Annotated in this window: 35 protein-coding genes and 2 pseudogenes; 16 read left to right on the top strand and 21 right to left on the bottom strand. The window is 64.1% G+C overall.

Going from position 1 to position 42,259, the window contains the following annotated elements; translation table 11 throughout:
• On the top strand, positions 1-677 hold a 677-nt coding region (locus L610_RS11785), incomplete at its 5' end, for a LysR substrate-binding domain-containing protein (RefSeq protein ID WP_144705334.1).
• On the opposite strand, the gene L610_RS11780 is transcribed toward L610_RS11785, so the two are convergent.
• The 3 genes from L610_RS11780 to L610_RS11770 all read right to left on the bottom strand — a co-directional run bounded on the left by L610_RS11780 (position 674) and on the right by L610_RS11770 (position 3,833).
• Positions 674-2,257, bottom strand: coding sequence for an LTA synthase family protein (locus L610_RS11780; protein WP_144705332.1), 1,584 nt, complete (start codon positions 2,255-2,257; stop codon positions 674-676). The genes L610_RS11785 and L610_RS11780 overlap by 4 nt on opposite strands.
• A 164-nt stretch (positions 2,258-2,421) precedes the next feature.
• Positions 2,422-2,727 (bottom strand): hypothetical protein, encoded by a 306-nt coding sequence (locus tag L610_RS11775; RefSeq protein WP_024848422.1) that lies wholly within the window; start codon positions 2,725-2,727, stop codon positions 2,422-2,424.
• 101 nt (positions 2,728-2,828) lie between these two features.
• Positions 2,829-3,833 carry a TerC family protein gene (locus L610_RS11770; protein ID WP_144705330.1) on the bottom strand — a complete coding sequence of 335 codons (1,005 nt, stop codon included), beginning with the start codon at positions 3,831-3,833 and terminating at the stop codon, positions 2,829-2,831.
• A gap of 313 nt (positions 3,834-4,146) precedes the next feature.
• Here L610_RS11770 and L610_RS11765 point away from each other — a divergent pair, with 313 nt between their 5' ends.
• The 4 genes and pseudogenes from L610_RS11765 to L610_RS20865 all read left to right on the top strand — a co-directional run bounded on the left by L610_RS11765 (position 4,147) and on the right by L610_RS20865 (position 7,523).
• Positions 4,147-4,638, top strand: a complete 492-nt coding sequence (locus tag L610_RS11765; RefSeq protein WP_024848424.1) for a MarR family winged helix-turn-helix transcriptional regulator — start codon at positions 4,147-4,149, stop codon at positions 4,636-4,638.
• A 452-nt stretch (positions 4,639-5,090) separates the two neighbouring features.
• A pseudogene (locus tag L610_RS20875) lies at positions 5,091-6,557 on the top strand (PAS domain-containing protein); the annotation flags it as partial.
• Positions 6,558-6,871: 314 nt separating this feature from the next.
• Positions 6,872-7,195 carry an ATP-binding protein gene (locus L610_RS20870; RefSeq protein WP_371713053.1) on the top strand — a complete coding sequence of 108 codons (324 nt, stop codon included), beginning with the start codon at positions 6,872-6,874 and terminating at the stop codon, positions 7,193-7,195.
• On the top strand, positions 7,104-7,523 hold the full coding sequence (locus tag L610_RS20865; RefSeq protein ID WP_371713052.1) for a response regulator: 420 nt from the start codon (positions 7,104-7,106) through the stop codon (positions 7,521-7,523). Before L610_RS20870 ends, L610_RS20865 begins: the two co-directional genes overlap by 92 nt.
• A gap of 69 nt (positions 7,524-7,592) precedes the next feature.
• Here the strand turns inward: L610_RS20865 and L610_RS11755 are convergent, their stop codons facing one another.
• The 8 genes from L610_RS11755 to L610_RS11720 all read right to left on the bottom strand — a co-directional run bounded on the left by L610_RS11755 (position 7,593) and on the right by L610_RS11720 (position 15,571).
• Positions 7,593-8,345, bottom strand: coding sequence for a phosphodiesterase (locus L610_RS11755; protein ID WP_144705324.1), 753 nt, complete (start codon positions 8,343-8,345; stop codon positions 7,593-7,595).
• Between the two features lie 48 nt (positions 8,346-8,393).
• The gene (locus L610_RS11750) at positions 8,394-9,428 is read right to left on the bottom strand and encodes a LacI family DNA-binding transcriptional regulator (RefSeq protein WP_024848426.1); all 1,035 of its coding nucleotides are present in this window, start codon (positions 9,426-9,428) and stop codon (positions 8,394-8,396) included.
• Positions 9,425-10,249, bottom strand: a complete 825-nt coding sequence (locus L610_RS11745; RefSeq protein WP_144705322.1) for an ABC transporter permease — start codon at positions 10,247-10,249, stop codon at positions 9,425-9,427. The genes L610_RS11750 and L610_RS11745 overlap by 4 nt, the downstream gene beginning before the upstream one ends.
• A complete protein-coding gene (locus L610_RS11740) occupies positions 10,246-11,079 on the bottom strand; it encodes an ABC transporter permease (RefSeq protein ID WP_144705320.1) in 834 nt (277 codons plus the stop codon). Before L610_RS11740 ends, L610_RS11745 begins: the two co-directional genes overlap by 4 nt.
• Positions 11,080-11,141: 62 nt before the next feature.
• Positions 11,142-12,278 (bottom strand): extracellular solute-binding protein, encoded by a 1,137-nt coding sequence (locus L610_RS11735; RefSeq protein ID WP_144705318.1) that lies wholly within the window; start codon positions 12,276-12,278, stop codon positions 11,142-11,144.
• A 26-nt stretch (positions 12,279-12,304) separates the two neighbouring features.
• Positions 12,305-13,465, bottom strand: coding sequence for an ABC transporter ATP-binding protein (locus L610_RS11730; protein WP_024848430.1), 1,161 nt, complete (start codon positions 13,463-13,465; stop codon positions 12,305-12,307).
• Between the two features lie 234 nt (positions 13,466-13,699).
• Complete coding sequence (locus tag L610_RS11725) at positions 13,700-14,332, bottom strand: cysteine hydrolase family protein (RefSeq protein ID WP_144705316.1); 633 nt, start codon at positions 14,330-14,332, stop codon at positions 13,700-13,702.
• Positions 14,333-14,431: 99 nt separating this feature from the next.
• Positions 14,432-15,571: an ABC transporter substrate-binding protein gene (locus L610_RS11720; RefSeq protein WP_144705314.1), complete on the bottom strand. Its 1,140-nt coding sequence runs from the start codon at positions 15,569-15,571 to the stop codon at positions 14,432-14,434.
• Positions 15,572-15,746: 175 nt separating this feature from the next.
• On the opposite strand from L610_RS11720, the gene L610_RS11715 reads away from it, so the two are divergent.
• Positions 15,747-16,643 carry a MurR/RpiR family transcriptional regulator gene (locus tag L610_RS11715; RefSeq protein ID WP_144705312.1) on the top strand — a complete coding sequence of 299 codons (897 nt, stop codon included), beginning with the start codon at positions 15,747-15,749 and terminating at the stop codon, positions 16,641-16,643.
• Positions 16,644-16,670: 27 nt separating this feature from the next.
• Positions 16,671-17,981, top strand: a complete 1,311-nt coding sequence (locus L610_RS11710) for a glutamine synthetase family protein (protein WP_144705310.1) — start codon at positions 16,671-16,673, stop codon at positions 17,979-17,981.
• 36 nt (positions 17,982-18,017) lie between these two features.
• Here L610_RS11710 and L610_RS11705 read toward each other — a convergent pair whose 3' ends face one another.
• The 5 genes from L610_RS11705 to L610_RS11685 are packed head-to-tail and all read right to left on the bottom strand — an operon-like array spanning position 18,018 to position 22,220.
• Positions 18,018-18,656, bottom strand: coding sequence for a cysteine hydrolase family protein (locus L610_RS11705; protein ID WP_144705308.1), 639 nt, complete (start codon positions 18,654-18,656; stop codon positions 18,018-18,020).
• Positions 18,653-19,705, bottom strand: a complete 1,053-nt coding sequence (locus tag L610_RS11700) for a branched-chain amino acid ABC transporter permease (RefSeq protein WP_144705306.1) — start codon at positions 19,703-19,705, stop codon at positions 18,653-18,655. Before L610_RS11700 ends, L610_RS11705 begins: the two co-directional genes overlap by 4 nt.
• Positions 19,686-20,576 carry a branched-chain amino acid ABC transporter permease gene (locus tag L610_RS11695; protein ID WP_144705304.1) on the bottom strand — a complete coding sequence of 297 codons (891 nt, stop codon included), beginning with the start codon at positions 20,574-20,576 and terminating at the stop codon, positions 19,686-19,688. The genes L610_RS11700 and L610_RS11695 overlap by 20 nt, the downstream gene beginning before the upstream one ends.
• Entirely contained in the window at positions 20,573-21,310 is a 738-nt protein-coding gene (locus L610_RS11690) for an ABC transporter ATP-binding protein (RefSeq protein ID WP_144705302.1), read from the bottom strand. The genes L610_RS11695 and L610_RS11690 overlap by 4 nt, the downstream gene beginning before the upstream one ends.
• The gene (locus L610_RS11685; protein ID WP_246658999.1) at positions 21,303-22,220 is read right to left on the bottom strand and encodes an ABC transporter ATP-binding protein; all 918 of its coding nucleotides are present in this window, start codon (positions 22,218-22,220) and stop codon (positions 21,303-21,305) included. The genes L610_RS11690 and L610_RS11685 overlap by 8 nt, the downstream gene beginning before the upstream one ends.
• 20 nt (positions 22,221-22,240) lie before the next feature.
• On the opposite strand from L610_RS11685, the gene L610_RS11680 reads away from it, so the two are divergent.
• Positions 22,241-23,029: an N-formylglutamate amidohydrolase gene (locus L610_RS11680; protein WP_186441439.1), complete on the top strand. Its 789-nt coding sequence runs from the start codon at positions 22,241-22,243 to the stop codon at positions 23,027-23,029.
• A gap of 141 nt (positions 23,030-23,170) precedes the next feature.
• Positions 23,171-24,265 (top strand): LuxR C-terminal-related transcriptional regulator, encoded by a 1,095-nt coding sequence (locus L610_RS11675; RefSeq protein ID WP_144705296.1) that lies wholly within the window; start codon positions 23,171-23,173, stop codon positions 24,263-24,265.
• Between the two features lie 192 nt (positions 24,266-24,457).
• Here the strand turns inward: L610_RS11675 and L610_RS11670 are convergent.
• Positions 24,458-24,880: pseudogene (locus tag L610_RS11670) on the bottom strand (FMN-dependent NADH-azoreductase); the annotation flags it as partial.
• 127 nt (positions 24,881-25,007) lie between these two features.
• Between L610_RS11670 and L610_RS11665 the strand changes: the two are divergent.
• The 3 genes from L610_RS11665 (at position 25,008) to L610_RS11655 (ending at position 29,726) form a co-directional block, all read left to right on the top strand.
• Positions 25,008-25,931, top strand: coding sequence for a LysR family transcriptional regulator (locus L610_RS11665; RefSeq protein ID WP_144705292.1), 924 nt, complete (start codon positions 25,008-25,010; stop codon positions 25,929-25,931).
• Between the two features lie 88 nt (positions 25,932-26,019).
• Positions 26,020-28,755: an AAA family ATPase gene (locus L610_RS11660; RefSeq protein ID WP_144705290.1), complete on the top strand. Its 2,736-nt coding sequence runs from the start codon at positions 26,020-26,022 to the stop codon at positions 28,753-28,755.
• Between the two features lie 65 nt (positions 28,756-28,820).
• Positions 28,821-29,726, top strand: a complete 906-nt coding sequence (locus tag L610_RS11655) for a DMT family transporter (RefSeq protein WP_144705288.1) — start codon at positions 28,821-28,823, stop codon at positions 29,724-29,726.
• Here L610_RS11655 and L610_RS11650 read toward each other — a convergent pair.
• Positions 29,723-30,430 (bottom strand): glutathione S-transferase, encoded by a 708-nt coding sequence (locus L610_RS11650; protein WP_144705286.1) that lies wholly within the window; start codon positions 30,428-30,430, stop codon positions 29,723-29,725. The two genes, L610_RS11655 and L610_RS11650, sit on opposite strands and share 4 nt — an antisense overlap.
• 156 nt (positions 30,431-30,586) lie before the next feature.
• Between L610_RS11650 and L610_RS20530 the strand changes: the two genes are divergently transcribed.
• From L610_RS20530 to L610_RS11635, 4 genes are all read left to right on the top strand, one after another.
• Complete coding sequence (locus tag L610_RS20530) at positions 30,587-30,844, top strand: hypothetical protein (protein WP_245263724.1); 258 nt, start codon at positions 30,587-30,589, stop codon at positions 30,842-30,844.
• Positions 30,744-32,129 (top strand): nucleotide sugar dehydrogenase, encoded by a 1,386-nt coding sequence (locus tag L610_RS11645; protein ID WP_246658998.1) that lies wholly within the window; start codon positions 30,744-30,746, stop codon positions 32,127-32,129. Before L610_RS20530 ends, L610_RS11645 begins: the two co-directional genes overlap by 101 nt.
• A gap of 344 nt (positions 32,130-32,473) precedes the next feature.
• Positions 32,474-34,045, top strand: coding sequence for a Re/Si-specific NAD(P)(+) transhydrogenase subunit alpha (locus L610_RS11640; protein WP_144705284.1), 1,572 nt, complete (start codon positions 32,474-32,476; stop codon positions 34,043-34,045).
• An 18-nt stretch (positions 34,046-34,063) separates the two neighbouring features.
• Complete coding sequence (locus L610_RS11635; protein WP_246658997.1) at positions 34,064-35,551, top strand: NAD(P)(+) transhydrogenase (Re/Si-specific) subunit beta; 1,488 nt, start codon at positions 34,064-34,066, stop codon at positions 35,549-35,551.
• Positions 35,552-35,834: 283 nt separating this feature from the next.
• Here the strand turns inward: L610_RS11635 and L610_RS11630 are convergent, their stop codons facing one another.
• The 3 genes from L610_RS11630 to phnY form a co-directional block, all read right to left on the bottom strand.
• Positions 35,835-38,837, bottom strand: a complete 3,003-nt coding sequence (locus L610_RS11630; RefSeq protein WP_144705282.1) for an autotransporter domain-containing protein — start codon at positions 38,835-38,837, stop codon at positions 35,835-35,837.
• A 120-nt stretch (positions 38,838-38,957) separates the two neighbouring features.
• Positions 38,958-40,367, bottom strand: a complete 1,410-nt coding sequence (locus tag L610_RS11625; protein WP_144705280.1) for an FGGY family carbohydrate kinase — start codon at positions 40,365-40,367, stop codon at positions 38,958-38,960.
• A 235-nt stretch (positions 40,368-40,602) separates the two neighbouring features.
• Complete coding sequence (phnY, locus tag L610_RS11620; RefSeq protein ID WP_144701857.1) at positions 40,603-42,057, bottom strand: phosphonoacetaldehyde dehydrogenase; 1,455 nt, start codon at positions 42,055-42,057, stop codon at positions 40,603-40,605.
• Positions 42,058-42,259: the final 202 nt, after the last annotated feature.

Below are 42,259 nucleotides of genomic sequence, written 5' to 3'. Positions count from 1 at the left end.
GCAGCGCCGGCGGCGCGATCTCCGGGGTCGTTCGCGTGGACGTTGCTGGTCACCTGGCCCGCTCGATCCTGCTTCCCGAACTGCCGGCGTTCCTTGCCCGGCATCCCGGGCTCAGCGTCCACGTCGGCGAAGGCGAGCGTTTCGTCGACCTCGTTCGTGAGGGCGTGGATTGCGTCGTGCGCGCAGGCGAACTCGCAGACAGCGACATGATCGTGCGGCGGCTTGGGCTGATGGAGGAGGTGACGGTGGCGAGCCCGGCCTATCTTGCTTCGCATGGCACGCCCCGCACACCCGACGATCTCGAAGGGCATCAGATGATCGCCTTTGTTTCGTCGCGTACGGGCCAGCCGCTGCCGCTTGAATTCACCCGCGACGGCGAGGTGATCGAGGTGATGCTGCCAGCGCGTGTGCTGGTAAGTGGCGCCGACACCAATGCCGCCGCCGCGCTGCATGGTCTCGGCCTTGCCCAGGCGCCGCGCTATCGTTTCGCCGAGGATCTCGCCAGCGGTGCGCTGGCGGAAGTGTTGCCCGACTTTCCGCCGACGCCAACGCCCGTTTCGGTGCTCTATCCGAGCAACCGGCAGCTGTCGCCGCGCGTCCGGGTGTTCATCGACTGGCTGGCTGAAACGATCAGCCCGAAGCTCGACATGGGCCGCAGGGGCAAGAAGCAGGCCTAGTCGAGCGCGCGCACCCGGCCGGTCACGTCGTGGAACTCGTAGAGGTGATCGTCATCGGGCACGACGAAGGTCCTGTCCGGAAGCCGCTCGAATTTGGTGCCGAACAGCGCATTGAACAGGATGCGGTAGGTGTTCACCGGCGTGAGGTGCTCGTCGATCTCATCGGCGCCCGGAATGCTGTAGGCGCTCAATATCCCGGTCTTGATCCGCAGGATCGGGTCGGGCTGGTCCTGCCAGGCAACGTTCGGCTCGCGCGCCGGAAACGGGCCTTCGTCCGACTGGATGATGATTGCAGCCGGGTTCTGCCGGTCTGCCTGCAGGGCTGGTACCAGTTCCCGGATAATGCGCCCGGCATATTCCACCTGCTCAAGATAGCCCTTTTCGAGCCCGCGCCGTCCGGACTGCTCCATCGTCAGGCACTCGCCCTCGGGGGAAAAATTGTACGGCCCGTGCGGAACGAGGAAATGGGCGAAAACGTAGACCGGCTGATCCTGCTCGCCGATCGCCTTGATCTCTTCGATCTGCGCTTTCACCCGGTAGCACTGGGCGTTATCCCAGTCGAGGAGGCTGGTTTCCGGCGCGTCAGGCAAAAGGTGCAGAAGCGGCCGCAACACCGTACGGCGCAGGTAAAGCATGTCGAACTCGTTGAGGCCGTGTGGCCGGTTTTCGTCCGCAAGCCGGTTGTGAAACGTTCCCGTCCACCATGAGCCGAACTGGATGAAGCGGTAGCCGCGCGCCTTGAGAAAGCGCCCCGCCCGGTGGTCCGCGAGCATGGACAACACCGGCTGCCAGTTGCTGCTGCCAGCAAGGTCCGGCTTCCCGTCGAACAGGTCGAGGTAGTCCATGTAGAAGGTCGAGGCGAGCGAATGGGCGGTGCGGTGATAGTTCGAGTGCGCATCGCGCAGTACCCGAAAGCCGCGGTCCTCCAGGAAGGCGACCAGCGGGCTGTCGTCGTAACCATAATATTCGGCGAGCGTGGTCGGCGAGGCGTAGCGATCGAAGACAAAGTGGTAGATGTCGGGCGGCCGATCGCCCTGCTGCTGCGCAGGGTCAGTCGGAGGCAGTGCCTCGGCCGCCTGATAGGGGTCGTAGATGGCACGCGAAGCCCCGTTGCGCCATTCAAACGCCGCGGCCTGCAGGCCGGGCGTCGCCACCATCACCGCCGCGAGGCAGTTCAGGATGACGGCGAGAATGCGCACGACGGAGTGGGGCAGCCTTGCCGCGACGAAGGTGAGCACCACCAGTGCGGCGAGCGCGAGGGGCAGTGAGCGCACCATCTCGAATCCGCCCTCGACTAGATCGTTGAGAGCGCCAAACACCGCGGCGTAGAACAGGCTGCCGACCACCCAGATGCTGGCGATCAGCCCCGCCCGTGCGCCGTCCCGCCAGATCATAAACGCGAGCGCATAGACTGCTGCTGCGAAGACAAGCGCACCAAGGAGCGCTCCGACGACATGCATCGGCGACACCTGGTTGAGATTGCTCGCCATCAGCGCGAGCACCGAGGCTACGGCGAAGAGAAAAGGGTGTAGCGGCCAAGTGAGGATCGGGTTCGGAGCGCGGGACACCTCGGCGTTCATGGCCGGATCAGCCTGTCGTCGCCAGCCGACAAGTGCATTTCCGGTCGAGTGGAGTCCTTATCGCGCATTCGTCACCGCTGCTTGTCCCGTACCCGGGTTCTCACAGGATACCAAAATGTATGTAGGAGAAGATGGGAAGTCGGCAACACTAGCAAAGCAAGCTTCTAAAGCTTCCGGCAGGATGTGGCCCTGATCAGGATCTCGTCCTGGTCGAACTGCTTTTCGAGGTGCCGGCGGTAGTTGCGCCACCATGCTTCGTCGAGTTCCTCGACCATCACCTCGACGATGATGATTTGGTCCTTCTCGATCGTCTCGCCCGGCTTCCACAGTCCGAGGGCGGGAGAGCGGGTGAAGGCGGTCGCGCCGCCGAATTTTTCGGCAAGGCGCGTAACCAGACCTTCAAGCTCGCGACGGCCGACGCGGCGGCCGTCGCCAGTTTCCAACGGCAGGAAGACTTCGACAACGTACACTGGTTACCCCTCCGCCTGATCGCGGTTTGACCTGATGAAAATGCAGATCTGGTGGGCAAGTTCCTGCGCAGGGGCGTCCCAACCGGGACACCCCTGCATGCTTATCGTTCCGACCCGCTTGTTGTGGGCAGGGTTTCCTCTTCGCCCGTCGTCTTCCAGAGCGAATAGACGRCGCCTGCGGCAATCAGCGCCAGCGTGACGCCGAGGCTCAGGAGCGGCGGGAACTTGCCGCCTCCGAGCGCAAAGTCTGCAACGAAGATTTTCGTGCCGATGAAGACCAGCACCGCAGCCAGCGCATATTTGAGGTAGTGGAACCGGTGCACCATCGCCGCCAGCGCGAAGTAGAGCGCGCGCAGGCCGAGGATCGCCATGATGTTCGACGTGTAGACGATGAAGGTGTCGGTGGTGATCGCGAAGATCGCCGGCACGCTGTCGACGGCGAAGACGAGGTCGGCAATGTTGATCACCACCAGCGCCAGGAACAGGGGCGTTGCGGCGAGCACAAATTTTCCGGTCTTTGCATCGAGTGTCCGGACAAAGAACTTCTCGCCATGCTGGGTGTGGGTCACCGGCATGTGGCGCGAGATGAACCGCACCGCCGGATTGTTGGCGACGTCAATTGGCTCGTCTCCGGTGAAGAACATCTTGATGCCGGTGAAAATCAGGAAGGCGGCAAAGAGATAGAGGACCCAGTAGAACTCGTTCACGAGCGCTGCGCCGCCGGCGATCATGATGCCGCGCAGGACGATCACGGCCATGATGCCCCAGAGGAGCGCCCGGTATTGAAATTTTCGCGGTATGGCGAAATAGGAAAAGATCAGGCTGATGACGAAGACGTTGTCGATCGATAGCGCCTTCTCGATGAAATAGCCGGTCAGGTACTGCATGCCGGGTTCAGACCCGCGCGCATACCAGATCCACCCGCCGAACATGAGCGCGATGGCGATGTAGAAGACGGACAGCTTCAGGCTTTCCGCGATGCCCATTTCGCGGTCCTCCTTGTGGAGGATGCCAAGGTCGAATGCGGTGAGTGAAATGACGAGGCCAAGGAAGGCCAGCCAGAACCATGCCGGAGTTCCCAGCCAGTCAGTAAACAGAAGTTCCACGGGATTGCTCCTCTCGAATGATGTGCTCGATCGGAACGTCCTGGAATTTGCGGGGGAGCGGACCACCGCGGCATCGGAACATTCCGATGCGGCCGACATGACGGAAGACTATGCTCCCGACAGAGGGGCCCGGTCCGCGCAGGTCAGATGGGGTGGGAATACGGAGTTTTCAATGGTCCTTACGGCAGKTTTTTGCAGTTGATCGCTAAATGCGGCCAAAGACATGGCTCGCGTGGGTTGCTGCCCTAGCGTCATTCCGGCTACAGTGTTGCGTCGGTTCTGGCCGACTCTCAGTCGAAGGCCCTTCCAGAGCATGAAATATCCATACCGGGATACGGTCCCTTACTGCATCACCCAGATTTCGACGGTGTTTAACGAGGTGGTTTCAAACCGTCTCGGTGAATACGGCATATCGATCCCGAGCTACCGGGCCCTCGTGGTCCTGCAGGACGGTGTCGTGCGCACGCTGAAGGAACTGGCGCAGATCATTTCCGTCGAACAGTCGACGCTGTCGCGCCAGCTCGGAGCGATGGTCAAGGAAGGCCTCGTCACTCGTACCCGCCCCGAGGACAACGGGCGCATCGTGCGCATCGAGATCACAGATCGCGGACGGCAGGTAATCGAAAAGCTGATTCCCGCGATCCAGAACCTCGAGGAAGTCATGCTTGAGGGGATCAGGCAGGGCGGCATCGCCGACCTCAAGTCCAATCTCAAGCAGATCGCCCAGAATCTGCAGAAGTTGCGCGATACCGAGCGCAAGGTCGCGCCTGCCGAACTGCGCGAGCCAGAGCCCGCGCTCGACTAGAACAGGAAGTCGTCAGGCGGTCGAGCGTGGCGATAAGGCGACCTATCACCTCCATCGTCGACATCAGCGCCTCGGCTCCGGCGGGAAACCGCCCCTCGAGATGCTGGGTGCGCAGTATTCAGTCTGCCGGCCAGCCCGCGCTGTATCGCGGAGAGATCGACCGGCATGTCCGCTGCAAGTGCAACTGACATGATCACGCGCTTAGCTTGTGGCTCGGCGTTGATGATGGGCGACCTGCTCGAGCGGGATGATGCGGTCGACGCAGCCGCGAAACGCGGGAGGTCTGAAGAGCGAGCCTAATATCGGATGGAAACGCCCGATATAGCAGCTCCCGGCACGAAAGCGCCATGCAACCAACTTTGGCAGCGCGCGTTTGATCGCAGCTGCGGAGAGGGTTGTGGGGCCATCAATTGAACGACAAGCTGGCAGACATCTTCCCGGGGACGAGCGTGATGGCAGAAACCATGCGCGCACGGGGATGGGTGGACACGCCTCTTGGGCCACCACAGCAGTGGCCAGATGCGCTGAAGATTCCCCTGCGCATGCTGCTCACCTCACGTTTCGAGATGTGGCTCGGCTGGGGCCCTGACCTCCGGTTCTTCTACAACGACGCCTATATTCCGACGCTCGGGATCAAGCATCCGGACGCGCTCCGCAAACCGTTTCGTGAGGTCTGGTCCGAGGTCTATGAGGACGTTGCCGACCAGGTCGAGCGTGTGCGCTCGGGCGAGGCCACCTGGAACAAGGCGCTGCTTCTGTTGCTGGAACGCAGCGGCTACCCGGAGGAGACCTACCACAGCTTTTCCTACAGCCCGCTGTTCCTGCCCAACGGTGAGGTTGGCGGCCTGCTTTGTGTGGTCACGGAAGAGACGGCTCGGGTGATCAGCGAGCGGCGGCTGGAGACGCTGCGGCATCTTGGAACGTCGCTTGCCACCGCAACGGACAAGGCCGCGATCAAAAGCGCGGTGAATTCGGTTTTTGCCGCCAACCAGTGCGACTTTCCGTTCGTTGCCCTTCATCTTGCGGGCGACGAGCAGCCCGATGATTGGGAAAAGATCTTCCCCGACGCGGCCGGTCGATCCATGGATTCGTTCAGCCAGTCTGGCGAGGTGGTGCAGCTGATGCCCGATATCGACTGGCCCTGTGGTGCCTGGGACCGGCCGCCTTCAAAGGCGGTCGCGATTGCCGTACCAGGTCTTGGCGAGGGTGCCGTTGCTGGTTTGCTGGTGCTCGCGCTTAATCCCTATCGCGTCGAGGATGAGGATATCCTCAATGTCGTTCAGCTGATTGCCGGGCAGATTGGCAGTGCGCTTGCCAATGTCGTCGCGCTCGACAACGAGCGCCGCCGCGCCGACCGTCTCTGGAGCGTATCGCGCGACCTGATGCTGGTCATCGATGCCAAGGGCATTTTCCGATCCGTGAGCCCGTCATGGACCCGGATCCTCGGCCACCCGGTGGAGGAGGTCGTGGGCCAGCATTTCAGTGGCTTCATGCACCCTGAAGAGGTCGAAGAGAGCGAGGCAGCGCTGCGGCATGCGCTGCACGATCAGGAGCTTAGTAATTACGCGAACCGGCTGCGCGCGATCGATGGCAGCTATCACCTCATCGAGTGGCACACGACGATGGAGGATGGACTCGTCTACGCCTATGGCCGTGACGTGACCGAGCGCGACGAAGCCCAGCGCCAGCTTGAGCGCGCGCGCGACGCGCTGTTCCAGAGCCAGAAGATGGAGGCGATCGGTCAGCTCACGGGCGGCGTGGCGCACGACTTCAACAACCTGCTGATGGCGATCATGAGCAGCCTTGATTTGTTGCGCAAGCGCCTGCCGCCTGATCCGCTGGCGCAGCGGCTGCTCGTCAATGCGGTGGAGGGCGCACAGCGCGGGGCGACGCTGACCCAGCGCATGCTCGCCTTCGCGCGCCGCCAGGAGCTTCATCTCGATAGCGTTGATGTTGCCCAGCTGCTTGCCGGGATGAATGACCTCGTGCAGCGGTCGATCGGTCCGGAATGGCCGATCACGACGAACTTCCCGCTGCGGCTGCCCSCCGTACGCGCCGATGCGAACCAGCTGGAGATGGCGCTGCTTAACCTGATCGTGAACGCGCGTGACGCGTCCCCTCTGGGGGCTCGATTGTCATTCTCGCAAGCGCAGAGACGATTGCTGGCAGTTCAGGAAGTGGTCTTCAGCCGGGCAACTATGTCCGCATCGTGGTGCGCGACCAGGGGACCGGCATGGACCGCGAAACGATGCGGAGGGCTACTGAGCCGTTCTTCACCACCAAGGGTGTTGGCAAGGGGACCGGCCTCGGCCTCCCCATGGTGCACGGCATGGCGCAGCAGCTTGGCGGCACATTTGAACTCGTCAGCGAGATGGGCAAGGGAACCAGCGCCATACTCTGGCTGCCGGCGGTTGAACACCACATGGTGCCGCTGCAAAGCCGCTCCTGCAGAGGAGACGCCGGCCGTGAGCGAATGCCGACTGACGGTCCTCGCGGTGGACGACGACGCGCTCGTCCTGATGAACACCGCCGCACTCCTGGAAGACCTCGGGCATGAGGTCATCGAAGCGATGTCGGGTGCCGAGGCGCTGGAGAAGTTCAGGGAGCGGCCGGACATCGACCTCGTGATGACCGATCAGGCCATGCCCAACATGACAGGCATCCAGCTGGTCACGGCCCTCGAAAAATTACGGCCCGGCGTCCCCGTCATCATCGCCAGCGGCTACGGGGAGGGCCTTGAAGTACCCGGGCGCGACGTCGAGCGCCTCGGCAAGCCTTTTGACCAGCGCAAGCTTGCGGAAGTCATTGCGAGGGTGATGGAGCGGGCGGACAACAAGAAGACCGAGGCTGTCCTTGCCGAGCATCCTCAGTCGGACATCCGTTAGATCCCCACCCTCCTCGTCAAAGATCGTTTCCTTGGCAACGGCTGGCTAGGATGGCCCGTGGCTTCTCGGTCACCTCCGCGCCTCGAATTCGCGCATGTGCACGACGATGCCTGCATTGGTAGAGAGCACGATGTGGTAGGCCGGGGGTTCGAAGCTGACGCGGTGCGGGCCTGAAAAGGCAAGAGCGGATTGATGGTTGGTGCTGCGCAGCGTCGTGAACGGGATGCCGCCCCAGTGACCGCTGGCGAAGATGTGCACGTGCCCTGCGAAGATGTGGCGGACGTTGCCGTGTCGCTTGAAGATTTCGAGCAGCCGATCGGGGTCGGTCAGGCGGCAGTCATCCATCGACGCCACGCCGATCTCGAATGGCGGGTGGTGCATGACGACGAGCGCGTCGGAGGTTTTTCCCAGCTCCCGGTCTATCCAGGCAAGGCGCTGGTCGCACAGCTGCCCGTCGACGTGGCCCGGCCAGAGCGTATCGAGGAGGAGCAAGCGCTTTCCGCCGGCATCGATCGCCGCGTGGGTGAAGCCATCTCCGCTCGCCGCCTCCGGAAAGGCCGCGATCAGCGCGGCGCGGTCGTCATGGTTGCCTGGCATTATTCGGTAGGGCGGGCGCAGGGACTTGAGCTTCTCGGCGGCGGCCGCATAGGCGGCCGGCAGCCCGTCATTGGTGATGTCGCCGCAAAAGACGACGAGGTCGGCGTCTGCATGTTCGGCGTTGATGGATTCGATGCACGCTTCGAGATTGGCGAGCGGGTCGAAGCCGAACAGTTTTTCGCCGGGGGCGACGAGATGCAGGTCGCTGACGAGAATGAGTTTCATGTCTTTTTTCCGGAATGCCTGGCGGGAAGAAGTCTCGTTTGTGGCTGATCACGCATGCTGGGGCTCGGCGAGTGCGCTCTCGCGCTGGATGAAGGCTGCGTCCAGCTGGACCACTGAATCCGGCGCGTGCGGATTTTCGAGCCGACGCTCCAGCTGGCGGATGACCTCGGCCGCCATCTCCTCCGGGTCTTGCCGGAACGTGCTGAGACGGTAGGCGTCCCAGGACGCCTCGGGGATGTCATCGAAGCCGATAACCGAGACATCGCGCGGCACGCGAAGACCGAAGCGGTTGCGTGCTGCGTCTAGCAGGCCGAGCGCCATCAGGTCATTGACGCAGAACACAGCCTGCGGCGGGCTTACGTTGCCGAGCAGCGAGGCCGCCGCCTGCTGACCACCGGCATAGTCCGAGTCGCGCCCTCGGGCGACGGCGACACTTGCGCCAAGCATCTCAGCCGTCTCGATGAACACGCGCTCCCGTTCGACGATGCTGGGCGTGGCGGACTCGGATCCCGCAACGGCAAGACGCTTGAGGCCGAGATCGATGAACTGGCGCGCGGCACGGGCGGCAGCACCGGCATTATCGATGCGGACGTGATCGCAGCCCGGCTCAGAGCGGCCGAGCATCACCAGCGGCTGGCCGTTGCGGCGCGCAAGCTCCACGAACGAGGCTGGCGGTGAGCCGGACAGGATGATCGTGGCCTCGGCGCGGTAGCCGAACAGGGCGGTCTGTGCCGCCTCCATCTCCTGCTCGGAGCTGCCGGTGTTGATGAGAAGCGGAATGCTGCCGCGCCGGATAAGCGCCCGCGTGAGTGCGGCGACAAGATGGGCGCGAAAGCCGACTTCGGGCTTAGTCGTCACCAGCCCGACCAGCCGGCTGCGGTTGGCGAGCAATCCGCGGGCAAGGTCATTGACCTGGTAGCCGAGCTTGGCCGCCGCCTCCATCACCTTGTCGCGCGTCTCGGCGGCGATGCTCGCGCCCGGCGTGAAGGCGCGCGATACGGCCGAGCGCGATACGCCCGCGAGTTCGGCCACCTGCTGGGCGCTGACGAACCCTGACGCCTTCTGCCTACTTTTCCTGCTCAATGGCCGACCTTCGACAATACGTCTGACTTCAGGAAGCGTTCGATTACCAGCATGAACCCCACCGACGGAAGCAGCAGCAGCACGGCAGTGATGGACGCGATCTGGTAATTGCCGCCCGCGCTTGCCGTGTAGAGAAGAAGCGGCATCGTGTTCACGTCGGGTGCGCCGACGAAGTAACTGCCGGTGAATTCGTCGAGGGATTCGAGGAAGACGAAGATGGCGCTGGCGAGGAGCCCCGGTGCGGCGAGCGGCAGCGTCACATCGCGAAAGGTGCGAAGCGGCGAGGCGCCGATCGAGCGGGCGGCCTCCTCCAATTCCCGGTCAATCGAGGCAAAGGCGGCGGTCGCGATCCAAACCGCATAGACGAGACCATGGGTGACGTGGACGAGGACGACGCCCGCGACCGTGCCGTTGAGGCCGAACTGGTAGAACAGGCGGGCAATGTTCACGTAGACCGGCAGGTTCGGGAACGCCTGCGGGATGAGGAAGGTGAGCATGATCAGCGCCCGCAGCGGGGCAAGCGCGTAGCCAGCGGGAACGGCGAGAGCCATAGCCAGCGCCACTGTGAGAAACGCGACGAGGATGCTGTTGGTGAGTGACTCCATCGCCGTGCCCCGCGGCGAGAACACGCGACCCCAGTAGCTGAAGCCGTATTCGAGCGGCAGCGCGTGCGGAAAATACCATCGCTCCGTCACGGCCCACAGGAACAGGTTGGTAAGCGGGCCGAAGATGATGAAGGCGACCAGCCCGAGCGCGATCGAGCGCGGGATCCACCACAGGTCGAGGGAGAAGGCAGGGCGCGAGGCGGCGATGGTCGTCATGCCCGCTCCCTCAGGGTCTGGCGCAGGTAGAACCAGCCGACGCAACCGCTCGCGACGAGGGAAATGAGGCCGAGCGCGTTGGCGACGCCGTAGTCGCCATAGGCGTTGATGCGGAAGGCAATGTCGGCGGTGATCATCGTCGGCGACTGCGCGTTGATCATCAGCGGCACCGACAAGACCGACATCATGGTGACGAACGACAGCACCAGCCCGACCATCAGCGTGGTTGCTACCTGCGGCACGACTATATCAATCAGGATGCGCAGGCGCGAAGCGCCGAGATTGCGCGCCGCCTCGATGGTGCTGCGGTCGAGCGCGGCCATGGCGCCGGAGACGAGCAGGGCGACAAACGGCGTCTGCTTCCAGACGAAGGCGATGACAATGCCGCGCCAGTCGAGGAAGCTGGTCGCCTGCAGCGGTGTGATCAGGCCGACCTCGATCAGGATGTTGTTCATCAACCCGTTCTTGGCGAGGAAGGTGCGCAGCACCTGGCCGACAACGATGAAGGGGATGAACAGCGGCCAGCGATAGAGCCAGCGCAGGATCGCGACTGCGCGCGGGTTCTCGCCGAGGACGAGATAGCCGCCGATCGCGATCGAGAAGATGCCGATCAGCAACGTCGACAGCGAGACGATCACCACCGTGAAGATGATGTCGGAGGTGTAGAGTTCGTACGACTTGATGAAATTGCCAAAGCCGAAGCCGCCATTGACCCTGAAGGCGCCGACCACGGAGCTGGCGAGTGGCACCACGAACAGGAGCACGATTACTGCCAGCGCAGGCAGGACGAGAAGAAGCCCGAGGATGCGGTTCGGCGTGTCGTTGGTCATCGGGGTGTCCGGCGCAAAGCGGCCGCCCGCCGCGGGGCGAGCGGCCTTCTGCTCGTGCGGTCCTAGTTGGTGACGTGGCGCTCGTAGGCTTCAAGGATCGCGTTGTTGAAGGGCGTGATCGGGAATGGCTTGCCGTAGCTGGCAAGATCCTCGGGCGTCACGTCCGTGAACAGCTTGTTCCAGGTCTCCTCGTCGAGCTCTGCCTGGACGTGCTGGGCGTCGATACCCGGGTACCAGTTGAAGCGCTTGACGATGCCTTCGGCCTGCACCTTCGGGCTGGAGGCGAGTTCGACGAACTTTTCGGCGAGCTCCTTGTTCGGCGCCTTCTCCGGGATCACGTAGTGCATTGGCTGGCCGGGCATGCCGGGCGCCGGCAGCACCAACTTGAACTCGGGCGGCAGCTGGCCGCTCGCCTGCCAGGAATAGAACATGTCGACCCAGACAGGGCCGATCGCGATCTCGCCGCGCGACAGAAGGTCGAGCGTACCGGCATTGCCCGGCGTCAGCGTTGCGTTGGTGGTGAATTCGGCGAGCTTGTCAAAGGCCGCCGACCACTTCTGCGTTTCGGCTTCCTCGAACGGGCCGTTCATCAGCTTGTTGGCGTCGCCCTCGCCGAAGGCGTAGATCCAGCCCATCACGAAGCTCACGCCCGAGGCGCCGCCCTTGATGCCGTTGTAACCGAACTGCTTCGGGTTCTCCTTCACCCACGCGGCGAGTTCCTCATAGCTCTTCGGCGGGTTCGGCAGCAGCGCCGGGTTGTAGGCAAGCGCCGTCTGGCTGTTGAACATGGGCATGACATAGCCCTTCACGTTCGTGCCGAGCGCCATGTCGGCATTGGAACGCGTCACCAACTTGCCGCTCGAGATGCGGTCGCGATAGGCGTCTAGATAGCCATTCTCGACCAGCGGCCCCACGAACTTCTCGTGCACGACAGCAACGTCGGTGTCCCAGGTCTCGCTCTTGGCCTGAGCCTGCGCGTCGAAGCGCTCGACGATCTTCTGCGACCCGGCATCACCCGGCCCGGTGCCGACGGCACGGACCTTGTGGCCCGGGTTCTGCTCCTCGAACAGCGGTCCAAGATATTCGTTGATGTAGTCGACCATGTTCTGGTCGCCTGCGGTCATGACGGTGAGTTCTGCGGCAGCAGCCGGCATGGCTGAAAGCCCCAAAGCCAGCGATGCGTGAAGGAAAGTCCTCATGATGGTTGTCTCCCGTTCGACTTCTGTCATGCGTGGGATGCTTCCAGGACGCGGGCGGCGCCACCCTCGTTCAGGGAACCTTGTTGCGGCCGCCCAGGCATGCGGCCCTGCGAATTAAAGATGAAGAGATTTTCCGCGGGGATGCGGACGCGCACTGCCTCGCCCTGGCCGAAGGCGTGAGGCGCATCGACGAGCAGAACATCGTCGCCCACCCGCACCGAATGGCGCCAGGTGCCGCCCGGATAACTCGCGGCCTCCACGCGCCCGATGAGGTCGAGCGCATCCCCGGCAGGCCGCGTGGTGCCGTCGTCGGCGAGAAGCTGGGCGCCTTCTGCGCGGAACCGCGCTTCGTACGCGCCGTCGACCAGCGTCCTCCCGTTGAGAGGAAGGTCGGCCTCTGCGTTGATGGCGCTGGGCTCGATGCGCACCTTGCCGCCGCCCGCCCTGCCGTTCAGTGCCACGACGTTCTCCGCGCCCATGAAGGCGGCGACGAAGGGCGAGGCGGGGCGGTTGAACACCTCTTCGGGAGTTCCCTGCTGGGCGATGTTGCCCGCATCCATGATGACGATCCGGTCGGCCATCACCATCGCCTCCTCCCGATCGTGGGTGACGTGGATCGCGGTGATGCCAAGGCGCTTCTGCAGCGCGCTGATGTCGTGGCGCACCTTGAGACGGATGCGCGCGTCGAGGTTCGACAGCGGTTCGTCGAGGAGCAAGATTTCGGGGTCGATCGCGAGCGCGCGTCCGAGCGCGACGCGCTGGCGCTGGCCACCTGACAGAGCCGCGGGCTTGCGCTGGCCCAGCCCCGCGAGGCCGAGCAATATTTGCAGCTCTTCGACACGGCTAGCGATTTCGGCGCGGCCCATGCCACGCAGCTTCAGCCCGTAGCCGATATTCTGCGCCACCGTCATGTGCGGCCACAGCGCGTAGGACTGGAAGACGAGCGCCATGCCGCGCTTGTCGGGTGGCTGCTGCGTCACGTCGCGGCCGTTGACGAGAATGCTCCCGGATTTCGGCTTGTTGAACCCGGCGATGGTGCGCAGCAGGGTGGTCTTGCCGCAGCCGGACGAGCCAAGCAGCGCTACGAACTCGCCCTTCCTGATCGACAGGCTGAGGTTCTTCAGGATGTCGAGCTGCCCATAGCCGACGACCACGTCCTCGACGCGGAGAAAGCCCTCTGCGCTCACGAATTTCCTCCCAGGTACAGCTCTGCCCTCCCTTGCACAGCTGTGCAATGACGATGGCAGCGGGATTACGTTAAGTCAAGGACTAGCAACGCTAGATTACAGGCGTGTGACAGTCGGCGAGAATGGGGCGCTCACAGGGAGGCGCAAGACCTCAGGGAGGCATGCGGCAACAGGGCGTGAGCGGTTGCTTACACCCTGCCAATGGCGAAAAGAGAAAGATTGTGCGCCAGAGCCTCAGACGATGTCCGCCAGCACCTCATCTACCGTCTGCAGGCGGCAGTAGCCGCCAAATGCCTTGAAGGCCCCTTGGTGGCGGGCTTCGGTGTAAGAGGCGCAGGCGTTGGTGGCGCACACCATGTAGTAGCCGCGGTCGGCGCCGTCGCGGATGGCCATGTCGACGCACTGGTCGGTGAGGAAGCCGGCGACGACAACATTTTCCGCGCCAAGATTGCGCAGCACATAGTCGATGTTGGTCGAGTTGAAGACGCCCGACGATGTCTTTGGCAGCACGATCTCGTCGTCCCGCGGCGCGACCATATCGATCACCTCTGCAAGCGGCGAGCCGCGCGGTACCAGGATGTTGGACAGCTTATGGTCGAGCGAGCGGTCCCGTCCGTCGCGGGTAAGCGCCTCGATCACCGTGTAGACCACTTCCGCGCCCTTTTCGCGGGCGCCGTCGATCAGTCGCTTCATCGCGGGCAGGGCGCGATCATGCACCGCCCGGTCAAACTCGGGATATTTCTCGAGGACTTCCGGCACCAGCTCGGCCTTCTGGGCGTCGACGATCAGAATCACCGTCCGTCCGGCCTCCAGTTTCCGGTCTCTTCCTTCGTAACGTGCAAGCGTGCTGCCCTGTCTGCTGTTCATCGACTGTCCATGGAATCTTCTGGTGCCGGCCTGGCCGGCTCTTCAACAAAGAAAAGGACAGGGCCGTGGCCCTGTCCGTGGCGTAGCGGGAGAAGGAGCTTACTCCGGACGCCAGATCTCCTCGACCTTGAATTCGCCGCCGGTGACGCTGACGATCGAGATCGGCTTCGGCGGCACCATCGAGGCGCGCGTGTAGCTGATCTCGCCGGTCACGCCCTTGAAGCCCCGGGTTTCGGCGAGCGCATCGCGGATCTTCGCCGGCTCGTCGGAATTTGCGCGGCGGATGGCGTCGGCGATCAGGTTCAGAGCGTCATAGCCGAGCGGCGCGAAGGAGTTTTCCGGCTCTATGCCGTACTCGGCCTTGTAGTCCTCGATGAACTTCGCGACTTCCGGCCGATTGTCGCCAAGATAGGTGTGGGTCGAGAAGTAGACCTTGTTGGCGAGGCTCGGTCCCGGCACGGTCGAGACGAGCTGCGTGTCAAAGCCGTCGCCCGACAGGATCGGCATGTCGATGCCCTGCTCTCGGATCTGCTTGACCGAGAGGCCTGCCTCGGACGGGATCGCCGAGATGAAGACTGCATCCGGCTTCGGCTCAACTGCGGCGAGGCGCGCGATCTGCGCCGAGAAGTCGGTGTCACCCATCATGAAGGCATCTTCGCCGACGATCTCGCCGCCCTTCTGCTTGATGCGCTCGATGAAGTACTTGCTGAGTGCCTTGGTAAAGTCCATCGAGTTGTCGGTCCACACCGCCACGCGGCGCACACCGAGCTTGTCATAGGCATAGTCGGCGATCGCGTAGGACTGGTCGTCGTCACCGAAGGCGGTCATGAACATGTGGTCGCCGACCCACTGCGGCAGCTCGGGATGGGTCGCGCCCGAGGTCAGGAAGGGTACACCCTTTTCCTGGAAGAGCGGCGCAGCGGCCATCACGAAGGTGGTGTCCGACTGGCCGAAACCGGCGACCACTCCTTCCGAGAGCACGCGCTGCGCGGAAATCGCGGTCTCCTGCTGGTCAGTCTTGCCGTCGGGAGCGATCAGTTCGATCTGCTTGCCGAGCAGACCGCCCGACGAGTTGATCTGCTTGGCGGCAAGCTGCGCACCCTTCAGCGACGGGCCGTCCAGCGAGGACATGCCGCCTGTCAGGTTGTACAGGGCCCCGAGCTTGATGGCGTCCTGCGCGCTTGCCGTTCCCAGCATTGCGGCCAGCGCCAGGGCAGATAAAGAAACCAGTTTGTACATCTTTTGCTTCCCCTCGTTATGCCGTCGTCTCCGACATCCGGGAGGCCAGATGCGAAGATGTCCGGCGTTTATCCCGCAAGGATGCTCCCCTGCGTCATCTTCGTCAACAGAACGGTACATTTTTCTTCAATGAATCGAATTTGTCTGATTTGATACAGGTAAGAGGTGCATTGGAATGACAGGTAACCCGGCCGCCGACGTGCAGGAAATCTTGAGGCGCGAGCTGCCGTCCCTGAGCCAGCGCGAGGCGCGCGTGGCGCGCCACCTGCTGGCAAACTACCCGATGGCGGGGCTTGGCACGGTGGCTGAATTTGCGGATCAGAGCGGCGTCAGCACCGCTACGGTGCTGCGGCTTGTGCGGCGGCTGGGCTTTCCGGTCTACGCTGATTTTCAGGATGCGCTGCGTCGCCATCTCGAAGTTACGCTGCAGTCGCCGCTTCTGCGTTTCAGCGAGCCGCAGGACCGGCCCGCGGGGGAGGGCGCGCATTTCCTGCAGCGCTTCACCGGCAACCTCGCTGCAGCGCTGCAGGAACTGGAACACGGGGTGCCCGAGGCCGAGTTCGACAAGGTAGTGGAACTGCTTGCCGATCCACGCCGCGACATTCATTTCGTCGGTGGCCGCTACTCATCCAATGTTGCAGCCTATCTCGCGGACCTGCTCGCCGCGGTTCGTGGGAAGGTCAACATTGTCGGCGGACAGACCCAGCGCTGGCCACAGCACCTGCTCGAGATCGGGCGCAACAGCGTTGTGGTCGTCTTCGACGTGCGCCGCTATCAGCGAGACGTCATCGATTTCGCCCACAAGGCCGCGAAGGTGCAGGGCGCGACCGTCGTGCTGATCACGGATATCTGGCAGTCGCCGGTAGCGCGCGTGGCGCGATACGTCCTCTCGGTTCCTGTCCAGTCACCCTCGGTGTTCGACATGCTCGCCATGGGCATGGCGCTCGGCGAGGCACTGGTCGGCGCGTCAGCCGCCCGCATCGGCGGCGATGGCAAGACGCGCATGGAGCGGCTGGAGGCTTTGCGCGAGGAACTGCCGCCACAGCGGCCGGCGCGCGGCACGAAGACTTGAATAACATAATGAAAAGAGGGGTCCAGGATGAAGCGTGAAGAAATAGTCATGCTGTGTACGAACGATCTCGGAGGTCAGACGCGGGGCAAGGGCTTCCCGCTCTGCGATCTCGAAGATCGTCTGAAGAAGGGCATCGGCTGGACGCCGACCAACAGCATGATCACGTCTCACGGGCCGATCGCGCCAAGTCCCTGGGGCCCCTTCGGTGATCTCGTCCTCATCCCGGAACCTGCGAGCCGCATCCGCGTAGATTTCGGGCCCGACGCCGCGGCCGAGCATTTCATCCTCGGCGACATCATGCAGCTCGACGGCACGCCTTGGGCGGTCTGCCCGCGCAGTTTCCTCAAGCGCGTCCTGGCCGAGATCGAGATCCGCCATGGCCTGAAGGTAAAGGCGGCTTTCGAGCACGAATTCGTCTACGAGGCGGTCGAGGAACGGCCCAACTCGAGCTATGCGCTTGATGCCTTCCGCCGGCAGGGCCTGTTCGCTGAAAGCTATCTCGGGGCGATGAAGGAGGCGGGGCTCGCCATCGACACCTTCATGCCGGAATATGGTCCGAAGCAGTACGAGGTGACGGTGGGACCCGCCATCGGCGTTGCCGCCGCCGATCAGGCCGTTGCGGTACGCGAGATTGCCCGCGCCGTCGCTCACAATCTAGGCGGGCGAGCCAGCTTCACGCCGATCCTGCGGCCCGATGCGGTTGGCAACGGCGTCCACGTCCACTTCAGCCTCATTGATGCGGCCACCGGCGAGCCGGTCAACTACGACGCCTCGCACTCGGACGGCATCTCGGCGCGCGCCGGCAGCTTTGTCGGCGGCATTCTTGCCAATCTGCCGGCGATCACAGCGATGACTGCCGCCGCCACCGTCTCTTATCTGCGCCTGACCCCGAACCGCTGGAGCGCGGCATACAACAATCTCGGCTACCGCGACCGCGAGGCCGGCGTGCGCATCTGCCCGGTGTTCCAGAAGAGCGAGATCGCGCGTCAGTTCCACTTCGAGTTCCGCGCCGCCGACGCGGCAGGGAGCCCCTATCTGGTGCTGGGCGCGATCCTTGCCGCAGGTCTCCAGGGCCTCGACGCCTCGCTCCCGATCCCGCAGGTTTGCGAGGGGGCACCACAGAACCTGCCGGAACAGCGGCTTCGCGAGCTCAACATCGTGCGCCTGCCGCAGTCGCTCACCGAGGCGCTCGACCTGTTCGAGGCTGACAAGGTGCTGGAAAACACAATTGGCGCGGAACTGAAGGCTGCCTATCTCGCCCACAAGCGCTTCGAGGCGAAGATGATGGAGGAACTGCCGCTCGAGGAGCAGTGCGTTCGCTACGCCAAGTCTTACTGACCAAAGCGCTGGTGGCGGGGGACCGCCACCACTTCTTCACGCGAAATCGCGCTCCATGATGGCGATCATCGAACTCGTCGTCTCGGTGCGGCAGTAACCCTTGAACGCATTGAGCGCCGCCACGTGACGCTCGCGCGTGTCGGTCGCAACGCCGTCGCTGATGCAGATCATGTGGAAGCCGCGGTCAGCACCGTCGCGAATGGTGTGATCGACGCACTGGTCGGTGAGGAAACCCGTGACCATGATCGTGTCGATGCCGATATTGCGCATCAGGTACTCGAAATTGGTCGAGTTGAAGAGGCTGGACGAGGTTTTCGGGATCACCATCTCGTCGCGCTCCGGGCGCAGTTCATCGATAACCGTCGCATCGTGCGAGCCCTTCGGGATAAAGAAGCCCGAAAGCTTGTAGTCGAGGCTGCGATCGCGGCCGTCTTCCGTAAAATTCTCCATCACCGTGTAGACGACCTCGACACCAAAGCGGCGCGAGGCTTCGATGAGCTTCGCGATATTCGGAATGACGAAGCCGCGCACGTCTTCGTAGAACTGCGGCCGTGGGTGGCGGTTCTTCTCGTCCATCACCCAGTTCTGGGCGTCGATCACGAGCAGGGCGGTGCGCGCGGCCGTCAGCGGCAGCGCGCGGCTCTCGAACACGTCCTGCGGGCGGGGTGAACTCATAGGCGCTTCTTTCCGTTCAGATAGTGCTTCACGAAGGCGGGCTCGTCGCTGCCGAACAGACCTCGTGGACGCAAGTAGAGCACCAGGATCAGGCTGAGCGCGACGATCACCTGGCTCATGCCGTAGAGGCCGAAGGATTCCTCCACCGGGCGCAGCAGCTCCGATACGATGGTGATGGCAAACGCCGCGATGACTGAGCCGACGATGCTGCCCGAACCGCCGATGACAATCATCACGACGAGGTTGAAGGCAAGCACAATCGAGTAGGTGCGGGGCGTCACCACGCTGATGAGGTGCGCCATCAGCGCGCCGGCAACCGCCGCGAAGAACGCGCCGATGACGAAGGCGAGCATACGGATGCGCACCGTGTCGATGCCGGTGCATTCGGCGGCAAGGTCGTTTTCGCGCGTTGCCATCATCGCGCGCCCAAGCGAGGAAAACTTGATGCGCCAGACGGCGGCGACGGTCAGAACCATGAAGCCGAATGCCCACCAGATGTTGGATAGACGCGGAATGCCGGACAGTCCCGCCCCACCGCGGGTAATACCGTTCCAGTTGAGCGCCAGCCCCTGGACGATGACGATCAGGCCGAGCGTTGCCACGGCAAGATAGTGCCCGCGCAGGCGCAGCACCGGCAGCCCGACGAGGAACGCGACCAGCGCGCCCGCAAGCCCGGCGATGACGGTGGCGGGCAGCAACGACAGGTCCAGGCTGGCGATGAACTCCGGCAGGTCAGGCAGCATCGATGCCTTGCGCCGCGAGGGAAAGGTGAGGATCGCCGCGACGTAGGCGCCGATGGTCATGAAGGCCGGATGACCTAGCGAGAACATGCCGGTCATGCCGTTGGTGAAGGTGAGCGACACCGCCAGTGCCGCATTGATGAACATCACGGCGACGAGCGTCGTGAGATACGCGCTTGCCCCCGCCGTCACCAGCCACAGGGCCACGCTCGCGGCGGCTATGAGCAGGGCGATGCGCAAGGGTGCGGCAAGCCATTGGCCGCCGCCCGAAGTGCCCATGGTAATGGTTTCAGGCGCGCTCTTCGACATGGCGGACAAACAGCCCCGACGGCTTGATGAGGAGGATCAGGATCAACAGCGAGAAGACGAAGGTGTCACGGTACCCGGCATAGGCCTGCGGCAGCAGCCCGACAAACAGCACCTCGGCGAGCCCGAGGATATATCCGCCGAGCATCGCGCCGCCGATCGAGCCGACGCCGCCGATGACGCAGGCAATGAACGCCTTCAGGCCCGGCACGGAGCCGAGCAGCGGATCGATTTGGCCGAACTTCCCGCCCCAGAACAGGCCGGCGACGGCGGCCAGCGCGGAGCCGATCGCAAACGCGGCAAGGATCGTGCGGTTGACGCCGATGCCCATCAGCCGAGCCGCCATCAGGTTTTCGGCCGTCGCGCGCATCGCCCGCCCAAGCCGCGTGCGGTAGACGATCACGAACAGGATCGCGATCAGCGTCAGGGTCAGGCCGATGATGACGAGGTCGGTGAGCGACGCGCTGACGCCGCCGAGCGAGACGCGCTGGCGCATCGCTTCCGGAAACAGGAAGTTGCGCGGCTGGCCCGACAGCAGCATCAGTGCTGAGTTCTGGATGGTGATCGAAACGGCAAGCGAGGCGATGAAGCCGGTCACCTGCGGCGCGCCCAGCATCGGCCGGAACACGACCGTCTGAATTGTGGCGCCGGCCAGCGCGCCGACGAGCAGCACCACCAGCAGGGTCACCGGCCAGGGTGTGCCATAGAACAGCATCCCGAGGGTCGCGAAAGCGCCGATCATCACAAGATCGCCGTGGGCGAAGTTGATGAGGCGGACGATGCCGTAGATCATCGAAAAGCCGATCGCGACGAGCGCGTAGAGGCTGCCGAGCGCAAGCCCGTTGATCAGCTGCTGGAACAGATACTGGCTCATGCGCTCACCCCGAGATAGGCCTGCCGCACCCGGTCGTTTTCCATAAGCGACGCGCCGGTGCCGGAAAGCGTGATGCGCCCATGCTCCATGACATGCGCGCGGTCGGCGATCTCCAGGGCCATGGCCGCGTTCTGCTCGATCAGCAGGATGGTGACGCCCCGCGCCTTGAGCTCCGCGATGACGTCGAAGATCGTGTCGATCACCTTGGGTGCGAGACCGAGAGATGGCTCGTCGAGCAGAAGCAGTTTCGGTGCCCCAAGCAGTGCCCGGCCCATCGCGAGCATCATTTGCTCGCCGCCTGACAGCGCGCCTGCCGGTATCTTCTCGCGTTCGCGCAGGATGGGGAACAGCCGGTAGACCTCTTCGGTGGTCTGCGCGATCCAGTCCTTGTCGGTGCGGGCGTAGGCACCGAGCGCGAGGTTGTCGGCGACGGAGAGCGACTGAAAGATCTGCCGGCCTTCCGGACAGTGAATCAGCCCCGCGCGGACGATCGTTTCCGTGGAAGCGCGCGTGAGCTCGATCGTTCCTTCATCGGTCGTCATCCGGGCCGTGCCGGAACGGGCGGGAAGAAGGCCGGACAGTGCCAGAAGCGTCGTCGACTTGCCGGCACCATTCGCACCGATCAGCGCGACGAGCTCGCCCCTGGCGACCTCGAACGACACATCCTTCAGCACATGGGTGGCGCCGCGGAACACGTTCAGTCCGCTGACCTGGAGGATGGGTGCGTCAGGCATGAGCGGCCCTTTGTCGTCGCGTGCCCAGATAGGCTTCGATTACGGCAGGATCAGCCTGCACTTCGGCGGGCGCTCCCTCGCAGACGAGTTTGCCACGATTGAGCACCTGGATGCGGCGGCACAGGCTCATGACAAGGCGCATGTCATGTTCAACCACCAGAACGCCGATGCCCATCTCCCCGTTGATGCGGCGGATGAGTTCGACGAGTGCCTGCGTTTCGCTGGGGTTCAGCCCCGCAGCCGGCTCGTCAAGAAGCAGGGCCTTCGGATGCGTGGCAAGCGCCCGCGCTATCTCGACCCGGCGCTGGTCGCCATAGGAAAGGTCGCCGGCGCGCCGGTCGATCGCATCCGCCAGTCCCACCTCGCGGATGATCTTTGTCGCCTCTTGGGCGATCTGCCGCTCGCTGCGTCGAAATGCTGGCAGATAGGCGAGGGTAGAAAACAACGAAGAACCATGACGCAGATGCCCGCCGCACATGACGTTCTCGAGCACGGTGAGGTCCGCAAACAAGCGGATATTCTGGAAGGTGCGGGCGAGACCCGCCTGCGCGAGCTTGTGCGGCTTTTGCCCGGTCATGTCCTGCCCGCCGATCAGAATCGCTCCTTCCGAGGGCTTGTGCACCCCGGTGAGCAAATTGAACGCGGTGGTCTTTCCGGCTCCGTTCGGGCCGATCAGCCCGGCAAGGTCCTCGGACCGCAGCACCAGTGAATAGCTGTCGACGGCCACCAGCCCGCCGAAGCGTATGGAAAGGCCCTTTGCCTCGATGATTGGCTCATGGGTCATGCGTTCTAACGCTTTGACGCGGCTCTGTTTCTGTTCCCCAGGGTGATGATAGGGGCGGAGGCGAGATGGCGTCAACGAAAAGATACAACTTGAATTCCATTCGCAGATTTGTACCATTTCAGACATTCTGCGCCGGAGACAAACCCTTGACCCGTTCAGTTCAGGCGAACGCCATTGCGATCCTCGCCGAAGACGAGCCGCATCCGCTTGAGGCGTACAACGAGAACGGGTCTTCGGATTATGTGCTGATCTGCGAGCATGCCGGGCGCCGCATTCCGCGCCGCTATGGCGACATGGGGCTGTCGGAAGAAGACCTTCAGCGTCACATCGCCTGGGACATCGGCGCAAAGGACGTCGCGCTCGAACTTTCTACGCTGCTCGACGCGCCCTTGTTCACGCAGGTCTATTCGCGCCTCGTCTGCGACTGCAACCGCCGTCCCGACGTTGCCGACTTTGCGCCGACGCGCAGCGAGGACACGGTCATTTCGGCCAATCTGGATCTCAACGAAGAGGAAAGGAAGGCTCGCGCCGACGCGATCTTCTGGCCGTTCCACAACGCGGTCACCGCCGCGCTCGACGCTCGCGCGGCCGCCGGCCGCCGCACGATCCTCGTGACCGTGCACAGCTTCACGCCAGTGTTCCTGGGCAACAGCCGCCCGTGGGAGATCGGCGTGCTCTTCAACCGCGACAATGTGCTGTCACCGGCTCTCGCCGAGTGGCTCAAAATGAACACCGCTTACTGCGTCGGCATCAACCAGCCCTACAGCGTCGGCGACGATACTGACTACGCGATCCCAATCCATGGCGAACAGCGGGGTCTGCCCTGCGTCGAGATCGAAATCCGCAACGACCTGATCCGCACGGCCCCCGCTGCCCGTGAATGGGGCAAAGTGCTGGCAAGAGCGCTGCGGGAGACGGCGGTTAAACTTGGATGATAATCTTCGCCCGCATTAAATCGCCATCTTGAACTATACTATCTCTGTTCACCTGAGCGTGGGAAGCGTGTAGTTTTTCTTGGCAGTATTTAATGATATTGTCCGAGCAACCCCATGTTTTCATCCTGATGGAGCGGGGTGGTGGACAGTGAAGAACTTGTGGATCTGATCTATGCGGCTCTCCTTGGGGAGAGGACGTGGGAGGATTTTCTCAAGGCTCTGAGTGAGCAGCTTCCCGACGGTGTCGCGACGTTGTTTTACCATGACAGCGAGAAGTCGAGGGGCAGCTGGGACCTCGTCTACGGCGCGGATGCCTCGGCGCTGCGCGACGGCGGATATTATGCCAGCATCAATCCATGGATGAAGCGAGCCGCGACAAGGCAGGTGGGCGTCGGTGTCATTTCCGACCAGATGCTGCCGGTCAATGAGTTGAAGCGGACCGAGTTCTACACCGACTTCGTCTATGGCCGCTTTCGAACCAGGGCGGCAGTCGGGCTGACGATGGTCCGCGAGGAAGGAAAGTCTTTCCTGTTGTCGGTTTTGACCAGTCGCGAGGATCCGGATGAGAACGCACGCGCGGCCCAGTTGCTGACGCAACTCGCTCCGCATCTGCGGCGGGCCTTTCACTACTTTCGCGCGGGGCCGAAGCATCGGCAGATCGCCGAGATCGCGGGCTCGTTGTTCGATAGCGCGGATGTCGGGGTTTTGGTCGTCGGCGAGGGCGGTCGGCTGAAGACGGCATCGGGGTCGGCCGAACGGATGCTGACTGAAGGCAGGTGTACACGGCTCAACCCGTTGGGGCGACTGCGGCTATGCGATGCGGAAGCCGCGCAGGTGCTTCAGCGGATGCTCGACCGCACCGAAGAGGATGCGCCGCGCGCGTTCACGCGTGTCATCAACGGGACCAAGGCGACCCTGGTCCGGGTCATGAAGGATCGGTTCGCGGCCTATTTCGAAGGCCCCACCGTGGTGCTGCTCCTCGAGCCGGTGCTGCGCCCTCGTGCCCTCGAGCTTGAAGATTTCGTGAAGTCGCACAAGCTCAGCTCTGCGGAAGCGCGCGCTCTGGTCGGCCTTCTGGAAGGAAAGAATGCGGCGGCCATTGCGGCCGAAGCGTCCCTGTCGCGGGAAACGGTCAGGACGCAGATCAAAAGCCTCTACGCGAAACTCGGCGCCGCCGGCCGGATCGACGTAATCAGGCAGGTGGCACAGCTCGATCTGCGCCGGGCGACAAAGTGAACGGCCCGGTTTCCTGACTGTGTTCCCGTTGCCCGCGCGCATCCCGAAAAAAAAAGGCCCCCGCCCCAGATATGTCACTCAGGCAGGGAAAGGGTAGCTCATGACCGGATCGTGCGGATCACCCTGGAGGGTGAAGTACTCATCTGAAAAGCGTAGACCCGTGTTAGCTCGTGGTGTAGCTCCAGGCGATCAGGCGGCCAGCACGAGATAGACCTTCTTTCCCGCGGCAAGACCGACCGGGCCGCTTTCCGTGTAGCGGAAGGTCAAGCCCGCCCGGGCCACATTGTCGATCCAGCTTTTCAGCGTCGAGTAGATGTTGAAGTTGATGAGGCCGGTCGCGATTACCACGGCGTCGGCGGCAAGCAGTTCATCGACGAGCTGGTCGGAATAGGCGACGGCTGCGGCTTCCTCCGCATTGCGCGCCTCGGCCGGTTTGCGGATGGCGGTGGTGGTGACCTCGTCGAGGTGGGGGACTGGGTGGCTGCCGATGTCACGATGGACGATCGCGGCGCTTGGCAAGCGATCGGCGAGCTGGTTGGCAAGATCGATCGCAAACTTGCTGGAGAGGGACTCATTGCCGCGCGGGCTGGAGGTAACGAGCAGAATGGAGGACATGGTCTCTTCCTTTCCTCAGAATCGGAGACGGGCGGTGCCCAAGTGTCGCCAAAAGCTAGGTCTGGAAGGTCATCCAGAAAACCGATAAAAGATCGAACAAAACTATCTATCAATTGGATGGATGATCATGGAAGCGCAGCCCACCTTCGACCAGCTGCAGGTGTTCCTGACCGTTGTCGAGACGGGCAGTTTTTCGGCCGCGGCCCGCGCGCTGAACCGGGCTCAGTCGGTCGTCAGCTACACGATTGCCAACCTCGAAGCGCAGCTCGAGGTGCAGCTGTTCAAGCGGGCTGGCTCCCGCCATCCCCGCCTGACCGAGGCTGGAAAGGCGATGCTGACAGATGCCCGCCGCATCGCTGCCGGGCTCGAAAGCCTGCGCGCCCGTGCAAGAAGCCTTAAGGAGGGTGTCGAAGCAGAACTGTCGCTCGCCATCAGCGTCATGGTGCCGTCGGAAGCGGTCGTTGCCTCGCTGCGGGCCTTCCGCGAAAAGTTTCCGGCCGTTCCGCTCAACCTCACCGTTGGTGAACTCGGGATGGTCCACGACCTGATCCTGAGCGGTAAGGCGGATGTGGGCTTTTCCGGCGCGCTACTGGTCCACGACGATCGCATCACGCCGGAGAGGATCGGCCATTCCTACATGGTGCCGGTCGCTGCGCCGGATCATCCGCTGGCCCGGCTCAACCGGCGGCTTACCCGAGCCGACGTACGCGAGGAGGTGCAGATCGTGGTGATGGATTCTTCCGGCATAACACGGGGACGCGACTTCAACGTTCACTCCTACAAGACCTGGCGCGTGAGCGACATTGTCACCAAGCACCGCCTGATCAGCGGCGGTCTCGGCTGGGGCGGCTTGCCGGACGCGGTCGTTCGCAAGGACATCGAGAAGGGCAGGCTGGTGGAATTGATGGTCGATGCCTATGAGGTGACCGAGTACCCGATCTATGTCCTGCGCAGGACGGCCAATCCGCCGGGGCCCGCCGCCAGCTGGCTGATCTCTTCCTTCCGCGAACATCTGGCCGAGAGTTCCGGAGCTTCCCGCGGGCAGCGCTGACGCAGCTCAAACACGCCACGATTGCTGACAAGAGGCCGTCGACGTCGTATGGTTTTGGCGGGCGGTTGGCGCATGCTCGAGGTGGCAAATGCTTGTCGAGCGGGAAGAGCCGCTGTCCGCCCTGTTCCTCGCCCTCGATGAGGCGCGCAAAGGTCAGGGTCGTGTCGCCCTCGTGATGGGCGAGGCCGGTATTGGCAAGTCGTCCGTTCTTCGCGAATTCGTCTCAAGCGCGCAAAAGGACAGCAGCGTACATTGCGGCGCCTGCGAGGCCTTCTTCACCGCCCGTGCGCTCGGACCCCTGCACGACGTGGCGCACGGCCTGGGTCCGCATGTGGCGGAGCTTCTTCGTCGGTCGGCCCCACCCGAGCAGCTTTTCCCCGCCGTTCTCGCCTCATTGCAGGGCAATCCGCGCACCAGCGTGCTCGTGTTCGAGGACATGCACTGGGCAGACAAGGCCTCGCTCGACCTCGTCCGTTACCTCGGCCGCCGCGCCGGGATGCTGCGGCTGCTGATGATCCTGACTTTTCGGTTCGAGGAGGTCGGACCCGATCATCCGCTCGCGCAGGTAATTGGCGATCTGCCATCGCGGACCGTCGAGCGCGTGCGGCTGCAGCCGCTGTCGCCGCAGGGTGTGGCGACGCTGGCTCGGCTGGCCGGTCGCGTTGAGCCAGATCTTCATCGCCTGACCGCTGGCAATCCGTTCTTTGTGACGGAGATCCTCGCGAGCGACGAGCCGCTCACCAAAGGCATTCCGCCGTCGATCCGCGATGCGGTGTGGTCCCGCCTGTCGCGGCTCGACGAGGAAGACCGCGAGGCGCTGGAGGCGCTCAGCGTCGAGCCCGCCGGCATCGAGCCCTGGCTTGCCGAAGCTTTGCTGGGCCCCGACGCCGAGGTTCTCGTCGACAACTGTGTCGAACGCGGCCTGCTGGTGCGTGACATCAATGGCAACCTCCAGTTCCGGCATGAGCTGGCGCGCCAGTCGACGCTGGAGAGAGTATCGGCGGCGCGGCGACGCAAGCTCCACCGGCAGGTCCTCTCTGCGCTCGATGAGGCTGCTGCGGAGTCTGGTGAGGCTTCGCTATCGCGGCGGGTGCATCACGCAGCAGGGGCAGGCGAGGCAAGGCGCGTGCTGGAACTCGCGCCGCAGGCGGCCGCGCATGCCGCCAGCCTTGGCGCCCACCAGCAGGCCGCCTCCCATCTCGAAACGGCGCTGGAATATGTCGACAAAGCCCCGCAGGAACTCGCTGCCCGGCTTTGCGAGGACTGGGCCTATGAAGCGGGGATAGCTCTCCAGATCGATGACCTCGTCATCGAGCGGCGTCACCGCGCCGTCGAGCTGTGGCGCCAGCTCGGGCGGCTCGACAAGGTTGGCGAGAACCTGCGCTGGCTCGCCCGGTTGCACTGGTATCGGGGCGATTCACAGGAAGCCGGGCAATATGCCGACGAGGCGATCCGCGTGCTCGAAAGCCTTCCTCCGGGGGCGGAACTTGGGATCGCCTATGCGCTTCGCTCGCAACTGCACATGCTGAACGATCGCTTCGCGGAGGCTGTCGGCTGGGGCAACAGGGCGATCGATCTGGCCGAAGCCTTTAACGCTACCGAAACGCTTGCCCACGCGCTCAACACCGTGGCGACGGCGCTGCTGCATTCGGATCAGCCGGGCGGGTGCGAGATGATGGAGCGCAGCCTCGCGCTTGCCCTGCAGCACGGCCATCATGAGCAGGCCGCTCGCGCCTATACGAACTACGGGGAGTATGCCGTTCTTTTCAAGGACTTCCCCCTTGCCGAGCGGCTGCTCGCCGAGGGCATTGCCTACGACACCAAGCACGACCTCGACGCGTGGACGCACTACCTCGTCGGGCGGCTGGCGCAGCTGCGGCTGGAACAGGGGCGGCTCCGCGATGCAGAGACGATTGCGGCGGGCGTGATGAAGCTTGAGCGGCTGACCCTCATCATGCAGCTGCCGGCGCTGCTGGTGCTTGGCCGTGCCCGCACGCGCCTCGGCGAGTCGGATGCTCCGCTCCTTCTGCAGCAGGCACTCAGGAACGCGCTCTCGACCGGCGAGCCGCAATATATCGCGCCGGCGCGGCTTGCGCTCGTCGAAGCTGCCTGGCTGTCAGGCGATCTGGTCGCGGCGCATGAGCAACTGGCGCAGCTTGCCGCAATAGATCTCGATGCCTTCGACCGGTGGGAGTTCGGCGAACTGGTGGTCTGGTGGCAGCGCTGTCACTGCGAGCCGCCGCAGTTCCCCGTCGATCGGGCAGCCCAGCCGCGGCTCATGGAACTGAAGGGCAATCCCGAAGGTGCTGCTGACAAGTGGCTCGGGCTGGGACTTCCTTACGAGGCGGCACTCTCCCTTATGCGGGTCGAAGGCGACGATGCGGAAGTAGCGCTCAGCCGCGCTGCCACCATTTTGCAGGAGCTTGGGGCGACGCCCGCGCTTCGCCTTGCCCGCCGCAAGGCAGAGCTTCTTGGCGTCGCCGACCGGCTGCCGAAGGTGCGGCGGGGTCCATACGCGTCTGCTCGCGCGCACCCGTTCGGCCTTACTCGTCGCGAACTGGAGGTGCTGCGGCTGATGGCCGAGGGTGCGGGCAATCGCGAGATTGCCGCTCGGCTGGTGCGCTCGCCACGCACAATCGAGCATCATGTTTCGGCAGTGCTCACAAAGCTCGGGGCCGCCAACCGCATGGAAGTGATGCTGCGCCTTCGCAACGAGCCCTGGCTGCTGCAGGAGGCCGAGCCGGGCAGGTCCGCGAAATCTGGGTACAGGTCTTCCCGAAAAATGGGGGCTGGCACCGAAGCGCCGCGGCCCAACCCCGCCTAGTCTTCCACTCTGGACAGGCCATCCGCCCAATCAACGGCGGAGGGGAGGACTTGCGGGGCCGCGACATGCGATCAGTAGCTGGTCAGGGTTCTGGTAGGCGTATCGACCAGGTGCTGGTCGCATGTGTGGTTATCATCTGGGGGCTGAGCTGGCCGGTGATGAAATCTTCGGTCGCGATCGTCCCCCCGATCTGGTTCACGGTCATCCGCTACCTCATCGGTGCGTTGGTCCTGTTTGCGATCCTGATCCCCTTCGGCCGCCTGCGGCTGCCCAGCCGTCGCGACCTGCCGGTCGTGCTCAGCGTCGGCCTGTTGCAGATGCTTATGTTCACGGCGCTCGCAGCCTCGGCGCTGCGCATCATGCCGACGGGCCGCGCGGTCGTGCTGGCCTACACCATGCCGCTCTGGGTACTGCCGATCGTTGCGATGTATCCTGGCGGGCGCATCGGCCGCCGGCAACTGTTCGCGGCCGCCCTCGGCCTCTCGGGCATTCTCCTTCTCATTGATGTGGGCGGCTTTCGCGCTTTCGGGCTCGACGGCCTTATTGCCGGCGCGCTGCTGCTGATTGCGGCGCTGTCATGGGCCGTCTGCATGGTCCACATACATCATCATCGCTGGATCGGCGCCGCACTCGACCTCGCGCCGTGGCAAATGGCGCTTGCGACCATCTGCCTGATCCCGCTCGCCTACGCGATGGAAGGCCCACCCGAAGTCTCGTGGCTGCTCGAGCGGTGGGATCACCTCCTCTTCATCGGCATCCTCGCCACCGCCTTCTGCTCATGGGCGGTGGTCGAAGTCGGTACCCGCACCCGCGCCGACGTCGTCTCGATCGTCCTGCTCGGCGTGCCTGCCGTTGGCCTCATAGCTTCGCTCGCGGTTGGTCAGGAAACGCCCACGCCCAGCCTTCTCATCGGCTCGAGTGCAATCCTGGTTGCGATCGCGATGGCAGCGCTGGAGACGGCGGAGGGTTAGAGGTTGCCGCCCACCACTTTTCGCAAGGAGGCTTCGATCTGCCCGCCGCAGTAGGCGTCGCCATAGTCTGCACGTGCTCTTGCGGCCAGTACGCGTAGTGGCGGAAGATCGGAGATGCGGCGAGTCAGGGCGCTGATGTCGGGGGCCGTTTCATCCAGCATCGCCGCGATTTTCGGGAAGCGCTCGCCCATGGTTGACCAGAGTGTGGCCGTGACAATATCGGCGATACCCGGCTCCTTGCCGCCAAAGAGGGCGCCCGAATCAGACGCAAGCCCGTGGCGGTGGCCGGTCACCTCCCAGAAGGTCATCCATCGCTGCAGCCGCGGCACGAACTCGGCCCATTTCTTCTCCGTCCACATCTGCTGCCCGCCCTGAAGCGTGATCTCGTCGATCACGTCGTTGGCGTCGTTGACGATCTTCATCGTCAACGCCCTCAAGGCCGGATCGTGCGGCAACAGGCGGAGCGTATCGCCAAGATAAAGGATGATGGCAGGCATCTGGGCGATCGCGATGTTGTTTGCGTGGTCAACAAGCATCGGCGGCCCCATGAATGGGATCGGCATCTCCTCGACCGTGAGGTTCATCAGCCGACCGATTTCGCCGTCGCCGGCTTCGCGCCAGCTTTTTCCGGCAAAGGCCAGCACGGCGCGGACGAACTGTCCGCGGAATGGCACCGACCAGTAGTAGAGCGTATAGTCTTCCATGAACCGCCTCCTTCGGTCGTAAGACTGCCGACAACGCGCGAGCGGCCAGTCCGTTCAGCAGGCGAACGGGAACCTGCCGCTTGCTCGCTGGTTCTAGGCGGCACCCGCGACCGTCATGAAGGCGCGGGGTTTCACCGGCAGATCGGCACACGAGCCATGCTTGACTACGAGCACGCCCGGCACCAGATGGTCGACACGCAGATTGCGCGGCGCGGCATCCGTGACGAGCGCGTGCTGGAGGCAAGCCTCGCAACGGAGGGTGTGGAGCGCTTGCCCGACAAACTGCTCGATCTGGGTCTTGCGGAACGCATCGATGCGCGAGGCGCCGGGCCCCTGGCGGTGCCTCCCCAAAACCCACGCCCGATCCCAAGACCGCATCCTGAACGCCGGGGCAATTGCCGCATGGACGCCTAGGCCCAGGCTCGCCGACGCGGTGGAAACGCTGCTTGATGCTGGCGAAATTCCGGTCGTCCTGGGCGGCGATTGCACGAGCCTGCTGGGCTCGATGCTCGCGCTTCGACGGCGAGGCCGCTACGGCCTCTTCTTCATTGACGGCCATGCCGACTTCTTTCAGCCCGAGGCGGAACCCAATGGTGAAGGCGCCTCGATGGAGCTTGCTTTCAGCGCGCATGCGCGCATTGCTGACCTCAAGGCCAATAGCCACAGCGTCATCGTCAAGTCGACGGTATCAGCCGGGACCTCGTCGCGCATCCGGGAGGTGATCGCCGAGACCCGCCGCTCGCTCGACTTCAGCGTCGCCTCAAATCCGGAATTTTTGCGTGAGGGCAGCGCAATCGATGACTTCATGTGCCCTGACCGCATCGTGTTCGGCGCCGACGATCCACGCGCCAGCGCAACGCTGCGCGAAATCTACGCACCGCTTGCCAAAACGGGCGTGCCGGTGCTGGCCACGACGACGACCAACGCCGAACTCATCAAGCATGCGGCGAATGCGTTCCTCGCGCTCAAGATCGGCTTCATTAACGACGTCTCGGACCTTTGCGAGCAGGCCGGCGCCGACGTGATGGCGGTGGCGGAAGGCATCGGCCTCGATCGTCGCATAGGCCAGAACTTCCTGACGCCTGGTCCCGGCTTTGGCGGCTCCTGCTTTCCCAAGGACACACGCGCCTTTGCGGCCACTGGCCGCCGCCTCGGTACCCGCCAGGGGCTGGTCGAGCTCCTGATCGAGCGCAACGAGATGCGCAAGCGCCGCCTCGCCGAGCGCATCATCTCGGAAGCAGGGCTTAGGCACGGCGCCCGAGTTGCCGTGCTCGGCCTTGCCTTCAAGGCGGGCACTGATGACGTGCGCGAGTCGCCTGCGCTGCCGATCATCGCTCACCTGCAGCGTTCCGGAATGGTTGTGCGGGCGCATGACCCGCAGGCGGCGCAAAATGCTGCCCGCTTGAACCCCGAACTTGAAATCGCGGAAACCCCTTACGACGCCGCCCGCGGCGCAGACGCGCTTGTCGTGCTGACCGAATGGAGCGACTACGCAAGCCTCGACATGGCCCGTCTCGCCGGGCTGATGCGGCGGCGCTACGTGTTCGACTTTCGTAATATCCTGCCGCTCGATCAGAAGAACCGCGCAGACTTCACCTGTGTTCGCCTCGGCCGCCGCAGCTTCCGCCCTAGCGAAACGAGCCCCGGTAGCACTGGCGCTGCCTACGCCGGACGCTCCGTCGCCGCGCCGCAGGGCTAATTATTTAGTCGTTCAGGACCTGCGACAGAGCGCTGCAGCCCGGCACTTCCAGACGCCATAGATGCGGCTTGAGGCGTGAAACCAGAGTTTTCCGCCGCATCGATCACGCAACAAGTGGCCTCACCTTTAAGCAGACCGGGGCCCGCTCGCCTGAGTCCTATTGAGACAATCGTTACCGCCACATATAAGGCGATTCCACAAGGAGAGGCGGTCTCGTGCGGGGGCCGCCTTTTCAACAGGACGACTTCTCCGTTAGCGTCCTGCCGCAGGGTCAACAGGATTATGCTGTCTTGGCGATCCTCGTGCGGTCATATGGTCACTCTAGCTCTCAGGAGGAACGGCCCTTGAGAATTGGTGCATTACAGGAAGTCTATCCTGGCGAGCAGCGCGTTGCCCTGACGCCCGACAGCGCACGGCAGCTCGAGAAACTCGGCCATGCCTGCTTCGTGGTGGCGGGCGCAGGTGCTGCGGCCGGCATTTCGGACGATGCCTATCGTGCGGCTGGCGTGACGGTGGTGCCGGATGCGGCAGCACTTTTCGGCGAAGTCGATGTGGTGGTGAAGGTTCGCCCGCCGGCCGAAGGAGAGGTGAAACTCTTCCGCAAGGGCCAGACGCTGATCTCGTTCATCTATCCGGCCCAGAGCTCCGAGCTGCTCGAGGAGCTGAAGGAACGCGGCGTCACGACGATCGCGATGGACATGGTGCCGCGCATCTCGCGCGCGCAGAAGATGGACGCGCTGTCGTCGATGGCGAACATCGCCGGCTACCGTGCTGTCATTGAGGCGGGCAACAATTTCGGCCGCTTCTTTACCGGACAGGTGACGGCCGCTGGCAAGATTCCGCCGGCAAAGGTGCTGGTGGTGGGCGCGGGCGTTGCCGGTCTTGCGGCGATCGGTACCTCGGTCAGCCTTGGCGCCATCACCTATGCCTTCGACGTGCGCCCGGAAGTTGCCGAGCAGATCGAGTCGATGGGTGCAGAATTCGTCTTCCTCGAATTTGAGGAAGCGCAAGATGGTGCCGCCACCGGCGGCTATGCGGCGCCCTCGAGCCCCGAGTTCCGGGAAACGCAGCTGGCAAAATTCCGCGAGCTGGCGCCCGACATGGACATCGTCATCACCACGGCTCTGATCCCCGGCCGTCCGGCTCCGGTGCTGTGGACGAAGGACATGGTCGAGGCAATGAAGCCCGGCTCGGTCATCGTCGACCTTGCCGCCGAGCGCGGTGGCAACTGCGAGCTGACCAGGGCCGACGAGCGCGTCGTCACCGACAACGGCGTCGTCATCATCGGCTACACCGACTTCCCGAGCCGCATGGCCTCCCAGGCCTCGATGCTCTACGCCAACAACGTCCGTCACTTCCTTTCGGATCTGACGCCTTCCAAGGACGGCGTCATCGTCCACAACATGGAAGACGACGTCATTCGTGGTGCGACCGTTACCCATGACGGGGCGATCACCTTCCCGCCGCCGCCGCCGAAAGTGCAGGCGATCGCGTCGGTAAAGAAGCAGGAAAAGCCGAAGGAACTCACGCCGGAAGAGCGCCGTGCACAGGAGGCGGAAGCCTTCCGCAAGGCAACGAGGACGCAGGTCGGGCTACTCGCGATCGGCACGATGCTGATCCTGCTGGTCGGCGCCTATGCGCCGCCGAGCTTCATGTCGCACTTCGTGGTGTTCATGCTGGCCTGCTTCGTCGGCTTCCAGGTGATCTGGAACGTCTCGCACTCGCTGCACACGCCGCTGATGGCGGTCACCAATGCGGTGTCCGGCATCATCATCCTCGGCGCCGTTGCGCAGATAGGCTCCTCGTCCTGGATCGTCGCCATCCTCGGTACGATCTCGGTGCTGATCGCGACCATCAACATCGTCGGCGGCTTCCTCGTCACCCGGCGCATGCTCGCCATGTTCCAGAAGTCGTAGAGCGCGGGGAGCTAAGACATGCACAACCTCAAACAGATGTTCGCCCACATCGGCGACCCCGGCATTGTCATTGCGGCCTATATTGCCGCGGCGGTGCTGTTTATCCTCTGCCTTGGCGGACTGTCAGGCCAGGAAAGCGCCAAGCGCGCGGTCTGGTACGGCATTGCCGGCATGGCGCTCGCCGTCTGCGCAGCGATCTTCACGCCGGGCGTCGGCCATCACTGGCTGATCGTGCTGATGCTGATCGCGGGCTCCGTGCTCGGCTATCTGGTGGCGGCGCGCGTACAGATGACCGAGATGCCGCAGCTGGTGGCGGCGCTGCACAGCTTCGTCGGCCTTGCCGCCGTCTTCATCGGCTTTTCGACCCACATCGAGCTTGCCCGCCTCGGCCATGCCATCGGCAATCCGGCGGCACTGCTTGCCCTCGAGCCGCATGAGCTCAGCGCCTTTGCGGTGAAGCTTTTGGCAAAATCCCCGGCCGAGATCGCCATCCTGAAGGTCGAAACCTTCCTTGGCGTCTTCATCGGCGCGGTGACCTTCACCGGCTCCGTCATTGCCTTCGGCAAGCTCGCGGGCAAGGTTGACGGCAAGGCAAAGAAGCTGCCGGGCGGCCATGCGCTCAATGCAGGTGCTGCGATCATCTCGCTGATCCTCCTGATCGTCTATCTGAACACCGGCTCGTTCTGGGCGCTGTTCCTGATGACGCTGCTCGCCTTCTTCATCGGCTACCATCTGATCATGGGCATCGGCGGCGCCGACATGCCGGTGGTGGTGTCGATGCTGAACTCCTATTCGGGCTGGGCGGCAGCTGCGATCGGCTTCTCGCTCGGCAATGATCTGCTGATCGTCACCGGTGCGCTGGTTGGCTCGTCGGGTGCGATCCTCTCCTACATCATGTGCAAGGCGATGAACCGCTCGTTCATCTCGGTGATCCTCGGCGGCTTCGGCAATACCACGGGCCCGGCGATGGAGATCGAGGGCGAGCAGATCGCGATCGACGCCGAAGGCGTAGCGGCCGCGCTCAACGAGGCAAGCACGATCATCATCGTGCCGGGCTACGGCATGGCAGTGGCGCAGGCACAAGGAGCGGTGAGCGAGCTGACCCGCAAGCTGCGCGCCCGCGGCAAGGAAGTGCGCTTTGCGATCCACCCGGTCGCGGGCCGTCTTCCCGGCCACATGAACGTGCTCCTCGCCGAAGCCAAGGTGCCGTACGACATCGTGCTTGAGATGGACGAGATCAACGACGACTTCCCCGACACCGACGTCGTCATCGTCATCGGCTCGAACGACATCGTCAATCCGGCCGCGCAGGAAGATCCGAACAGCCCGATCGCCGGCATGCCGGTGCTGGAAGTGTGGAAGGCGCGCCACGTCTTTGTCTCCAAGCGCGGCAAGGGTACCGGCTACTCCGGCATCGAGAACCCGCTGTTCTACAAGGAGAACACGCGCATGTTCTACGGTGACGCCAAGGACAGCATCAACGCATTGCTGCCCATGATCGAGTAGGTGAAAACGCCTTCTCAGCCAGCATTACAAATCGCCGTTCCTCACCCGAGGAGCGGCGATTTTTTTTGGATGAATGGTCAGATCAGGGATGTCACCTGACGTGAGGATTAGAGCGGCGCCGCGCGCCACTCACAGCGTCCCGACATAGCCTCGGCTTCAGGCCTGGGGAAGGCGGGGGCTTCTCAAAGCCGTCAGAGAGCAACCCGCTTCGTCGGTACACCAGCCTCACACGTGGCGCTTGGCGCGGAGCGCATCCGTATTGGCGGTGCCCCGCCGCCAACCCTTAGAAATGATACGTCAGCCCGGCGCCGATCAGGTGCGCGTCGCCGTGGCGCGTCCAGGTGCCGCGATAGAAGACGCCGGCTTCAAGCTTCTGGGTGACGTCGACATCGACACGCGCTTCGACGAGCGCCGCATCGACGCCAGGCAGCGAGGAACTGATCGCCATCTCCGGGCCGCCCGCAAAGTGGTGGCGGCTGGTGGAGCCGGCGCCGTGGAGGTTCCTCTGGTACGCAACCGCCACACTCGGCCGCACCCGCATGCCGCCCGGCGTGACATAGGTGGTTCCGGCACGCACGCCCACTTCGAGATCGGTGCGCGAGACGCGGTTGCCGCCGGAATAGAGGTTCGCCGCGCCCGCGCCGCTTTCCCGAAAGCCATCGGTGCGGGCTTCGAAATGCGAGATGCCGACATACGGCTCGACCGAAACGCCGCCGACATCGAAGTTGTAGCCGGCTTCGCCGAAGACCTCGGCCGACCAGCCTGAATAATCGCTGGCGGCAACGCCCTGCAGCGGGCCAACGTCCACTTGCCGCTGCAGCGACGCCTGATGGCGGGCGGCCTGTGCGCCGGCGCGCAGCCGCAGATTGCCCTGCTCGTAGCTGCCGTAGACGCCAAGGCTGGCGGTGTCGACATCGCCGCTGGTGCGGCGCGCCGGGCTCGAGATGTCGCTGCGGCCATAGCCGCCGAAGACGCCGACCGTGACATTCTCGTTCGGCTGGAAGTCGACGCCGCCGATCACCGAGACGCTGCGAATCTCTGCCTCTGCACCATTGCCGTCGCTCTTGCGCCGGTCGCGCGCGCCTTGCGCAGTCGTCCAGACCTGGATGCCGTTGCCGGTGCGCTGGCGCAGCCGCTCAAGCACGGCCCGCCGCGCGTGGTCGCGGGCCGCTGTCATCGTGTCGAGGACATTGGCGTGGCCTTCGCCGGAAAGATTGTCGAACGCCGCGCGCGCGCCGGCCACGTTCGTCGGCAGCACGGCGTCAAAGACGTCGTTGCCGTTGCCCAGTGTCTCGACGGCTTGGGCGGTGGTTCGCTGGTTCGGCGTTTGCGCGACATCCGCGAAGGCGACGTTGTTGCGCTCCAGCCGGACGGAGAGCGTATCCGCGCCGTAGATCAGGTCGGGATCGAGGAAGGCAAAGTCGGCCTCGACCGTATCAAAGGTGCCGTTGATCGTGCCGGCGTGTAGGATCTCGTAGGCTAAGGCAGGGTCGATCGTTCCGGCTGGCCGCAGGTCGAGCCGGCCGCCAAGGGTTGCCGTGCCGCCGACGCTGAGGCCGGCTGCGCCGGGGCCGATATACGCTACCAGCGTGCTGTCGGGAGCGAGCGAAAGATCGCCGAGGACGCTGAGGCCATCGCCGCCATAGAGCGTCCCGGCAATGGCTGCGGACTTAACCTCGCCCGAGCCGGAGAGGGCCGCGTTTTCCGCAACCGAGACAGCCGAGTTCGCGATGCTGCCGTCGACGCGCAGCGCGCCGCCGAGCACGCGGGTAGGACCGAAATAGGCGTTTGTGCCGGCAAGGGTGAGTTCGCCGTTGCCCTGCTTGGTCAGCCCGCCTGTGCCGGTGATCGCGCCGTCGAACCGGGTCGACTGGCCGTTGCCGCCGGTAGTCAGGGTGGCTGTGGCAAGATCAACGGTGCCGGCGCCCGCGAGCGAGCCGATGGTCTGTTCGAAGGCAGCAAGCGAGAGGGTCGCGCCGCCGTCCACGGTATAGGCGGAGCTTGCGGAGAACGTATTTTCCGCTCCGGCCTCGAGCGTGCCTGCCGCAACGCGCGTTGCGCCGGAATAATTGCTCTTGCCTGACAGGTTGAGCGCTCCAGAGCCGCGCTTGACGAGGCCGCCGCCTTGTCCGCCGTCACCGATCGTTCCCGCGAAATCGACAAGCGGTGTGTCGTCGCCGACCGCGAGGGTGCGCTGGCCCAACCGGACATCGCCTGCGCCCGACAGGGAGCCAAGGCCGACATCGTTCGCAGCCGCCGAGATGTCGAGTGCCGCGCCGCTGTCGAGATGCAGCTTCGCCGAGCCGCCATCGGCATTGTCGGCGAAGGTGATCGTCGCCCCCGGCGACATGGTGATCGACGCGGCCCCGGCGCTGGCGCGGCCGGCAAACCGGAGTTCCGCGCCGCCGGAAATCTCTGCCGTGCCCGCCGAGCTGTCGTCTGAAAATGCGATGCGGCTGCCGGCATTGCCGATGATCTCGGCGCTGCCGGCGGTGCTCGCCTCGGAGAAGGCGACCTCGCCGCTCGTGGAGATGAATCCGTCGCCGGCGCTGGCGCGGCCGGCAAAGCGCAGGCTGGAGCTGGCATTGCCGGTAATTGCGCCCGAGTTCAACGAGCTGTTGTCCGTAAAGGTGACCGCGCCGCTGTTCGAAATGAAGCTCGTCGTGCCGCCGCTGGCGCTGCCGGAAAACGCGACCGAACTGCCCTCGTTGTTGACGATCGATGCGCCTTGCAGCGACGCGTTGCCGGAGAAGGTCGTCTGGCCGTTGTTGGTGATCTGGGCAATTTCCGCCCGCGAATTTCCGTCGAAGGCGAGGCTGCCGGTGCCGTTGACGGTGATGACGGCGCGGTTCGCGGTCGAGCTGCCGGAGAAGCGGGTCGCGCCATTGGTTGTGACGAAGGCGGCGCCCGCCGATGCGTTTTCGGAGAAGTTCAGCTCGCCGCCGCCATTGGCGACGATGCGGGAGTCGGCCGCGGTCGATTGCTTGCTGAAGCGGATGCCGCCCCCGTCATTCGCCGTGAGCGACGCAGAGGCGGCCGTCGCGCGGCCCTCGAAGCGGGTCGTGCCGCCATTGTTGATGATGTGGGCCGAGGACGCGGTGGCGTCGTCCCTGAAGATGACCTGCCTGCCCGGTGAGGTTTCCAGCGATGCCGAACCAGCCGAATCGTGGCCGGCGTACACCGTATCCGACGGCTCCATGGCGAAAGGCGTAACGGACTGGGCCCGGGCCGGCGAAACGGATAGGGCGGCGATGCTGGTGCACGCCAGAAGGGCAATCTTGTTCATGGAAATCCGCCGCGAATGTACACGCCACAGCTGCTTGTGTCCGCCGGAGCCGTCAGGCCCCGGTCGCTTCAGGTCTGCTACCACCAATTGTCTGAAGAATCGACAGGTGAAGTCAGATTCCTAGCGCCAGTTGCGGCAGCGGGAGACGGCGTCCGCAAAGCGCGCCTGCCAGGCAGCCGTATCAGCATCCGGTGCCGGCAGGAATTCCTCGCCGTGCTCCGGCCGCGGCAGTTCCGCGCCGATCGCAAGACCGGCGAGCGCCGCGCAGCCGAGGCTGGTGAGCTCCGAGAAGCGGTAGGCGCGGATCGGCCTTTTGGTGACGTCGGCAAGGAAGCGGGTGAAGTAACCGTTGGTGGACAGGCCGCCATCCACCGTCACCGCGACTTCGACCCTGAGCTGCTTGTCGACGGCCCGCAGCACCTCGGACGTGCGCAGTGCTATGCCCTCGAGTGCTGACTGGACGAGGTCTTCGGCCGTCGTCTCGCCGCCCATGCCGATCCACAGGCCCGCGGCGGAGCGGTCCCAGTAGGGGCAGCCAAGTCCGGACAGGGCCGGGACGAAGGCGAGGCCGCGCGAGATCGCGGGGCCATTCGGAAACTCGGACAGGCTGACATTCTGCAGGAGGCCGATGCGACGCAGCCATTCGATGGTCGCACCCGCGTCGTAGACGCCGCCGTCGACGGCGTAGGTGGTTTCGTGCGGCAGGCTCCAGGCGACGGTCGGCAAGAGCCCGAGGTCGGGCGCGCGCAGGATCTGGGTACCCGTGACGGCGAGTGCGAAGGCGCCGGTGCCGAAGGTGATCTTGGCGTCGCCCGGCTTGCGGCAGCCGTGCCCGTAGAGCGCGGCCTGCTGGTCGACGACAGAGGCTGTCAGCGGCACGCCGTTGACCTCGCCCAGCACCTCGCCGGCGGTGAGGCCGATTTCGGGCAGGCATTCCATCGGCACGCCGAACAGACGGCAAAGTTCGGGATCCCACTGCCTGGTTTCGAGGTTCATCAGCGAGGTACGCGAGGCAGTCGTCGTGTCGGTGATGAAGCGGCCGGTGAGGCAGTTGAGAAAATAGGCGTCGGTGGTGCCAAGACGCAGCCGCCCCCTCGCCAGCGCTTCCTTTGCGGCGGGCAGATGCTCGACGATCCACGCGAGCTTGCTGGCCGAGAAATAGGGATCGAGCGGCAGGCCGGCACGCGCAAGCGTGATTTCCTCGGCGCCGTCCTGGCGCAATTTTTCGATCAGGTCGGCGGTGCGGCTGTCCTGCCAGACGATCACCGGGGACAGGGGCTCAAGCGTATCAGAATCCCAGGCAAGGCAGCTTTCGCCCTGGTTGTCGATGCCGATCGCGTCGACCGGACCTGCCGCCTCGATGCAGGCGCGGACATTGGCGAGAAGCTCAAGCGGGTCATGCTCGACGCGCCCGGGACCGGGGTGGATCTGCGCGTGGCGAACCGAATGCCGGATCTCGCGCGAGCCTTCCTCATCCGCCACGAGGACGCGAGAAGAGGTTGTTCCCTGGTCAATTGCAGCTATGCGCATTCCGTTGCCCCGCTCCGGTTGTCTACGTCGGCTCATTTCGTTGGGCTGCGGGCGCCAGTATTTGCCCCTCGTCGTGGGCTTAACGGACCGGCATCCGCAGCGGCACCACGTAGCTCAGGCCACGCCGTCAGTCACGCGGATTTCGCGGTGAGGGGAGGGATCAAGAAGCAAATCCGGGGCGAGAGCGCGCTTAACTTTGAAGGTTTATTAGGTGGTTGCCCGCGCTCGTTGACCATCACCACGGCAGGGAGAATGTCTTGACGTTGGTGTAGGACTTCATCGCCTCGATGACGCCCTCCTTGTAGCCGTTGCCCGAATCCTTGATGCCGCCGAACGGGCTCATCTCGATGCGGTAGCCGGGGACTTCCCAGATGTTGACCGTACCGACCTTGAGGCCSGCAATGTACTTCTGCATGCGGCGGAAGTCGTTGGTGCAGACACCYGASGAGAGGCCAAAGGCGGTCGAGTTGGARAGCGCGATCAGCKCRTCRTCRTYGTCCGGCGCGCGGATGATCGGCACGATCGGGCCGAAGGTTTCCTCCATCACGAGCTCGGAGGAATGCGGCACGCGGTCGACGACGATCGGCGGCAGGAGCGCACCCTGGCGGCCGGGGTGRTAGAGGATCTCGGCACCGGCTTCSGCGGCCATRTAMACGCGCTGTTCGAAGAGCGCKGCGGCCYTTTCRTGSACSACGGTGCCSAGCTCGGTCGCCCGGTCCATCGGATCGCCGAACTTCAGCTTCTTCGCGCGCTCGAGCACCAGCGGCACGAAGCGATCGGCGACCTTTTCCTGAACAAGGATGCGCTTGACGGCCGTGCAGCGCTGGCCCGAGTTTTTCGTGGCACCGGCAACGGCAAGGTCGGCGGCCCTGGCAAGATCCTCGTCGGAGAGGTCGTTCAAAATGATCAGCGGGTCGTTGCCGCCGAGCTCCAGCACCTGGCGCTTGTAGCCGGCCTTCGAGGCGATCATCTTGCCGACCGGCACGCCGCCGGTGAACGTGATCAGGTCGATGTTCGGATTGGTGATCATCTCGTCACCAATGTCCTGCGGCCAGCCGGTGACGACCGACAGCATCTGCGGTGGCAGGCCGGCCTCATAAAGAATGTCGGCCAGCATCAGCGCCGTCATCGGCGTCAGTTCCGTCGGCTTGACCACCACGCAGTTGTTGGTCGCAATCGCCGGCGCCACCTTGTGCGAGACCATGTTGAGCGGGTGGTTGAACGGGGTGATCGCCGAGATCGCATTGAGCGGCTCGCGCAGGGTAAAAATCTTGCGCTGCTTGCCGTGGGGGGTGAGATCACAGGAGAAGATCTCGCCGTCGTCGATGAGGCAAAGCTGGCCCGAGAGCGTGAAGACGTCAAAGGCGCGGCCGACCTCGTAGAGCGAGTCCTGCTTGGAGATGCCGAGTTCCAGCGTGACGAGATCGGAAATCTCTTCCTTGCGCGCGTTCAAAAGCTCGGCGGTCTTCAGAAGGATCTTCTGGCGCTCGTAGCGGGTGAGCTTCGGCTGGTAGCTGGCAGCGATCTCGAAGGCGCGGCGGGCGTGGCTCGCATTGCCCGCCGGCACCGTGCCGACGACGGTGTCGTTCCACGGATAGCGGACCTCGAGCGTTGCTTCCGCATCCACCTTCTCGCCGGCAATGCGCATCGGCTCGTGGCGGACTTTGATCGTGCTGTCTGAATGGGTCATCTGTTCTCAATCCCGTCTCAGAAAGGCCGCGTAACGGCAGCGCCAACGCGTGAGCCTGATCGTCTGGTTTTTTCCCTGCACCTTACCCATCCCCAGAAGGGGAAGGGAAAGCAGGCAAGGTTCTTGCAAGGCCATCAGCCTTGCCTTGTTCTTCGTTCCCGGCGCTGGCACCGCCCTGCCTCAAGGCTTTCTTCTGTACCCC

This window comes from Aminobacter sp. J44 (assembly GCF_007829415.1).
Taxonomy (GTDB): domain Bacteria; phylum Pseudomonadota; class Alphaproteobacteria; order Rhizobiales; family Rhizobiaceae; genus Aerobium.
Note: the sequence above shows the minus strand (reverse complement) of the source record. Positions and strands in the feature narration are given on the sequence as shown.

Coding starts and splice junctions, on each gene's coding strand:
- L610_RS11780 (WP_144705332.1), bottom strand. CDS start 2,257: ATGAACGCCGAGGTGTCCCGCGCTCCGAACCCGATCCTCACTTGGCCG.
- L610_RS11765 (WP_024848424.1), top strand. CDS start 4,147: ATGAAATATCCATACCGGGATACGGTCCCTTACTGCATCACCCAGATT.
- L610_RS20870 (WP_371713053.1), top strand. CDS start 6,872: ATGGACCGCGAAACGATGCGGAGGGCTACTGAGCCGTTCTTCACCACC.
- L610_RS11755 (WP_144705324.1), bottom strand. CDS start 8,345: ATGAAACTCATTCTCGTCAGCGACCTGCATCTCGTCGCCCCCGGCGAA.
- L610_RS11745 (WP_144705322.1), bottom strand. CDS start 10,249: ATGACGACCATCGCCGCCTCGCGCCCTGCCTTCTCCCTCGACCTGTGG.
- L610_RS11740 (WP_144705320.1), bottom strand. CDS start 11,079: ATGACCAACGACACGCCGAACCGCATCCTCGGGCTTCTTCTCGTCCTG.
- L610_RS11735 (WP_144705318.1), bottom strand. CDS start 12,278: ATGAGGACTTTCCTTCACGCATCGCTGGCTTTGGGGCTTTCAGCCATG.
- L610_RS11725 (WP_144705316.1), bottom strand. CDS start 14,332: ATGAACAGCAGACAGGGCAGCACGCTTGCACGTTACGAAGGAAGAGAC.
- L610_RS11720 (WP_144705314.1), bottom strand. CDS start 15,571: ATGTACAAACTGGTTTCTTTATCTGCCCTGGCGCTGGCCGCAATGCTG.
- L610_RS11715 (WP_144705312.1), top strand. CDS start 15,747: ATGACAGGTAACCCGGCCGCCGACGTGCAGGAAATCTTGAGGCGCGAG.
- L610_RS11710 (WP_144705310.1), top strand. CDS start 16,671: ATGAAGCGTGAAGAAATAGTCATGCTGTGTACGAACGATCTCGGAGGT.
- L610_RS11705 (WP_144705308.1), bottom strand. CDS start 18,656: ATGAGTTCACCCCGCCCGCAGGACGTGTTCGAGAGCCGCGCGCTGCCG.
- L610_RS11700 (WP_144705306.1), bottom strand. CDS start 19,705: ATGTCGAAGAGCGCGCCTGAAACCATTACCATGGGCACTTCGGGCGGC.
- L610_RS11695 (WP_144705304.1), bottom strand. CDS start 20,576: ATGAGCCAGTATCTGTTCCAGCAGCTGATCAACGGGCTTGCGCTCGGC.
- L610_RS11690 (WP_144705302.1), bottom strand. CDS start 21,310: ATGCCTGACGCACCCATCCTCCAGGTCAGCGGACTGAACGTGTTCCGC.
- L610_RS11685 (WP_246658999.1), bottom strand. CDS start 22,220: ATGTCTGAAATGGTACAAATCTGCGAATGGAATTCAAGTTGTATCTTT.
- L610_RS11665 (WP_144705292.1), top strand. CDS start 25,008: ATGGAAGCGCAGCCCACCTTCGACCAGCTGCAGGTGTTCCTGACCGTT.
- L610_RS11660 (WP_144705290.1), top strand. CDS start 26,020: ATGCTTGTCGAGCGGGAAGAGCCGCTGTCCGCCCTGTTCCTCGCCCTC.
- L610_RS11655 (WP_144705288.1), top strand. CDS start 28,821: ATGCGATCAGTAGCTGGTCAGGGTTCTGGTAGGCGTATCGACCAGGTG.
- L610_RS11650 (WP_144705286.1), bottom strand. CDS start 30,430: ATGGAAGACTATACGCTCTACTACTGGTCGGTGCCATTCCGCGGACAG.
- L610_RS20530 (WP_245263724.1), top strand. CDS start 30,587: ATGCTTGACTACGAGCACGCCCGGCACCAGATGGTCGACACGCAGATT.
- L610_RS11645 (WP_246658998.1), top strand. CDS start 30,744: ATGCGCGAGGCGCCGGGCCCCTGGCGGTGCCTCCCCAAAACCCACGCC.
- L610_RS11635 (WP_246658997.1), top strand. CDS start 34,064: ATGCACAACCTCAAACAGATGTTCGCCCACATCGGCGACCCCGGCATT.
- L610_RS11630 (WP_144705282.1), bottom strand. CDS start 38,837: ATGAACAAGATTGCCCTTCTGGCGTGCACCAGCATCGCCGCCCTATCC.
- L610_RS11625 (WP_144705280.1), bottom strand. CDS start 40,367: ATGCGCATAGCTGCAATTGACCAGGGAACAACCTCTTCTCGCGTCCTC.